Origin of the sequence: Zeimonas arvi (genome assembly GCF_008039575.1) — a bacterium.
Taxonomy (GTDB): domain Bacteria; phylum Pseudomonadota; class Gammaproteobacteria; order Burkholderiales; family Burkholderiaceae_E; genus Zeimonas; species Zeimonas arvi.
This window is the reverse complement of sequence record NZ_VDUY01000003.1, coordinates 222,490-279,492: the sequence shown is the minus strand read 5'-3', so window position 1 is coordinate 279,492 and position 57,003 is coordinate 222,490. Positions and strand designations below refer to the sequence as shown.

At 70.6% G+C, this 57,003-nt stretch carries 50 protein-coding genes (2 of these 50 cut by a window edge); 36 read left to right on the top strand and 14 right to left on the bottom strand.

Annotated features, from left to right (window positions below):
- From rsxB to FHP08_RS08675, 6 genes are all read right to left on the bottom strand, one after another.
- On the bottom strand, positions 1-419 hold the 5' portion of the coding sequence (rsxB, locus tag FHP08_RS08700) for an electron transport complex subunit RsxB (protein WP_147704056.1). Its footprint begins 292 nt before the window's first position; only the first 419 of its 711 coding nucleotides appear in the window; the start codon lies at positions 417-419; its stop codon lies off the left edge, out of view.
- 10 nt (positions 420-429) lie between these two features.
- Positions 430-1,707, bottom strand: coding sequence for a polyhydroxyalkanoate depolymerase (locus FHP08_RS08695; protein WP_147704055.1), 1,278 nt, complete (start codon positions 1,705-1,707; stop codon positions 430-432).
- A 197-nt stretch (positions 1,708-1,904) separates the two neighbouring features.
- Positions 1,905-2,228 carry a ferredoxin FdxA gene (gene fdxA / locus FHP08_RS08690; RefSeq protein WP_147704054.1) on the bottom strand — a complete coding sequence of 108 codons (324 nt, stop codon included), beginning with the start codon at positions 2,226-2,228 and terminating at the stop codon, positions 1,905-1,907.
- Positions 2,229-2,329: 101 nt separating this feature from the next.
- A complete protein-coding gene (locus FHP08_RS08685; RefSeq protein WP_147704053.1) occupies positions 2,330-3,529 on the bottom strand; it encodes an amidohydrolase family protein in 1,200 nt (399 codons plus the stop codon).
- A gap of 2 nt (positions 3,530-3,531) precedes the next feature.
- Positions 3,532-4,269: a TetR family transcriptional regulator gene (locus FHP08_RS08680; RefSeq protein WP_407704001.1), complete on the bottom strand. Its 738-nt coding sequence runs from the start codon at positions 4,267-4,269 to the stop codon at positions 3,532-3,534.
- 2 nt (positions 4,270-4,271) lie between these two features.
- On the bottom strand, positions 4,272-5,045 hold the full coding sequence (locus tag FHP08_RS08675) for a ferredoxin--NADP reductase (RefSeq protein ID WP_147704052.1): 774 nt from the start codon (positions 5,043-5,045) through the stop codon (positions 4,272-4,274).
- A 187-nt stretch (positions 5,046-5,232) separates the two neighbouring features.
- Here FHP08_RS08675 and FHP08_RS08670 point away from each other — a divergent pair, with 187 nt between their 5' ends.
- The 16 genes from FHP08_RS08670 to FHP08_RS08595 all read left to right on the top strand — a co-directional run bounded on the left by FHP08_RS08670 (position 5,233) and on the right by FHP08_RS08595 (position 23,150).
- Positions 5,233-6,882 carry a 6-hydroxynicotinate reductase gene (locus tag FHP08_RS08670; protein WP_147704051.1) on the top strand — a complete coding sequence of 550 codons (1,650 nt, stop codon included), beginning with the start codon at positions 5,233-5,235 and terminating at the stop codon, positions 6,880-6,882.
- 44 nt (positions 6,883-6,926) lie between these two features.
- Positions 6,927-7,886 (top strand): UPF0280 family protein, encoded by a 960-nt coding sequence (locus FHP08_RS08665; RefSeq protein ID WP_147704050.1) that lies wholly within the window; start codon positions 6,927-6,929, stop codon positions 7,884-7,886.
- Positions 7,887-7,928: 42 nt separating this feature from the next.
- Complete coding sequence (locus FHP08_RS08660; RefSeq protein ID WP_147704355.1) at positions 7,929-8,570, top strand: amino acid synthesis family protein; 642 nt, start codon at positions 7,929-7,931, stop codon at positions 8,568-8,570.
- Between the two features lie 50 nt (positions 8,571-8,620).
- Positions 8,621-9,205 (top strand): amino acid synthesis family protein, encoded by a 585-nt coding sequence (locus tag FHP08_RS08655; protein WP_147704049.1) that lies wholly within the window; start codon positions 8,621-8,623, stop codon positions 9,203-9,205.
- Between the two features lie 51 nt (positions 9,206-9,256).
- Complete coding sequence (locus FHP08_RS08650) at positions 9,257-10,459, top strand: ABC transporter substrate-binding protein (RefSeq protein WP_147704048.1); 1,203 nt, start codon at positions 9,257-9,259, stop codon at positions 10,457-10,459.
- Entirely contained in the window at positions 10,459-12,348 is a 1,890-nt protein-coding gene (locus FHP08_RS08645; protein WP_147704047.1) for an ABC transporter permease, read from the top strand. The genes FHP08_RS08650 and FHP08_RS08645 overlap by 1 nt, the downstream gene beginning before the upstream one ends.
- A 4-nt stretch (positions 12,349-12,352) precedes the next feature.
- Positions 12,353-13,162, top strand: a complete 810-nt coding sequence (locus FHP08_RS08640; RefSeq protein WP_147704046.1) for an ABC transporter ATP-binding protein — start codon at positions 12,353-12,355, stop codon at positions 13,160-13,162.
- On the top strand, positions 13,159-13,920 hold the full coding sequence (locus FHP08_RS08635; RefSeq protein ID WP_147704045.1) for an ABC transporter ATP-binding protein: 762 nt from the start codon (positions 13,159-13,161) through the stop codon (positions 13,918-13,920). The genes FHP08_RS08640 and FHP08_RS08635 overlap by 4 nt, the downstream gene beginning before the upstream one ends.
- Before the next feature lie 2 nt (positions 13,921-13,922).
- Entirely contained in the window at positions 13,923-14,414 is a 492-nt protein-coding gene (locus FHP08_RS08630) for a (2Fe-2S)-binding protein (protein WP_147704044.1), read from the top strand.
- The gene (locus tag FHP08_RS08625) at positions 14,411-17,995 is read left to right on the top strand and encodes a molybdopterin cofactor-binding domain-containing protein (protein WP_147704043.1); all 3,585 of its coding nucleotides are present in this window, start codon (positions 14,411-14,413) and stop codon (positions 17,993-17,995) included. The genes FHP08_RS08630 and FHP08_RS08625 overlap by 4 nt, the downstream gene beginning before the upstream one ends.
- A 12-nt stretch (positions 17,996-18,007) precedes the next feature.
- The gene (locus FHP08_RS08620) at positions 18,008-18,622 is read left to right on the top strand and encodes a nucleotidyltransferase family protein (RefSeq protein WP_147704042.1); all 615 of its coding nucleotides are present in this window, start codon (positions 18,008-18,010) and stop codon (positions 18,620-18,622) included.
- A gap of 88 nt (positions 18,623-18,710) precedes the next feature.
- Entirely contained in the window at positions 18,711-19,886 is a 1,176-nt protein-coding gene (gene pncB, locus FHP08_RS08615) for a nicotinate phosphoribosyltransferase (protein WP_147704041.1), read from the top strand.
- A gap of 52 nt (positions 19,887-19,938) precedes the next feature.
- Positions 19,939-20,601, top strand: coding sequence for a LutC/YkgG family protein (locus tag FHP08_RS08610; protein WP_147704040.1), 663 nt, complete (start codon positions 19,939-19,941; stop codon positions 20,599-20,601).
- Positions 20,601-21,566: a 2-hydroxyacid dehydrogenase gene (locus FHP08_RS08605; RefSeq protein ID WP_147704039.1), complete on the top strand. Its 966-nt coding sequence runs from the start codon at positions 20,601-20,603 to the stop codon at positions 21,564-21,566. The genes FHP08_RS08610 and FHP08_RS08605 overlap by 1 nt, the downstream gene beginning before the upstream one ends.
- 20 nt (positions 21,567-21,586) lie before the next feature.
- Complete coding sequence (locus tag FHP08_RS08600) at positions 21,587-21,862, top strand: polyhydroxyalkanoic acid system family protein (RefSeq protein WP_147704038.1); 276 nt, start codon at positions 21,587-21,589, stop codon at positions 21,860-21,862.
- Between the two features lie 28 nt (positions 21,863-21,890).
- Positions 21,891-23,150 (top strand): putative Na+/H+ antiporter, encoded by a 1,260-nt coding sequence (locus tag FHP08_RS08595; RefSeq protein ID WP_147704037.1) that lies wholly within the window; start codon positions 21,891-21,893, stop codon positions 23,148-23,150.
- 10 nt (positions 23,151-23,160) lie between these two features.
- On the opposite strand, the gene FHP08_RS08590 is transcribed toward FHP08_RS08595, so the two are convergent.
- Positions 23,161-23,418: an acyl-CoA-binding protein gene (locus FHP08_RS08590; RefSeq protein WP_147704036.1), complete on the bottom strand. Its 258-nt coding sequence runs from the start codon at positions 23,416-23,418 to the stop codon at positions 23,161-23,163.
- Between the two features lie 99 nt (positions 23,419-23,517).
- Between FHP08_RS08590 and FHP08_RS08585 the strand changes: the two genes are divergently transcribed.
- The 6 genes from FHP08_RS08585 to FHP08_RS08560 are packed head-to-tail and all read left to right on the top strand — an operon-like array spanning position 23,518 to position 35,717.
- On the top strand, positions 23,518-23,979 hold the full coding sequence (locus tag FHP08_RS08585) for a hypothetical protein (RefSeq protein WP_147704035.1): 462 nt from the start codon (positions 23,518-23,520) through the stop codon (positions 23,977-23,979).
- Between the two features lie 55 nt (positions 23,980-24,034).
- Positions 24,035-27,442, top strand: a complete 3,408-nt coding sequence (locus FHP08_RS08580; RefSeq protein ID WP_147704034.1) for an exodeoxyribonuclease V subunit gamma — start codon at positions 24,035-24,037, stop codon at positions 27,440-27,442.
- Positions 27,439-31,137, top strand: a complete 3,699-nt coding sequence (locus FHP08_RS08575) for a UvrD-helicase domain-containing protein (RefSeq protein ID WP_187272229.1) — start codon at positions 27,439-27,441, stop codon at positions 31,135-31,137. The genes FHP08_RS08580 and FHP08_RS08575 overlap by 4 nt, the downstream gene beginning before the upstream one ends.
- Entirely contained in the window at positions 31,134-32,921 is a 1,788-nt protein-coding gene (gene recD, locus FHP08_RS08570; protein ID WP_147704032.1) for an exodeoxyribonuclease V subunit alpha, read from the top strand. The genes FHP08_RS08575 and recD overlap by 4 nt, the downstream gene beginning before the upstream one ends.
- Complete coding sequence (locus FHP08_RS08565; protein ID WP_147704031.1) at positions 32,918-34,705, top strand: SulP family inorganic anion transporter; 1,788 nt, start codon at positions 32,918-32,920, stop codon at positions 34,703-34,705. The genes recD and FHP08_RS08565 overlap by 4 nt, the downstream gene beginning before the upstream one ends.
- Positions 34,706-34,742: 37 nt before the next feature.
- The gene (locus FHP08_RS08560; protein ID WP_147704030.1) at positions 34,743-35,717 is read left to right on the top strand and encodes an NAD(P)H-dependent flavin oxidoreductase; all 975 of its coding nucleotides are present in this window, start codon (positions 34,743-34,745) and stop codon (positions 35,715-35,717) included.
- A gap of 23 nt (positions 35,718-35,740) precedes the next feature.
- Here FHP08_RS08560 and FHP08_RS08555 read toward each other — a convergent pair whose 3' ends face one another.
- The 3 genes from FHP08_RS08555 to FHP08_RS08545 form a co-directional block, all read right to left on the bottom strand.
- Positions 35,741-37,099: an NAD(P)H-dependent oxidoreductase gene (locus FHP08_RS08555; protein WP_147704029.1), complete on the bottom strand. Its 1,359-nt coding sequence runs from the start codon at positions 37,097-37,099 to the stop codon at positions 35,741-35,743.
- 407 nt (positions 37,100-37,506) lie between these two features.
- The gene (locus FHP08_RS08550) at positions 37,507-38,151 is read right to left on the bottom strand and encodes a TetR/AcrR family transcriptional regulator (RefSeq protein WP_147704028.1); all 645 of its coding nucleotides are present in this window, start codon (positions 38,149-38,151) and stop codon (positions 37,507-37,509) included.
- Entirely contained in the window at positions 38,148-39,161 is a 1,014-nt protein-coding gene (locus tag FHP08_RS08545; RefSeq protein WP_187272228.1) for a lipase family alpha/beta hydrolase, read from the bottom strand. Before FHP08_RS08545 ends, FHP08_RS08550 begins: the two co-directional genes overlap by 4 nt.
- Positions 39,162-39,353: 192 nt before the next feature.
- Between FHP08_RS08545 and rpsF the strand changes: the two genes are divergently transcribed.
- The 5 genes from rpsF (at position 39,354) to FHP08_RS08520 (ending at position 43,770) form a co-directional block, all read left to right on the top strand.
- Positions 39,354-39,719, top strand: coding sequence for a 30S ribosomal protein S6 (gene rpsF, locus FHP08_RS08540; RefSeq protein WP_147704026.1), 366 nt, complete (start codon positions 39,354-39,356; stop codon positions 39,717-39,719).
- Between the two features lie 75 nt (positions 39,720-39,794).
- Positions 39,795-40,139, top strand: coding sequence for a primosomal replication protein N (priB, locus tag FHP08_RS08535; protein WP_187272227.1), 345 nt, complete (start codon positions 39,795-39,797; stop codon positions 40,137-40,139).
- 13 nt (positions 40,140-40,152) lie between these two features.
- Complete coding sequence (rpsR, locus tag FHP08_RS08530) at positions 40,153-40,428, top strand: 30S ribosomal protein S18 (RefSeq protein ID WP_147704024.1); 276 nt, start codon at positions 40,153-40,155, stop codon at positions 40,426-40,428.
- Positions 40,429-40,447: 19 nt separating this feature from the next.
- Positions 40,448-40,900 (top strand): 50S ribosomal protein L9, encoded by a 453-nt coding sequence (rplI, locus tag FHP08_RS08525; protein WP_147704023.1) that lies wholly within the window; start codon positions 40,448-40,450, stop codon positions 40,898-40,900.
- A 203-nt stretch (positions 40,901-41,103) separates the two neighbouring features.
- Positions 41,104-43,770, top strand: coding sequence for a replicative DNA helicase (locus FHP08_RS08520; protein ID WP_147704022.1), 2,667 nt, complete (start codon positions 41,104-41,106; stop codon positions 43,768-43,770).
- A gap of 39 nt (positions 43,771-43,809) precedes the next feature.
- Here FHP08_RS08520 and FHP08_RS08515 read toward each other — a convergent pair whose 3' ends face one another.
- Positions 43,810-44,292 (bottom strand): Lrp/AsnC family transcriptional regulator, encoded by a 483-nt coding sequence (locus tag FHP08_RS08515; protein WP_147704354.1) that lies wholly within the window; start codon positions 44,290-44,292, stop codon positions 43,810-43,812.
- A gap of 140 nt (positions 44,293-44,432) precedes the next feature.
- Here FHP08_RS08515 and metC point away from each other — a divergent pair, with 140 nt between their 5' ends.
- From metC to FHP08_RS08475, 8 genes are all read left to right on the top strand, one after another.
- Positions 44,433-45,695, top strand: a complete 1,263-nt coding sequence (gene metC / locus FHP08_RS08510) for a cystathionine beta-lyase (RefSeq protein ID WP_147704021.1) — start codon at positions 44,433-44,435, stop codon at positions 45,693-45,695.
- Positions 45,696-45,721: 26 nt separating this feature from the next.
- Entirely contained in the window at positions 45,722-47,035 is a 1,314-nt protein-coding gene (locus FHP08_RS08505) for an NAD(P)/FAD-dependent oxidoreductase (protein WP_147704020.1), read from the top strand.
- 125 nt (positions 47,036-47,160) lie between these two features.
- Entirely contained in the window at positions 47,161-48,765 is a 1,605-nt protein-coding gene (locus FHP08_RS08500; RefSeq protein WP_147704019.1) for an ABC transporter substrate-binding protein, read from the top strand.
- 1 nt (position 48,766) lies between these two features.
- Positions 48,767-49,744 (top strand): ABC transporter permease, encoded by a 978-nt coding sequence (locus FHP08_RS08495; RefSeq protein ID WP_147704018.1) that lies wholly within the window; start codon positions 48,767-48,769, stop codon positions 49,742-49,744.
- A 4-nt stretch (positions 49,745-49,748) separates the two neighbouring features.
- Positions 49,749-50,579 carry an ABC transporter permease gene (locus FHP08_RS08490; protein ID WP_147704017.1) on the top strand — a complete coding sequence of 277 codons (831 nt, stop codon included), beginning with the start codon at positions 49,749-49,751 and terminating at the stop codon, positions 50,577-50,579.
- A complete protein-coding gene (locus FHP08_RS08485; protein ID WP_147704016.1) occupies positions 50,576-52,288 on the top strand; it encodes an ABC transporter ATP-binding protein in 1,713 nt (570 codons plus the stop codon). The genes FHP08_RS08490 and FHP08_RS08485 overlap by 4 nt, the downstream gene beginning before the upstream one ends.
- A complete protein-coding gene (locus tag FHP08_RS08480; RefSeq protein ID WP_147704015.1) occupies positions 52,278-52,823 on the top strand; it encodes an L-2-amino-thiazoline-4-carboxylic acid hydrolase in 546 nt (181 codons plus the stop codon). The genes FHP08_RS08485 and FHP08_RS08480 overlap by 11 nt, the downstream gene beginning before the upstream one ends.
- Positions 52,824-52,825: 2 nt before the next feature.
- Complete coding sequence (locus FHP08_RS08475) at positions 52,826-53,956, top strand: DUF2817 domain-containing protein (protein ID WP_147704014.1); 1,131 nt, start codon at positions 52,826-52,828, stop codon at positions 53,954-53,956.
- Here the strand turns inward: FHP08_RS08475 and FHP08_RS08470 are convergent.
- The 3 genes from FHP08_RS08470 to FHP08_RS08460 form a co-directional block, all read right to left on the bottom strand.
- A complete protein-coding gene (locus tag FHP08_RS08470; protein WP_147704013.1) occupies positions 53,953-55,635 on the bottom strand; it encodes a PhoH family protein in 1,683 nt (560 codons plus the stop codon). The two genes, FHP08_RS08475 and FHP08_RS08470, sit on opposite strands and share 4 nt — an antisense overlap.
- 116 nt (positions 55,636-55,751) lie before the next feature.
- Positions 55,752-56,213 carry a peroxiredoxin gene (locus FHP08_RS08465; protein ID WP_147704012.1) on the bottom strand — a complete coding sequence of 154 codons (462 nt, stop codon included), beginning with the start codon at positions 56,211-56,213 and terminating at the stop codon, positions 55,752-55,754.
- A 122-nt stretch (positions 56,214-56,335) separates the two neighbouring features.
- Positions 56,336-56,707 carry an Mth938-like domain-containing protein gene (locus FHP08_RS08460; protein ID WP_147704011.1) on the bottom strand — a complete coding sequence of 124 codons (372 nt, stop codon included), beginning with the start codon at positions 56,705-56,707 and terminating at the stop codon, positions 56,336-56,338.
- Positions 56,708-56,793: 86 nt separating this feature from the next.
- On the opposite strand from FHP08_RS08460, the gene alaC reads away from it, so the two are divergent.
- Positions 56,794-57,003, top strand: the 5' portion of a protein-coding gene (gene alaC / locus FHP08_RS08455; RefSeq protein WP_225879080.1) for an alanine transaminase. It continues 996 nt past the right edge of the window; 210 of the gene's 1,206 nt are visible here — the first part of the coding sequence; it begins with the start codon at positions 56,794-56,796; the stop codon falls past the right edge of the window.

Sequence of the window (57,003 nt, the reverse complement as noted above, 5' to 3'; positions counted from 1 at the left end):
CCGGTGCACAGGGAGGCGGCCACCGTGTGCATCCGGCGGCGCGCGCCGAGGATCGCGTCGACCGGGCAGGCCTGGATGCACTTGGTGCAGCCGATGCACAGGGCCGGATCGATCCAGGCGACCCGGCGAGGCGATTCGGCGCCGCATTCGGGGTTCAGCGGCAGCTCGGGCCGGCCGAGAAGGCTGGCCAGCCGCGCGATCCCGGCTGCGCCGCCGGGCGGGCACCGGTCGATCTGTGCCTGCCCGCCGGCGATCGACTCGGCGTAGGGCCGGCAGCCGTCGAAGCCGCACTTGGTGCACTGCGTCTGCGGCAGCAAGGCATCGATCGCGTCGGCGAGACCGGCCGCCGGCGCGGCAGAGGGATCCCGGGGCGCCGCGCCCGCGGACGGCGCGCCGATGGGGGCGGGGCCGTCCGTCATGCGGCCCCGGTCAGCTCACCAGGCGCAGCTGGCCTTCGTCGCGTCGGTGCTGCTGGATGAAGGCGCGCACCTCGGGGCAGACCATCTCGCGCCAGCGGCGGCCGCTGAAGATCCCGTAGTGGCCGGCGCCCGGCACCACGAAGTGCTGCTTGTTCTTCCTGGGAATGCCCGAGCACAGGCCTTGCGCCGCCTCGGTCTGGCCCAGGCCGGAGATATCGTCGAGCTCGCCCTCGATCGTGAACAGCGCCACGTCGGTGATGTCCGCCGGGTTCACTCGCCAGGTCTTGCCTTCGAACTCGACGTCCCAGGTGCCACGGGGCAGGGCGTGTTCCTGGAAGACCAGGCGGATCGTGTCGAGGTAGTACTCGGCCGGCATGTCGAGCACCGCGTTGTACTCGTCGTAGAAGCGGCGGTGCGACTCGGCGTCGTCCATGTCGCCGCGCACCAGGTCGAGGTAGAAGTCCCAGTGCGAGGTCATGTGCCGATCGGGATTCATCGCCACGAAGCCGGCGTGCTGCAGGAAGCCGGGATACACCCGCCGCCCCGAGCCCGGATAACGGCCGGGCACACGGTGGATCAGCGTGCGCTCGAACCAGTCGTGGCTGCGCGTCATCGCGAGGTCGTTGACCTTGGTCGGGCTGCTGCGCGTGTCGATCGGGCCGCCCATCATCGTCATCGTGCGGGGCTGGTGCGGATCCTTCATCGTGGCCATCAGCGACACCGCTGCCATGACCGGCACCGTGGGCTGGCAGACCGACATCACGTGCACCTCGGGCCCGAGATGCCGGATGAAGCGGATCGCGTAGCCGATGTAGTCGTCGAGGTGGAAGGGCCCGTGCCAGGTCGACACCATGCGGGCGTCGACCCAGTCGGTGATGTAGACGTTGTGGTCGGGCAGCAGCGCGCGCACCGTGTCGCGCAGCAGCGTGGCGTGGTGGCCGGACAGTGGCGCGAACACCAGCACGGCGGGGTCGGTCGAGCGGTGAGCCAGCGACTTGGGCAGCAGGCGCTCGAACTTCAGCAGCCGGCAGAACGGGAAGTTCATCTCGACCCGCTCGACCACCGGCACCTCGGTGCCGTCGATCCGGGTGGCGCTGAGCCCGAACTCGGGCTTCTCGTAGTCCTTGCCGAGGCGGTACAGCAACTCGAAGCCCGCGGAGATCCGGCTGGCGAAGGGAACCATCGCGAGCGGACTGTACGGGTCCCCGTAGAGGTGGCTCATCGAATCGGCCCAGCTGCAGATCGGCTTGAGGACCGCCCGCTGGGCTTCTCGAATCTGGTAGAGCATGGTCGGAGTTCCCGGTTGCAATCGTTTGCGATTGATCGAGTGATTATCCGGGGACCTGCTGCGCTGCGCAAAATCCGGGGCCCGGATACGCGATCAGTATGACACGCAGGTCGCAACGACTTGCGCGGACTGCTTCTCCCTCATCGAGCTCCGGGCGCCTGGTTGCTGCAAGGCGGCGAAGCCGGCCCGCGCGCGTTTCAGCGCTTCAGTTCCGGCAGTTTGCCCTTGACGTCCTTCCATTCCTCGGCGTCGGGCAGCGGGTCCTTGGTGCGGGTGATGCTGGGCCAGACCTTGGCCAGCTCCGCGTTCAGTTCGGTGAACTGCTGCCGGTCGGCGGGCACGTCTTCCTCGGCCACGATCGCCTCGACCGGGCACTCGGGGATGCAGACGGCGCAGTCGATGCATTCGTCGGGGTCGATCACGAGCATGTTCGGCCCTTCTCGGAAGCAATCGACCGGGCAGACATCGACGCAATCGGTGTACTTGCACCGGATGCAGGAATCGAGGACGACGTGGGTCATGGCGCGGGCAATGGTTGGAGGCGTGGAATGGCGCGGATTTTACTCCCTGTCCCCGCGCCGGTCCGGCAAGGCCGGAACCGGCGGCGGGCCGGGGCGCAGGATCAGTGCGCGGGCGCCACCACGACCGGCACCTCAGTCGCGGGCGGCGTGTTCCGGCTGCGGCCGCAGCGCACGATGCCGTCGATCATCACCATGCCCACCCCCGGGATGTCCCCCAGCTGCACGCTCTCGAGCAGGGTCCTCCCGGCGGTGTGCTGGGCGCGGTCCATGAACACGAAGTCCGCCGCCCGGCCGGGTTCGATCAGCCCGCAGTTCAGGTCGCGGATGCGCGCGGTGTTCCCGGTGGCGAAGCAGAACACGAGCTCGGCCGGGATGCCGGCCATGCTGGAGAGCAGCGCCACCATCCGCAGGATGCCCAGCGGCTGCACGCCCGAGCCGGCCGGGCCGTCGGTGCCCAGGATCACCCGGTGCGGGCACTTGAGCTGCAGCGCCATCTGCGCGGCGGCGATGGCGACCTTCTCGTTGCCGTTGTGCACGATCTCGATGGCCCGCGAGGACTTCTCGCAGAGTTCGCAGACGTGCGCCTCGGGCAGCGAGGTGTGGCCGCCGTTGATGTGGCCGATGACGTCGGCGTCGGCCTCGAGCACCACGTCCTTGTCGATCAGGCCCGAGCCCGGGATCGAGGGGCCGCCGGTGTGGATCGTGCTCTGGATGCCGTGCTTGCGCGCCCAGGCCACCATCTGCTTCGCCTCGTCGCCCGCCTTGACCGAGCCCAGGCCCACTTCGCCGAGCAGCTTGACCCCGGCCTCGGCCATGTCCTTGAAATCCTGCTCGGTCATGCCCTTCTCGATGACCGGCGCCCCGGCCAGCACCTTGACCCCGCCGGGGCGGAAGTTGTCGAAGGCCCGCTGGGCGGTGATCGCCAGCGCCTTCAGTCCCACGATGTCCTTGGGACGGCCGGGCAGATGGACTTCGCCGGCCGAGATCATCGTGGTCACGCCGCCGTTCATGGTCGAATCGATCCAGCCGATCTGGCCCTGGCGGGGCGTCCAGTCGCCGAACACCGGGTGCACGTGGCTGTCGATCAGGCCGGGGCAGACGCAGGTGCCGCGTGCGTCGATCAGCGTGTCCGGCTGCCCGGTGTCGCAGTCGGCCTCGCGCCCCGCCGCGACGATGATCCCGTCGTTCACGACGATGGTGTCGGCATCTAGGATCGGGCGGTCGATGTCGCCGGACAGCATCAGGCCGATGTTCCTGATGACGACCTTGCCGGACGCGCCGGTGCTTGTGGCTTCTGCCATGGTCAATCTCCGCTTCGGTTGTGCGATCGGGTGCTGGAGGCCAGGGGAGGGAGCGGCGGCCCGGCGGCGACCACGCGCAGCACAGAGTCGATCACGAATCGCTCCCAGTGCTCGAGCGCCTCCGGAGCCTCGAGGTTCTCGCCGAGGAAGGTGGACAGCGTGTGCCGGTTGGACAGGTAGAAGTAGCCCAGCGAGGCGATCAGAAGGTAGACGTCGCGGGCGCGCAGTTCGCTGCGGAACACGCCCTGCCGGGCGCCGCTGTGCAGGACCCGCTCGAGCAGCGACAGCGCTGGCGATGAATACTCGCCCGGCCGCCGGGACTTGGAGATGTGCTTGCCCCGATGCAGGTTCTCCGAGTTCAGCAGCGTGATGAACTCGGGGTGCCGGTTGTAGTAGGACCAGATGAACCGCACGATCGCCACCAGCGAGTCGGTCGGCGCGTCGAGATCGAGGGCGAGCTCGGACTCCGCCTCGTTGAAGCGCCGGTAGATCTCCTCGATGACCGCGATGAACAGCCCTTCCTTGCTGCCGAAGTAGTAGTAGATCATCCGGTCGTACGATCGTGCAGCCTTCGAGATCTGCTCGATCCGGCCGCCGGCGAAGCCGTTGCGCGCGAACACCTTGATCGCGGCGCGCAGGAGGTTCTCGCGGGTGGCCTGGGCTGCCAGCTCGCGGCTGCGCGGGCGTTGCGCGCCGCCCGGGGCGGCGCGCTTCTTCGGCATGGCGGCCGGCCTGGCCATGCTTACTGCTCGGCGAAGGCCCGTTCGATCACGAAATCGCCCGGTGTGGTCGTATTGCCCTCCTTGAAGCCGTGTGCCTCGAGCATCTGCTTGAGATCGCGCAGCATGCCGGGGCTGCCGCAGATCATCACCCGGTCAGCGGCCGGGTCCAGCGGCGGCACGCCGAGGTCCTGGAACAGCTTGCCGGACTCGATCAGCTCGGTGATCCGGCCCATGCGCCGGTACTGTTCCCGGGTGACCGTGGGGTAGTAACGCAGCTTGCTCGAGACCATTTCGCCGATGAACTCGTGGTGCGGCAGCTGCTCGACCAGCATGTCGTGATAGGCCAGCTCGTCGACCTGGCGCACGCCGTGCACCAGGATCACGGTGTCGAACTTCTCGTAGGTGTCCGGGTCGCGGATGATGCTCATGAAGGGCGCCAGCCCGGTGCCGGTCGAAAGCAGGTAGAGCCGCTTGCCGGGCAGCAGGTAGTCGATGACCAGGGTGCCGGTGGGCTTGTGGCCGACGATGACCGAGTCGCCCGGCTGGATGTGCTGCAGCCGCGAGGTCAGCGGGCCGTCGGGCACCTTGATGCTGAGGAACTCGAGGTGGTCCTCGTAGTTCGGGCTCACGATGCTGTAGGCGCGCAGCAGAGGCTTGCCGTCCACCCGCAGGCCGATCATCGTGAAGTGCCCGTTGCGGAAGCGCAGCGACTGGCTGCGGGTGGTGGTGAAGGTGAACAGGCGGTCGGTCCAGTGGTGGACGCTGAGCACGCGTTCCTCGTCGAAGGCGGCCATCGGGGCGGCTCCATCGTGCCGCGGGCCGTCGCTCTCGGGGCCCGGGCGGGGGTTCGAAAAAGCCGTTGCGCGCGCGCGGGCTTTCGTGTTTAACTTTCCGCCGATGTAGCGTTTGCAACATCAACGTTAAGTGAATCCTACATAAAATCCGGCGTCTGGCGCAACAGGGCGGGAGGATCCGCAAGCGATGACCGAGCACACGAAGACCGACGGCTTGCCCGAGGTCGAGCCGATTCCGCAGGTCCTCGAAAAGTCGAGGCCGCGCAACGAGCGCATGGCCGTCGGCAAGATCGAGTGCAATGCCTGCCCGGTGCTGTGCCAGATCGCCGAGGGGCGGGTCGGCGCCTGCGATCGCTACGCGAATTCGGGCGGCACGCTGGTGCGCGTCGACCCGGTCGTCATGCTCAGGCGCACCGCGCAGCAGGCGGACGCGAAGCTGGTCCGCTTCGCCGGCCGGCCCGCGCTCCCCGCCGGGGCCGGGTCCGAAGGCCCCGAGGGCGTCGCGCCGGATGCGGGCGGCATCGCGCCGGATGCCCCCGATTGGGACGGCGACCTGCTGCGCGCCAACGAGGTCTTCGTGACCGGCATCGGCTCGTCGACCACCTATCCCGACTACAAGCCGGCGCCCTTCATCGTGGCCTCCCAGGCCGACGGCGTCGACATGGTCACCGTCGTCACCGAGGGCATCTTCAGCTACTGCAGCCTGAAGGTGAAGATCGACACCGACCGCTACCTGGGGCCCGAGCAGGCGAACGTGCGCTGCCGCGGCGAGGTGGTCGGCCACGTCACCACAGCCGAGTACGGTTCGCAGATGCTCTCGCTGGGGGGCGTGCACCACCTGACCGGCGGCAGCAAGAAGGAAGGCCGGGTCACCGTCGAGATGATGCAGTCGCTCGGCAACCGCCAGCCGGTCGAGCTCACGATCGACGGGGGCGCGCAGCTGCTGGTGCAGGCGGGCCGGCCGCCGGTGGTCAACGGCGTCGAGGAGCAGCGCATGCGGGTCGGCTGCGGCTCGGCCACGATCGGCATCTTCGCCAAGCAGTTCTTCGGGCGGGTCGACGAGGTCGTGGTGGTCGACGACCACATCACCGGCGTGCTCACCGAGCACCAGGCCGGGCGCTGCCTGGACATGCGGCCTTCGGGCCTGAAGATCCGCGGCCGGAAGTCCACGCCGGGCCGCTATTTCCAGGTGGCCAATCCCGGCACCGGCTGGGGCGGCACCGACATCGCCGATCCGATGAGCATCGTCGAAGGCTGGGACCCGAAACTCGCCTGGCCGGGCCAGCGCCTGCTGATGGTCTCCACCACCGGCGAGCATTCGGCCTGGTACGAGCTCGACGCGTCGCTCGCGCCGCGCGAGGCCGAGATGCCCGAGGCCGTGCGGCGCATCGTCGAGCGCATCGGCGAGAACTGCGAGCCCTCGCTGACCTCGGTCCTCTTCCTCGGCGGCGCGGGCGGCAGCCTGCGCGCCGGCGTCACCGAGAACCCGGTGCTGCTGACCCGCACGATCAAGCAGAGCCTGGTCAACGTGACCTGCGGTGGCGCGCCGGCCTACGTCTGGCCGGGCGGCGGCATCACGGTGATGGTCGACGTGATGCGGATGCCCGAGAACGCCTTCGGCACCGTGCCCACGCCCGCGCTCGTCGCGCCCATCGAGTTCACGATGCGCGCCGACGACTTCTCGGCGCTGGGCGGCCATGTCGAGCAGGTGCGCTCGCTCGAGCAGGCGCTGCGCACCGGCGCCTGGCACGACGAAGGGGCGCCGACCGCCCGCCGCTGGCTCGCGGCCGATGCGTCCAATCCCTGGCCGATCGGCCACGCGCCGATGCTGGGCTGAGGGAAAGGCGATGCCTGGAGACGGCCGATGACCGGAAGCTGCCGATGACCGCGCAACGCGCGCCGCTGCCCGGCAATCGCTGGCATTTCGCGCACGGTCCGATCGACTTGGTGATCGGCGCCGAGGGGGTGTCGTCGGTGGTGGCCGCCGCCCACGAGGCCGCCTGGGCGCGATTCGCAACGGTGCTCGGCGAGCTCGTCGGCGAGCTAGGGTTGCTGCGCGCGCCGATCGGCCGGCCCCGGCAGGACGGCCATCGGGAGGCCTCCGCCGCGGTGCGGCCGCGCGTGGATTGCCCGCTGGCCGGGCCGGTCGCGCAGCGGATGTGGCGCGCCTGCCTGCCGCTCAGCAGCGAATACATCACGCCGATGGCGGCGGTGGCTGGCTCCGTGGCGGACGAGATCGTCGCGGCCTACCGGCGCCCCGGCATCGAGCGCGCCTGGGTCAACAACGGCGGCGACATCGCGCTGTACCTGGCCCAGGGGGCCTCGGTCCGGGTCGGCCTGTTCGCCGACCTGGCGCGCTTCGCCCCGGTCGCGGGCGGGCGGCCCGGCGATCGCGCCGGCCTGGCGCTCGACGGCAAGTTCGAGATCGATTCGGCCATGCCGGTGCGCGGGATCGCGACCAGCGGCTGGCGCGGGCGCAGCTTCTCGCTGGGCATCGCCGACAGCGTGACCGTGCTGGCGCGCACTGCGGCGCAGGCCGACGCGGCTGCCACGATCGTCGCCAACGCGGTCGATGTCGACGATCCCGGCATCGTCCGCCGCCCGGCTTGCGAGCTGCGCGACGACACGGATCTGGGCAAGCTGCCCGTCGTGGTGGACGTGCCGGCGCTCGCGCCGCAGCGGGTGGCCCGCGCCCTCGAGCAGGGCGCCTTGCGGGCACGCGAGTTGCACGATCGAGGCCTGCTGGAGGCTGCCATCCTGGTCTGCCAGGGCCGGGCCGTGGGCGTCGCGACGCCGGCCGCCGCGGCGTCGGCAGGCAGAATCCCGCTTGAGTGCGCCTGAGCGGGCAGCGAGAATCGGAACGGGGCAATGAGTGAGTCGGGAATGATCGAGATTCGTCGGGTATTCACGCAGGTGGAAGAGATCTTCCACGAGTTCGGGCCGCCGCCGGAGCGCCCGCAGCGGCGCGGTGCGATCGTTGCGGTGCTGCGCAACCCGTTCGCGGGGCGCTACGAGCCCGACATCCTGCCGATGATGGACGCCTTGCAGCCGGTGGGCGTGCAGATGGCGCATCGCCTGCTCGAGGCGATGGACGAGCCGGTGGAGCGCATCGAGAGCTACGGCAAGGGCGCGGTCGTCGGCGCCGACGGCGAACTCGAGCATGGCGCCTTGTGGCACGTCCCCGGCGGCTACGCGATGCGCGAGCTGCTCGGCTGGAAGGGCAACGCCGCCGCCTACGCGCAGGGCAGGGGAGGCGATGCGGGCGGGCAGCCCGGCAACGCGCTGGCAATCGTGCCCTCCACGAAGAAGGTCGGCCCGCCCGGCGCCACGCTCGACGTGCCGCTCACGCACATCAACGCGTCCTACGTGCGCAGTCACTTCGACGCCATCGAGGTGCGGGTGCCCGGCGCGCCGCTGCCCGACGAGCTGGCGCTGGTGCTGGTCATGAGCGCCGGCGCGCGGGTGCACGCGCGGGTGGGGGGGCTCAGGGCCTCCGAGATCGCCAAGTGGGACGGGCAACGCTAGCGTTGCGGGACGGACAACGCCAGCCAGAGAACGCGACCAGGAGAGAGCCAATGTCGGCAAGGATCAGGAAGCTCGTCGTGCAGGTCGACGAGACGCGCATCGAGATGGGCAGGGCGGTCGAGCCGCCGGTACGCAGGGCCGTGGCGATCGCGGTGATCGAGAACCCCTGCGCCGGCCGCTACGTCGAGAACCTCGACGAGCTGATCGCGATCGGCGAAGAGCTCGGCGGCTTGCTGGGCGAGAAGTGCGTCAAGGCCCTGGGCATCGAGCCAGGGCAGGCGCACAGCTACGGCAAGGCGGCGATCGTCGGCGAGGCGGGCGAGCTCGAGCATGCCGCGGCCATCCTGCATCCGAAGCTCGGCGCGCCGCTGCGCAAGGCAGTCGAGAAGGGCGCGGCGCTGGTGCCCTCGGCCAAGAAGCGCGGCGGCATGGGCACCGCGATCGACGTGCCGCTCGGACACAAGGACGCCGCCTACGTCAGGAGCCACTTCGACGCGATCGAGGCGCGCGTGGGCGATGCCCCGCGCGCGAGCGAGATCGTGGTGGCCGTCGCGGTCACCGACGGCGGCCGGCCGCTGGCCAGGGTCGGCGGGCTGCAGGTGAGCGAGATCCAGGGCGCCGACGGTCTGCGCTGAAGCGCGCCCGCCGGAACCGGACTTTCGAATACAACCAGGGAGAGCAGGACCATGCACACGAAACGGATGCTCGCGGCGGCGATCGCCGCGCTGGCCACCACCCTTGCCTCGCCGGCCGGCGCGCAGGGGGTCATCAAGATCGGCGAGGTCAACAGCTACAAGGCGCAGCCCGCCTTCCTCGAGCCCTACCGCAAGGGCATGGAGCTGGCGGTCGAGCAGATCAACGCGGCCGGCGGCATCGGCGGCAAGAAGGTCGAGCTGGTGATCCGCGACGACAACGCGAACCCGGGCGACGCGGTGCGCGCCGCCGAGGAGCTGGTTTCGCGCGAGCGGGTGGACCTGCTCACCGGCACCTTCCTGTCGCACATCGGCCTCGCGCTCACCGACTTCGCCAAGCAGAAGAAGGTCTTCTTCCTGGCGGCCGAGCCGCTGACCGACAAGATCACCTGGCAGAACGGCAACCGCTACACCTTCCGCCTGCGTCCGTCGACCTACATGCAGGTCGCGATGCTGGTGCCCGACGCGGCGGCGATGAAGAAGAAGCGCTGGGCGCTGGTCTACCCGAACTACGAGTACGGCCAGTCGGCCGCCGCGACCTTCAAGGAGCTGATGAAGGCCGCCCAGCCCGACATCGAGTTCGTGACCGAGCAGGCGCCGCCGCTGGGCAAGGTCGACGCCGGCAGCGTGGTCCAGGCGCTGGCCGACTCGAAGCCCGACGCGATCTTCAACGTGCTGTTCGGCGCCGACCTGTCGAAGTTCGTGCGCGAAGGCAACACCCGCGGCCTGTTCAAGGACCGCGAGGTGGTCAGCCTGCTCACCGGCGAGCCCGAGTATCTCGACCCGCTGAAGGACGAATCGCCCAACGGCTGGCTGGTCACCGGCTACCCGTGGTACGGCATCGACACGCCCGAGCACAAGGCCTTCCTGGCCGCCTACCAGAAGAAGTTCGACGACTATCCGCGCCTGGGCACCATCGTCGGCTACAGCTCGATCATGTCGCTGGCCGCCGGCCTGAAGAAGGCGGGTTCTCCCGACACCGAGAAGATGATCGCCGCCTTCCGCGGGCTCGAGGTCGACACGCCCTTCGGCAAGATCACTTACCGTCCGCAGGACCACCAGTCCACGATGGGCGGCTACGTCGGCCGCACGAAGAACGAGGGCGGCAAGGGGGTGATGGTCGACTACCGCTACGTCGACGGCGCGACGGTGCTGCCGTCGGATGAGGTCGTCAAGAAGCTTCGCCCGGCCGACTGATGAGCTTCTCGGGCTTCATCGTCCAGCTGCTGAACGGGCTGGCCGGCGCGTCCTCGCTGTTCCTGGTCGCCGCCGGCCTGTCGCTGATCTTCGGCGTCACCCGCATCGTCAACTTCGCGCACGGCTCCTTCTACATGGTCGGCGTCTACATCGCGTGGTCGCTGGTCGAGCGGATGGGCGCAGGCCTCGGATTCTGGCCGGCGCTGCTGCTCTCGGCGCTGGCGGTGGGGCTGCTCGGCGCGATCGTCGAGATCCTGCTGCTGCGCCGGATCTACCGCGCGCCCGAACTGTTCCAGCTGCTTGCCACCTTCGCGCTGGTGCTGGTGGTCAAGGACGCGGTGCTGTGGCTGTGGGGCCCGGAAGAGCTTCTCGGGCCGCGCGCGCCCGGGCTGGCCGGATCGGTCACCATCCTGGGCCGTCAGTTCCCCGAGTACGACCTGTTCCTGATCGTGGTCGGGCCGGTGGTGCTCGGCCTGCTGTGGCTGCTGCTCACGAAGACCCGCTGGGGCACGCTGGTGCGCGCCGCCACGCAGGATCGGGAAATGGTCGGCGCGCTGGGCGTGAACCAGGCCTGGCTGTTCACCGCGGTGTTCGCGCTCGGCGCGTTGCTGGCCGGCCTCGGTGGTGCGCTGCAGTTGCCGCGCGAGCCGGCCAACCTGGAAATGGACCTGCACACGATCGGCGCCGCCTTCGTGGTGGTGGTGGTCGGCGGCATGGGCTCGATCCCGGGCGCCTACGTGGCCGCGCTGATCATCGCCGAGCTGAAGGCGATCTGCATCTGGCTCGGGGTGGTCGACCTCTTCGGCCTGAAGATTTCCTTCTCCAAGCTCACGCTGGTCGTGGAGTTCCTGGTCATGGCGGTGGTGCTCGTCTGGCGGCCCTGGGGCCTGCTCGGGAAACCGCAGGGCGCGAGCCGGCACGCCGGATCCATCGAGGCGCCGCTGCGCGCCGCGGGCCGGCCCGTCGCCTACGCGGGCCTCGCGGCGCTGGCCGGGCTGGTCGTGTTTCCGTTGCTCACCAAGGCCTCGCCCTACCTGACCGTGCTGGCGATCGACCTGCTGGTGGCCGTGCTGTTCGCGACCAGCCTGCACTTCATCATGGGCCCGGCCGGGCTGCACTCCTTCGGTCATGCCGCCTACTTCGGCCTGGGCGCCTACGGGGCCGCGCTGCTGGTGCGCTGGCTGGGCGTTCCGATGGAGATCACCCTGCTGCTCGCGCCGCTGGTGGCGGCGCTGGGCGCGCTGGTGTTCGGCTGGTTCAGCGTGCGGCTGTCGGGCGTCTACCTGGCCATGCTCACCTTGGCCTTCGCGCAGATCGCCTGGGCGATCGTCTATCAGTGGGACGACTTCACCGGCGGCAGCAACGGCCTGACCGGGGTGTGGCCGGCCCCCTGGCTGTCCGACAAGATCAACTACTACTACCTGACGCTGGCGCTGGTGGTGCTGGGCGTGCTGCTGCTTCGCCGGATGCTGTTCTCGCCCTTCGGCTACGCGATGCGCGCAGGCCGCGATTCGCCGACTCGCGCCGACGCGATCGGCATCGACGTCAAGCGGGTGCAGTGGATCGCCTTCGTGGTCGCCGGGCTGTTCGCGGGGCTCGCCGGCGCGCTGTTCGCCTTCTCCAAGGGCAGCATCTCGCCGGAGGGCCTGCACGTGGCCAAGTCGATCGACGGACTGGTCATGGTGCTGCTGGGCGGGCTGCAGACGCTCTCCGGGCCCATCGTCGGCGCGGTCACCTTCACCTGGCTGCACGACACGGTGGCGCGCAGCACCGACTACTGGCGGGCGATGCTGGGCGCGATCATCCTCCTGCTGGTGCTGCTGTTCCCGCAGGGCATCGCCGGCTTCGCGAAGCAACTGCTGGCGCGCCGCCAGGGCGCGGAGGCCTGAGCCGATGACGACGAAGCTCCTGACAGTCACCGGGCTGGGGAAGTCCTTCGGCGGCGTGCGCGCGGTCGACGGGATCGACTTCGAGCTCGCCCGCGGCGAGCTGCTGGCGCTGATCGGTCCCAACGGCGCGGGCAAGTCGACGACCTTCAACATGGTCAACGGACAGTTGCGCGCCGACTCGGGCTCGATCCGGCTCGAAGGCACCGAGCTGATCGGCATGAGGCCGCGCGAGATCTGGCGGCTGGGCGTCGGCCGCACTTTCCAGATCGCCGAGACCTTCTCCTCGCTGACCGCTGTCGAGAACGTGCAGATGGCGCTGCTGTCGGCCGATGCGCGGCTCTGGTCGATGTGGACGCGCGCGGCCAGGCACCGGCGCGCCGAGGCCGTCGAACTGCTCGACCAGGTCGGCATGGCCGCGCAGGCCGACCGGCCGTGCAGCGTGCTCGCCTACGGTGACGTCAAGCGCGTGGAGCTTGCGATCGCAATGGCCAATTCGCCGAAGCTGCTGCTGATGGACGAGCCGACCGCCGGCATGGCGCCCAAGGAGCGCAACGAGCTGATGGCACTGACCAAGCGGCTGGTGGTGGAGCGGAACATGGCGGTGCTCTTCACCGAGCACAGCATGGACGTGGTCTTCGCCTATGCGGACCGGATGATCGTGCTGGCTCGCGGCCGGCTGATCGCCGAGGGGCGGCCGGCGGAAATCCGGGACGATCCCAAGGTCCAGGAGGTCTACTTCGGCTCGGGCAAGACCTTCGAGAAGAAGCGCGCAGGCGCGCAACGCGCCGCCGACCTGGGGGAGGCGCTGCAATGAGCGCGCAGCTCTCGCCGCAGGCCGCCGTCGCAGCCGCGCCGCTGCTCGAGGTCGAGGCACTGTCCGCCTGGTATGGCGCGGCGCAGATCCTGTTCGACGTGTCGCTCGAGGTGAGGCGCGGCGAGGTCGTGGCGCTGATGGGCCGCAACGGCGCGGGCAAGTCCACCACGCTGAAGGCCGTCATGGGCATGGTGCCGCGACGGCGAGGGCGCCTGCGCTTCATGGGGCGCGACATCTCGGCCAGCGAGCCGCACCAGGTCGCCTCGTCGGGGCTTGGTTTCGTGCCGGAGGACCGCCGGATCTTCACCGACCTGACCGTCACCGAGAATCTCGAGGTCGGGCGCCAGCCGCCGCGCAGCTGGCCCGACGGGGCGCGGGCCCCGTCGTGGACGCCCGAAAGACTCTTCCGCCTGTTTCCGAACCTGGGCGAGATGCCCGACCGCCCGGGCGGCCGCATGAGCGGCGGCGAGCAGCAGATGCTCACGGTTGCGCGCACGCTGATGGGCAACCCTTACCTGGTGCTGCTCGACGAGCCCTCGGAAGGCGTGGCCCCGGTCATCGTCGAGCAGATGGCGCAGATGATCCTGGAGCTCAAGGCGCAGGGCGTCAGCATCCTGCTCTCGGAGCAGAACATGCACTTCGCCGAGCTGGTGTCCGATCGCGCCTACGTGCTGGAGAAGGGACAGATCCGCTACCGGGCCACGATGCAGGAGCTCGCCGACAACGAGGAGGTCCGCCGGGCCTACCTGTCGGTCTAGCGATGCAGCCCGAGGGCGACCCGATCGAGTTCACCGTCAACGGCCGGCCGCACCGTCTGCGGGTGCCGGCCGATGCGCCGCTGCTCGGCGTGCTGCGCAACGACCTCGGCCTGAACGGACCGAAGTACGGCTGCGGGCTCGGGCAGTGCGGCGCCTGCACGGTGCTCCTCGACGGGAAGGTGGCACGCGCCTGCGTGATCCCGGTCGGTGCGGTCGCGGGGCGCCGCGTGGTCACCCTCGAAGGGCTGGGCAGCCGCGACGCGATGCACCCGGTCCAGAAGGCCTTCGTCGATGCCCAGGCCGCCCAGTGCGGCTACTGCCTGAACGGGATGATCATGAGCACCGTGGCGCTCCTTTCCCGCCAGCCCCGGCCCACCGAGGCGCAGGTGCGCGACGCGCTGTCGCACAACCTGTGCCGCTGCGGCACGCACCTCGAGATCCTCGAGGCGGTGCGGCTCGCGGCCGAGCGGATGGCCGCGGAGGCCCGGCAATGACCCGACGGGCCGCGAGCGCGCTGACCCGCGCGGACTTCCGCAACGCGAGCGGCGTACTGCTGGTGCTGCGTGATCCGCCGCCGCCGCCTCCGCCCGCGCCCGGGCAGCCGCCGGCCGTCCCCGGCAACCCCGCCGAAGGCCCCGAGATCCTGCTCGCCGTCTGGGACGACGGCAGCGTCACCGCGCTGAACGGCCACGTCGACCTGGGCACCGGCATCCGCACCGCGCTGGCCCAGATCGCGGCCGATGAACTCGACGTGGCCTTCGAAAGCGTCGAGATGGTGCTGGGCGACACCACGCGCGCGCCCAACCAGGGGGCGACGATCGCCAGCGCCTCGATCCAGATCCACGCAGCGCCCTTGCGCAACGCAGCCGCCCAGGCCCGGGCCTGGCTGCTCGAGCAGGCCGCCGCCCGGCTGGGCGTGCCGGCCGGCGCGCTGCAGGTCGAGGCCGGGATGGTCCGTTCGACCGACGATCCGGCCCGGTGTGTCGCCTACGCGGGGCTGGTCGCCGGGCATCACGTCGAGCTGATGCTCTCGGCCGACGTGGCGCTCAAGACGCCGGACCAGTACCGGGTGGTCGGCCGCTCGGTGCCGCGCGTCGACATCCCCGCCAAGGCGACCGGCGAGACGGTCTTCGTGCACGACATGCGCGTGCCCGGCATGCTGCACGGGCGGGTCGTGCGGCCGCCCTGGTCGGGTGCCGACCACGGGCCCTTCATCGGCCATTCGCTCGAATCGGTCGACGAGGCGTCGATCGCGCGCATCCCCGGCGTCGTCGCGGTGGTCGTGATCCGCGACTTCGTGGGCGTGGTCGCCGAGCGCGAGGATCAGGCCGAGCGCGCGATGCGCGAGCTGAAGGTCTCCTGGAAGCCGTGGCCGGCGCTGCCGCAGCTCTCCGACCTCGAGCAGGCGATCCGCGACAACCCGTCGAAGCGCCGCGTGGCGATCGAACAGGGCGACGTCGATGCAGCCCTGGCGGGCGCCGCCACGACGCTCGCGCGCACCTACGTCTGGCCCTACCAGATGCACGCGTCGATCGGCCCGTCCTGTGCGCTGGCCGACTGGCGCGGCGATCGGCTCGCGGTCTGGGCCGGCACGCAGTACCCGCACGCGCTGCGCGCCGACCTCGCGAAGCTCACCGGCCTGCCCGAGACTGCGATCGACCTGATCCGGATGGAGGCCTCGGGCTGTTACGGCCGCAACTGCGCCGACGACGTGGCCGCCGATGCGGCGCTGCTGTCGAAGGCCGTGGGCCGGCCGGTGCGCGTGCAGCTGACCCGCGAGCAGGAGCACCTGTGGGAGCCCAAGGGTGCGGCGCAACTGATGGACGTGTCGGGCGGCCTCGACGCGGACGGCAGGGTGATCGCCTACGACTTCAGGACCGCCTATCCGTCCAACGGCGCGGTCACGCTGGCGCTGCTGCTGACCGGTGCGGTGCCGCCCGAGCCGGTCGCCTACGAGATGGGCGATCGCACCTCGGTGCCCCCCTACCGCTATCCGCACCTGCGCGTGTCGATCGACGACATGGCGCCGATCCTGCGCGCGTCGTGGCTGCGCGGGGTGTCGGCCCTGCCGAATTCGTTCGCGCACGAATCCTGGATCGACGAGGCGGCCAGCGCCGCCGGCGTCGATCCGGTGGAGTACCGGCTGCGCCATCTCGAGGACCCGCGCGCCGCCGAACTGATCCGCGCGACGGCCGAGCGTGCCGGCTGGATCGCTCACACGCAGCCGATGCAGCGGGCGGCCGAGGGCGACCTCCTGAAGGGCCAGGGCTTCGCCTGGGCGCGCTACGTCCACAGCCGCTTTCCCGGCTACGGCGCGGCCTGGGCGGCCTGGGTGGCCGACGTCGAGGTCAATCGGATCACCGGCGAGGTCCACGTCAGCCGGGTGGTGGTGGGCCACGACGCGGGGCTGATGATCAACCCGGCCGGCGTGAAGCACCAGATCCACGGCAACGTGGTGCAGACGACCAGCCGCGCGCTGAAGGAGCAGGTGCGCACCGACCCGGCCACGAACACGGTGGCGGCCCGCGAGTGGGGCAGCTACCCGATCCTGAGCTTTCGCGAGGTGCCGGTCATCGAGGTGATGATGATGCCGCGGCCGGACCAGCCGCCGCAGGGCGCAGGCGAATCCTCGTCGGTGCCGGGGACGGCGGCGATCGCCAACGCGATCTTCGACGCCACCGGCGTGCGTTTTCGCAAGCCTCCTTTCACGCCGGAGGTGGTGCGCGCGGCGCTCAACCCGCCGCCGCCGGAGCCGGCCGAGCCGCCGAAGCCGCGCCGGCGCTGGTGGGCGAGGGCAGGTGCGCTGGCCGCCGGGCTGGTCGCGCTGGGCGGTGCGGCCTTCGGATGGAAGCCCGCGATCGCGCCGGTCACGCGACCCGATCCGTCGATCTGGACCGCCCCGACCATCGAGCGCGGCCGGCAACTTGCGGCGGCCGGCGACTGCGTGGTCTGCCACACCGCGCCCGGCGGCGCGCCGAACGCTGGCGGCCGGGCGATCGACACGCCCTTCGGCGTCGTCTACGCCACCAATCTCACGCCCGATCCCGAGACCGGGATCGGCAACTGGTCGTTTTCCGCGTTCCAGCGCGCGATGCGCGAAGGGATCTCGCGCGACGGCCATCGGCTGTTCCCGGCTTTTCCGTACACCGCCTTCACCCGGGTCACCGACGACGACCTGACCGCGCTCTACGCGTACCTGATGTCTCAGCCGGCGGTGCGCGCCGAGGTGCCCGAGTCGAAGCTGGCCTTTCCGTTCGGCGTGCGGCCGCTGATGGCGGTGTGGAACGCGCTGTACCTCGAGCCCGGGCCGGTTTCGCCCGATCCCTCGCGCAGCGCGCAGTGGAACCGCGGCGAGTACCTGGTCAACGGCCTCGGCCACTGCGGCGCCTGCCACACGCCGCGCAATGCGGCCGGCGCCGAGCGGCGCGGCGAGGCCTGGCTGGCGGGCGCGATGGTCGACGGCTGGGAGGCGCCGGCGCTCACCGCGGCGAGCCGCGCGCCGGTGCCATGGACCGAGGGCGATCTCTACGACTATCTGCGAACCGGCCTGAGCATGCGGCATGGGGCGGCCAACGGGCCGATGGGGCCGGTGGTCCGCGAGCTCTCGCAGTTGCCCGACGCCGACGTCCGCGCGATCGCGCACTACCTCGCATCGTTCTCCACGCAGGCCGATGCGGGGCAGGCCGAGGCGGCCGCCCGCGCCGCGATCGAGCGGGCGCGCGCGCAGTCGGCGACGCTCGTCGGGTCCGCGCAGCGGATGTTCGAGCGCGCCTGCGGCGCGTGTCACCACGACGGTGACGCGCCGGTGGAGACCGGCCGGAACATCCCGCTCGCGCTCGCCGCGAGCCTGCACGGCGACCGCCCCGACAATCTGGTGCGCACGATCCTCGAGGGCATACGCGAGCCGGCCACCCCGGCGATCGGCCACATGCCGGCCTTCGCCGGGAGCCTCGACGATGTCCAGGTCGCCGAACTCGCGGCCTGGATGCGCAGGCGATTCGCCCCCGACAAGCCGGCCTGGCCGGCGCTGGCCGAGGCCGCCGCGAGGATTCGCGCCGCGCCCTCGTCCCACTGAGCCGGAGTCGCCATGTCCGATGTCTGTGCCCTGGTCCTTGCTGCCGGCGAAGGGCGCCGCTTCGATCCGACGGGCGATGCGTGGAAGCTGGCCGCACCGCTTGCCGACGGCCGGCCGGTGCTGCGCGCGGCCTGCGAGGCCCTGGTCGGCATCGCCGACGAGATCGTCGTGGTCTGCGGCAGCCGGTGCGAGCTCGCCGAGGCGATCCTGGCGGGGCTCCCGGTGCGGCTCGTCGCCTGCCCCGACGCCGGGCTCGGCATGGGGGCGAGCCTGCGGCACGGCGTGAGCGAGACACGGCCCAGGCTCGGCTGGCTGGTCGCGCTCGGCGACATGCCCTTCGTGTCTCCCGGCACCCACGCGGCGGTGCGGGCGCGGCTGCTGGCCGGCGCCGCGATCGCGCGACCGGTCTTCGAGGGCAGGCCGGGGCACCCGGTGGCGTTTTCCGCGGACCAGAGGCCGGCGCTGCTGGCGATCGGCGACGAGAGCGGCGCCGCCCGGCTGCTGCGCGACCGGGCCGATCTGCTCGAGACGGTGCCTTGCGAGGATCCGGGTTGCGTGGCCGACGTGGACCGGCCGTCGGACATTCCCGCCGCGCTGCCCTCGGCAAGCCCGCCTCGCGCGGGGTGAGCCTTCGCTGACGAGGCGGTTATCATCGCAAGGGGGAAGCGCCCGCCGGGCGCCCCATGCGCCGCCAAGCGGCATCGCGCCCAATCCGATGATCATCAGCTCGCTGCTCGACACCGACCTGTACAAGTTCACGATGATGCAGGTCGTGCTGCATCACTTTCCCGGCGCGCAGGCGGAGTACCGCTTCAAGTGCCGCACGCCCGGCGTCGACCTGCGTCCTCACGTGGCCGAGATCGAGGAAGAGCTCCAGAACCTCTGCTCGCTGCGCTTTCGCGAAGCCGAGTTGCGGTACCTGCGCGGCCTGCGCTTCATCAAGAGCGACTTCGTCGATTTCCTCGGCCTGTTCCAGATGAATCGCAAGTACATCTCGGTCGCGCCCTCGCCGCTGGACAATGGCGAGATCGAGATCACGATCCGCGGACCCTGGCTGCACACGATCCTGTTCGAGATTCCGGTGCTCGCGATCGTCAACGAGGTCTGGTTCCGCAACCTCGCGCCCGAGCCCGACTACGCAGAAGGCCGGCGGCGGCTCGACGACAAGATCGCGATGATCACCGGGCGGTCCGAGCTGGCCGGCATGAAGATCGCCGACTACGGCACCCGGCGGCGTTTTTCGCGCGTCTGGCACGAGGAGGTCCTGCTCACCGCTGCGAAGGGCCTGGGCGATCACCTGGCCGGCACGTCGAACGTGCTGTTCGCGATGAAGCACGGCCTCACGCCCCTGGGGACCATGGCGCACGAGTACATGCAGGCCTGCCAGGCGCTGGGCCCGCGGCTGCGCGATTCCCAGGCCTTCGCCTTCGAGATGTGGGCGCGCGAGTACCGCGGCGACCTCGGGATCGCGCTGTCCGACACCTACGGATTCGACGCCTTCCTGCGCGACTTCGACATGTACTTCTGCAAGCTGTTCGACGGCGCGCGCCACGATTCCGGCGATCCCTTCGACTGGGGCGAGCGGCTGATCGCGCACTACGAGGCCAACCGCGTCGAGCCGAAGGGCAAGACGCTGGTGTTCTCGGATTCGCTGACCTTCCCGTTGATGGTCGAGCTGTACCAGCGCTTCCGCGACCGGGCCCGGCTCTCGTTCGGCATCGGGACCAACCTCACCAACGACCTCGGTTATCAGCCGCTGCAGATCGTGATCAAGATGGTCCGCTGCAATGGCCAGCCGGTGGCCAAGCTGTCCGATGCGCCGGAAAAGACGATGTGCGACGACCCGGCCTACCTGAACTATCTCAGGCAGGTCTTCGAGGTCGGTCGCTGAACGGGGGCGGGCGCTGACTATAATTCGCCCCGTTCCGCTGCAGGGGGAGACGATGGACACTTCGAAGGCGCGCTCGGCCATTCTCGGGCGCATCCGCAAGGCGCAGGCGCGCCCGGCATCCGTCGCGGATTTCGAGCGCGACACGGCCGAGGCCTACGTGGCGCACCATCCGCTCGCGCCGCGCCCGGGCGTCGGCCCCGACGTGACGGCGCACTTCGAGGCGCAGGCCCTGAGGATGATGTGCACCGTCGCGCGGATCCGCGCCCTGGACGATGCGCCCGCGGCGATCGCCGCGTGGCTGGCCGCCCACGGTCTGGGCGGGGCCGCGGTCTGCTGGCCCGCCCTCGGCGCGCTGCCGTGGGGGCGCAGCGGCCTGGCGGTCGAGCCGCGCGCGCCCTCTGGCGACGACAAGATCGGAATCACCGGCGCCTTCGCGGCGGTGGCCGAGACCGGCACGCTGATGCTGCTGTCGGGTCCGGACACGCCCGCGGCCACCCACCTGCTGCCGGAGACGCACATCGCGATCGTGGCCGCCTCGCGGATCGTGCCTCACTACGAGGACGGCTTCGCGCTGGTGCGCGCCGAACTCGGCCAGCCGCCGCGCGCGATGAACCTGGTCTCGGGGCCGTCGCGCACCGCCGACATCGAGCAGACGATCGTGCTGGGAGCCCACGGGCCGTACCGGGTCCACGTCCTGATCGTCGAGGGGGCGTGATGGTCGCCCGACCGAAGCTGCTGGTCACGCGCCGGATCTTTCCCGAGGTCCTCGAGCGCCTCGAGGCGCATTTCGAGGTCGCGTCGAACCAGGACGACGAGGAGTGGAGCGCCGAGGCGCTGCGCGCCCGCGTGTCCGACTGCGAGGCGCTGTTCGTGGTCGCCTCGGACCGTGTCGACGCCGCGCTGCTCGGCGCTGCGCCGAAGCTGAGGATCGTCTCGACCGGCTCGGTCGGCTACAACCACATCGACCTGGCGGCCTGCTCGGCGCGCGGCGTCGTCGTCGGCAACACGCCCGACGTGCTCACCGAGGCGACGGCCGACATGGCCTGGACGCTGCTGATGGCGGCTGCCCGCCGGGTGTCGGAATCGGAGCGCTGGCTGCGCGACGGGCAGTGGAAGCGCTGGGCCTTCGACCAGTTCCTGGGCGCTGATCTCTTCCGCAGCACGCTGGGGATCATCGGCATGGGGCGGATCGGCTCGGCCGTGGCGCGGCGCGCCCGCGGCTTCGAGATGACCGTGCTCTACAGCAATCGCAGCCGCGCCGCGAACGAGGCGGAGCTGGGCGCGCAGTTCGTGCCGCGCGACGAGCTGCTCGCGCGTGCCGACCACGTGGTGCTGGTGCTGCCGTATTCCCAGGCCACGCACCACACGATCGGCGAGCGCGAGCTGGCGCTGATGAAGCCCACCGCCACGCTGGTCAACATCGCGCGCGGCGGCATCGTCGACGACGCCGCGCTCGCCCGCGCCCTGGAGGAAGGCCGCATCGCGGCGGCCGGCCTCGACGTCTACGAGAACGAGCCCGCGCTGAATCCCGCGCTGCTCGACGCGCCCGGCATCGTGCTCACGCCCCACATCGGGAGCGCCACGCGCAGCTCCCGGGTCGGCATGGCGATGCTGGCGGCCGACAACCTGATCGCCTTCGCCGAAGGCAGGCCCTTGCCGGCACCGGTGCGTGTCGGCTGAACCTCACGGAGGAGCGCCCGATGTCGAAGATCCATCTTCAGCGGCCCCATGCGCTCGGTGCGGCCGGAGCGCGCGAGGCGGTCCAGCGCGTCGCCGACGAGATGCGCGAGAAGTACGGGCTGGCCTGCGACTGGAACGGCGACGTGCTGAGCTTCTCGCGCGCAGGCGTATCCGGCACCCTCGCGGTCGGCGAGTCGGACATCGTGCTCGACGCGGAGCTCGGCATGCTGCTGTCGGCCTTCCGCCCCCGCATTGAAGAGCAGTTGCAGAAGAATTTCGATCACTACTTCAGCTGAGCGCTGGAGACACCTTCCGGAGATCATCTTGACCGAAGCGACGCCGGCCCAGATCGTTGGCGCAGTCCTTTTCGCGATCGCGCTCGTCCACACCTTCTCGGCGAAAATCTTCGAGAGGCTCGCGCACCGACACCCTGCTCATTCCGGCGTGCTTCACATGCTCGGCGAGGTCGAGATCGTCTTCGGCTTCTGGGCGATGGTCCTGGTGGCCTTCATCGCGGTGTTCGGCGGCAGCGGGCGCGCGCTCGAGTACCTGGAGTCGCGCAATTTCACCGAGCCCATGTTCGTGTTCGTGATCATGGTTGTCGCGGCGAGCCGGCCCATCCTGCGTTTCGCCCAGGGCGGGGTGACCGTCGCGTCGGGACTCATGCCGATGCCCCGGCCGATGGCGACCTATTTCGTGACGCTCGCGCTGGTGCCGCTGCTGGGCTCCTTCATCACCGAGCCGGCTGCGATGACCTTGGCGGCGCTCACGCTGCGCGACCGCTTCTACTCGGCGGGACTGTCCACGCGGCTCAAGTACGTCACGCTGGGCGTGCTGTTCGTCAACGTGTCGATCGGCGGGACGCTCACGCCCTATGCCGCGCCGCCGGTGCTGATGGTCGCGGCGAAGTGGGACTGGGACCTCTGGTTCATGCTGACGCACTTCGGCTGGCGCTCCGCGCTGGCGGTCACGATCAATGCGTTGGGGGCCACGCTGCTGTTCGCCGGCGAGCTGCGCAAGCTCGAGCTGGGCGGAGGCGAGAAGGCGGAACCGGTGCCGCTGCCGCTGGTGATCGTCCACCTGCTGGTCCTGGTGGGCGTGGTCCTGGGGGCCCATCATCCAGTGGTCTTCGTCGGCCTCTTCCTCTCCTTCATGGGCATCGCCACCGCCTATCCGCGCTGGCAGGATCGCCTGATTCTCCGGGAGGGACTGCTGGTGGCCTTCTTCCTGGCCGGGCTGGTGGTGCTGGGCGGCTACCAGCAGTGGTGGCTGCAGCCGCTGCTGTCGGCGATGAGCCCCACCGCGGTCTATTACGGAGCCACTGCGCTCACGGCGATCACCGACAACGCGGCGCTGACCTACCTGGGCTCGCTGGTGGGCGGGCTGACCGACGAGTTCAAGTACGCACTGGTGGCCGGCGCGGTGACCGGCGGTGGCCTGACCGTGATCGCGAACGCGCCCAACCCGGCCGGTTACTCGATCCTGAAGAGCAAGTTCGAGCACGAGGAGGTGAGCGCGCTGGGCCTGCTCGCCTCGGCGGCGGTGCCCACCCTGGTGGCGATCGCCGCGTTCAGGCTGATCTGAGTAACCGGGTTCAGGCCTTGAGGTCGTCCACCAGCGCGATGTAGCGCTGCATCGCCTCGTCGGCGGTGGCGCCTTTCAGCGCGTTCCAGGCATCCCACTTGGCGCGGCCGACCATGTCGGTGAAGCCTGGCCGCTCGCCGTCGACGTCGCCGCTGGTGGCCTGCTTGTAGAGCGCGTAGAGCTGCAGCAGCGTCATGTTGTCGGGGCGCTCGGTGAGCGCCTTGGAATCCGCCACTGCCTGTTCGAACTGCTTTTCGAGATCCGTCATCGCCGCGCTCCACGGAAGCGGTTCATCCATGGTCCTATGATATCAACCGTGCCGGCAGCCCGGCCGGGGCTGTCGCGGATCGAACGAGGATGATCGAAGATGAGGGAAGTCTGGTTGCTGCTTCACCTGGTTGCCGTCGTGATCTGGATCGGCGGGATGTTCTTCGCGCACTTCTGCATGCGGCCAGCGGCCGTGGCCACGCTCGAGCCGCCGCAGCGGCTGCCGATGATGTCGGCGGCGCTGGGGCGCTTCTTCGTGGCGGTCGCCTGGTCGCTGGCGCTGCTGTGGGGCAGCGGCATTGCAATGTTCGCCCAGTTGTCGGTGGCCGGTGGCAAGCCGCCGATGTCCTGGAACCTGATGGCGGCGATCGCGCTGGTGATGACCGCGGTGTTCGTCGTGATCTGGCTGCGCAGGCATCCGGCGATGCAGTCGGCGCTCGCGGCCGGCGAGATCAAGGCCGCGGCCACTGCGCTCGACGGCATCCGCAAGCTGGTCACGCTGAACCTGGTGCTGGGTTTTCTCACGATCGCGGTGGCCACGGTCGGCCGCCTGGCGAACTGAACGCCGCGCCGCCGACGCCGGTCCTCCGCCGCCACGAGCACGCCGCGACGCGCCGATGCCGCTCTCGATCCGATTCGACAACCGGCTCGACCGCCTCGCCGACGCGCTGATCGAGCGGCTCGCGCGCCCCGCGAAGGGCGATCCGCTGGCGCTGCACCCGGTCATCGTTCCCAGCGTGGGCGTGGGCCGCTGGCTTCAGCAGCGGGTGGCGTTGTCCACAGGCGTCTGCGCGAGGCTGGAGCCGGAGCTGCCTGGCCGCCTGCTCTGGCACTGGCTGCGCGACCTGCTCCCCGAACTGCCCGCCCGCTCGCCCTTCGATCCCGAGGTCGTGCGCTGGCGCCTGCTGGCGATGTTCGACGCGATTCCCGGGGACATGCCCGAGCTCGCGCCCCTGCGCGAGCGGGTGGCGGGCGCGCCGAGCCGGCAGCGGCTCGCGGTGGCGACCGAACTCGCCGGACTCTTCGATCGCTACCTTGCATGGCGGCGCGACTGGCTGGAGCGCTGGCAGCGCGGCCTGCCGGCCGTGGGCGCCACGGGTCTGCTCGGGCCGCACGAAGCCTGGCAGCGCTGGCTCTGGCTGCGCCTGCTCGCGTCGATGCCGGGTCTGGCCGACGTGCATCCCTACGAGCGCCTCGAGCAGCTGATCCTCTCGGAGCCCGACTCGGTGCGCAAGACGCTGGGCGGGCGCTGCGTGAGCCTGTTCGGCATGCCCGGCATGTCGCCGTCGCAGCTCTCGCTGTTCGGCCTGCTGGGCGAGGTGGCCGACGTCGCCTTCTTCGCGCCCGATCCCTGCCGCGAGTGGTGGGAGGACCTGGTCGACGGCCGGCAGCGCGCCCGGGTCCTCGCGGAGCGGCCCGACCAGGCCTGGCTCTACGATGGCGAGCCTGCCGTGCTCGGCGACTGGGGGCGGGCGCAGCGCGATTTCGTGGCGCAGGTGGCGGCGCTGCAGGAGCGGTTCGCCGTCCAGGCGAGCGAACCCTTCAGGGAGCTCGACGACCCGGACGGTGCCGATCCCGCGCGGCCGCCGGACTGCCTGCGCGCGCTCCGGCAATCGGTCTTCCTGCGCAGCGACGCGCCCTGGGAGCGGGTCGCCGAACCCGACGACTCCATCGTCGTGCACGCCGCGCACAGCGCGACCCGCCAGGCCGAGGTGCTGCACGACCTGCTGCTGGACTGCTTCGAGCGTCTGCCGGGCCTGCATCCGTCCGAGGTCGCCGTGTTCTGCGCCGACATCGAGAGCGCGGCGCCGGCGATCGAGGCGGTCTTCTCCACGGCCGCCGTCCAGCGGCGCATCCCGTTCGCGATCTCCGGCAGGCCGCCCGGGGCCGAGCCGCTGCTGCGCGCCGTGCGCGACCTGCTCGATCTCGCCGCGCAGGGGCCGACGCTGCCCGAGGTGGAGGCCTGGCTGCTGAACCCTGCGGTTTCGGAGGTCACCGGCCTGTCCGCCGACGACGTGGCCGCCCTGGTCCGAGTGCTCGACGCGGCGGGCGCGCGCTGGGGGCTCGACGCCGTGGACGGCGCGATCAAGCACGACTGGCAGCATGCCCTGGACCGGCTCCTGATCGGCGCGGCGGTGTCTGACGACGTCCCGCTGGTCGGCACGCTGGCGCCGGTGCAAGGGCTGCGCGGCAGCCGCGCGGCGCTCGCCGAGCCGGTGCTCGCCCTGCTCGGCGTGCTGGGTTCGCTGCGGCGGCTCGCCGCGCGCGAGCGGCCCGTCGCCGAGTGGTGCGAGCGCTTTGGCGCCGAGGTCGACCAGATCTTCTTCGCCACGCGCAGGCACGAGGCGGCGCTCGCCCGGGTGCGCGAGGCGCTGGCGGCGCTCGCCGAAGCCGCGCAGGAGGCCGCCCTCCAAGCCGGCCTGGTGCCGATCGACGCGCAGGCCTTTGCGCTCGCGCTCGACGAGTCGCTGAGGGCGTCGGCGCCGGCCGCCACCGCGTCGGGCGCGGTCAGCGTGTGTCCGCTGGGCGCCTTGCGCGGCGTGCCGTTCCGGGTCGTCTGCCTGTTCGGCATCGACGAGGGGGTGTTCCCGCGCAGCGGCGCGCGCAGCGAGACCGACCTGATGCCGCGGGCGCCGCGCTTCGGCGACAGGGTCCCGCGGACCGACGAGCGCGGGATCTTCCTGGACGCGGTGCTGGCCGCGCAGGACCGGCTCGCGATCCTGTTCCGCGGCCGCGACGTGCGCGACGACGCGCCGCTCGAGCCGTCGACGGTGGTGCTCGAGCTGATGGCCTGGCTGCGTGCGCGGCTCGCGTCCCGCCTGCCGGCCGGGGCGCCCTTGCGTCGGGCGATGCCCGCCCGTGCCGAGGCGTCGGCGATCGTCGAGCATCCGCTGCATCCCTTCTCGCCCCGTGCCTTCGTCCCCGGACAGACGGGCAGCTTTGCGCGCGAGTGGGTCGATGCCGCGTCGGCCCTCGCCGCGCCGCTGGCGCGGCGCAGCGCCGCCGCGGGCCCGGTGGGCGGCCCACAGGCGCCACGGCCGGCCGCGCCCGGGGGGGAATCGCCTGCCGAGCCGGTCTCGCTCGACGAACTGCGCGCCGCGCTGTCCGATCCGATCGCCTTCTGGCTGCGCCGGAAGGTGGGCGCATCGATGCCGCGGGTGGACGCACGATCCGACACGCGCGAGCCGCTGTGGCCGCGCGACACCGACGACCGCGACCTGCTCGGCCGGACCGCGCAGGCCCTGCTCGAAGGCGCGGACGCCGGGCGGATCGAGGCGCAGCTCCGCGCGACGCCGCGCGTCGCGGGCGGCTCGGTCGGCGAGCGCCAGGCCCGGGCGATCCTCGAGCATGCCGCGCGGCTGGCCGATCGTGCGGGCGGGCCGGGCGCCGCGCGGGCGGCGGACCTGTCGTTCGAGCTCGACGGCGGGCCGGCGATCGTGGCCCGCCTGCCGCTGCCAGGCCCCGACGGCCGGCACCGGATCGTGTCGGGTTTCGCGCTGAACCTGCACGGGATCGTCGAGGCCTGGCTGTCGCATGCGCTGCTTGCGGCCTGGCTCGCCGCGGGGCGCGGGTCTGCGCATGCCGCGCGTCCCGATCGTCCGGATCTTCCCGCGCGGGACCTGTGCCGCCTGGACGAGACCGTGCTGGCCGCGCCGGACGCCACTGCGTTGGTGCGCATCGCCGATCCGGTGGCCGCGCTTCGCCACGCCGTCGCGGCCACCGAGGCGATCCTCGCCGGTCCGCCGGCGGCTTTTCCGCGGGCCTGGCTGAGCGCCTGGCGCGAGTCGAAGCAGAAAGGGCCGCTGGCAGCGTGTCTCGATGCGGATCCCGATCGCGCCGGCAGGCTGCTGGGCAAGCTGCGCGACGCGATCGAGGGCGGTCCCTGGTCCAGCGGGGAACGCGACAAGCCCTGGCAGGCGGTGTTCTGGCGCGATGCGGGTCCCGACCTGCGGACCGTCGCGGAAGACGGCGACACGCTGTGGGTGCCGATCCTGGCCGATGTCGAGATCGAGGTGCTGCATTGAAGGCGCCCGGACCGCTGGAGGCGCATCCGGTCTTCGACCCCGGGATCCTGCGCGGCTTCCATCTGCTCGAATCCGATGCCGGAACGGGCAAGACCTGGACGATCGCCGGTCTGGTGGTTCGCGCGCTGGTCGAGCTGGAACTCGAGATCGACCGCATCCTGGTCGTGACCTTCACGAACGCCGCGACCGCCGAGCTCGCGGCCCGGATCCGCGAGCGCATCGGCGCGATGGCCGCCTTGCTCGAGGCCGACCTGGCGGGCGAGGACACCCGTGACGGCGAGCTCTTCTGCCGCGAGTACCTGCCGCGGATCGCCGATCGCGAGGCCGCGTTACGGCGCCTGCGGATCGCGCATGCCCGGGTCGACGAGGCGGCGGTGCGCACGATCCACGGCTTCTGCCAGCGGGTGATCGCCGAGCACGGCTTGTCGATCGGCCTGCCCGGCGGCGTCGAGGTCGGCGAGGGCGACGACGGCTGGATCGAAGCGCTGGTCGACGATTGGTGGCGCCGTCACGTGATCGCCGCGGATGCGGCGCAACTGGCCTTGCTCGCCGAGGCCGGCGTCGATCCCGATCGCCTCGTGGCGCGCGTTCGCGCGATTCACTCGAATCCGGGCGCGGTGCGCGCGGCGCCCGGCGGGGACTGGCGTGCGCTGGCCGCGGACGTCGCCGGGCTGCGGGCGCGGCTCGCCGAGGCTCTGGCCGGGCAGGGCCAGGCGCTGCTGGACTGGATCTCGGTCAGGGGAAACGTCAACGGGAAGCTGATCCGGCTCGACTGGGCCGCCGGCTGGCTGGCGAAGCTCGCAGACTGGGCGGCGCAGCCGGCCGGACTGCCGATGACGCGCGGCGATCGCGAGAAACTCGCGGCCACCGTCGCGAAGCTCGCGCGCGAGCGCTTCGAGGCCGCAGTCGGCAGCAAGCCGATGCCGCCTGGCGAGATCCCCGCGCTGTGCAGCGAGCTCGCGTCCCTGCTCGCGCGCTGCGACGGCGTCGTCGCCCAAGTGGCGGAGTCCGTCTGGCGCGACGGCGAACCGCGCAGGCTGGCGCGGCTCGGCGGCGGCGGGCGGCTCGCGTTCGACGACCTGCTGGCCATCGTTCACGAGGCGCTGGAGGCGCCCGGTTCGGGAGCGCGGCTCGCGCGCATGCTGCGCGAGCGTTACCCGCTGGCGCTGATCGACGAGTGCCAGGACACCGACGCGCAGCAGTGGGGCATCTTTCGCCGGATCCATCTGGCGCACGGCAGCGACGACGGCGGCCAGGCCGGCGCTGACGAAGGCCGCGGCGGCGGCCTGGTGCTGGTCGGGGACCCGAAGCAGGCCATCTACGCGTTTCGCGGCGCCGACGTGTACTCCTACCTCGATGCGCGCAACGAGGGGCCGGCCGCCCATGCGCTGCGCGAGAACCAGCGCTCGGTGCCGGGACTGGTGAGCGCGGTCAACGCACTCTTCGGGAAAGGCGATCCCTTCGGCGTGCCGGGCATCGGGTTCGAGCCGGCAGGCGTGGGACTGAAGGCCCGACGCGCGCTGACGGAGGAGGCCGGCGACGCCGCGCCGCGCGCGCCGCTCACCGTGTTGCGCTTCGCCGGGGATGCGGGCGGCGGCGCGCTGGACGCCGACCGCGCCAGCGAGCTTGCGGTGTCGATCACCGTGGCCGAGATCCTGCGGCTGCTCGGCGCGGGGCTGCGGCTCGACGATGCGCCGGTCGAACCGTCCGACATCGCCGTGCTGGTGGATTCGCACCGCCAGGGCAGCCTGGTCAAACGGGCGCTGGGCGCGGTCGGCGTGGGCGCGGTCGAGATCTCCCGCGAGCGGGTCGTGGCCTCGCCGCAGGCCGAGGAACTGTCGCGCTGGCTGGCCGCCGTGGCCGAGCCCGCCGACGCCGGCCTGTTGCGCGCGGCGCTCCTCGCCACGCCGGCCGGCCTGGACGCTGCCGCCCTCGAATCGCTGGCGGGCGACCCGGCCGCCTGGAATGCCTGGGTCGAACACTTTGCCGCCTGCCGCGACACCTGGGCGCAACATGGCCCGCAGGCCGCCTTGCGCAGGCTGCTGTTCGGCAGCGGGGCCGCCGCCCGACTCGCGGCGCTCGGCGACGGCGAGAGGCGGCTCACCAACCTGCTGCACCTGTTCGAGCTGATCGCCGCGTCCGACGAGGCATCGCAGGGCCCGCGCCAGGCCTGGCGGTGGCTGGCGCGGGCGCGCGCCGGCGACGAACGGTCGGGCCAGGCCTTCGAGCTGCGGCTCGACAGCGACGAGAACCTGGTCAGGATCCTCACCGTCCACAAGAGCAAGGGACTGGAGTTTCCCTTCGTGTTCCTGCCCTTCGCGTGGCAAGGCCGCGCGGCGAAGGCCGAAGCGCCCTTCGTGCACCACCACGGGCCGGATTCGCTCTCGGGCGCGGCGAGTCACTGGCAGCCGGTGCTGGAACTGTCGGACCGGCCGGCAGACGGCGCGATGAGGCAGCGACTCTTCGAGATCGACGCGGAGTCGGTGCGGCGGCTCTACGTGGCGCTGACCCGCGCCGAGCAGCGCTGCCATGTCCTGTGGGGGCCGGTCGCCGCCGCCGCGTCGACCCCGCTCGCTCGCCGGCTCGCCGTACTCGCCGACTTGCCGGAGGATCCGAAGCCGGCGTCCGATCCCGAGGCGCTCGCCCGGGCGGTCGATGCCTGGCGCGATGCGGCCGAGCCGGGAAGCGTAGCGGTCGTCGATGTCACCGAGGCCGCGTCGGGGACGGTCGGCGGGCGGCCGGTGGCGCCGCTCGCGGTCGACGCGGCCCGGTCGGCGGTGCCGCAGCCCCTGGCGCGTTCCTTCGCGGCGCGCATCCCGGCACCGTGGATACGCACCAGCTTCAGCGCGCTCGCGCAGCGGATCGCCGAAGGCGAGGCGGCCGATGCGGGCCGGGCCGCGCAGGACGACGAGCGTCCCGACCATGACCAATTCGATTCCCTCGCCGAGGTTCCCGGCGACGAGCCGGTGCCCGACATCCGCTTCGACTTCCCGGCCGGCGCGCGCGCCGGCAGCTGCCTGCACGGCATCCTCGAGCACTGCGCCATCGATGCGCCGCTCGATCGCCGGCTGGTCGCCGCGCAGCTGTCCCGGGCCGGCTTCGCCGTCTCGCTGTCGAACGGCCTTGCGGGCTGGCTGGACGCGGTGCTCGACACCGGCCTGCGAGCGCCGGACGGCCGCCTGGTGTCCCTGCGCGCCGTGGCGCCCGGGGCGCTGGTGCGAGAGATGGACTTCCTGCTGCCCGGCGATGGCGTCGACGACCGGGCCTTGCTCGAGGCGGTCGCGGCCGAGTACCCGCTCGACGCCTGGGCCGCGAGCTCGCGCTGGAGCGGATTCCTGCGCGGCTTCATCGACCTGGTCTTCGAGCAGGACGGACGCTGGTACGTGCTCGACTGGAAGAGCAACCGCCTCGGCGGGCGCTTTTCGGACTACGAAGCGCCCGCCGTCGAGGCGGCGATGCGCGAGCACGCCTACCCTCTGCAGGCCTGCCTCTATCTGCTGGTGTTGCACCGATTCCTGAGGCTTCGGTTGCCGGACTACGACTGGGACCGCGACATCGGGGGCGCTTTCTGGGTCTTCCTGCGCGGTGTGCGGCCCGGCCAGGCGGGCGAGCCCACGCCCGGCGTGCATGCGAGCAAACCCTCCCGGGCCCTGATCGAGCGCCTCGACCGGCTTTTGGCGGGAGGCGCACGGTGAGCGGCGCGCGCGAGCCCCGCGGTGCGGTGGCCGGATCGGGCGACGTCGGGCACGAGCCGAATCGGGCGTCCGGCGGGCAGGTGGCCCAGGCCTTCGCGAGGGCGGTCGTGCGCCTGCACCGCGCGCCCGCGGGCCCCGACGGCGACGGCGAGCAGCGTGACGACGTCGAAGCCCCGCTCGAGCGCTGGGCCCGCCGCGTCTGGCTCGCCGCGGCAGACGGGCACGCCTTCGTGCTGGTCCCCGATCTGCTCGAGCGCGCCCGCCTGGCCGGCAGTCCGGCGGTGGCAAGCGCCGGATCCGGACAGAGCGGCGAGCCGCCGGCCGCGCCGCTGGTCGTCGACGGCGACGCGCTCTACCTGCAGCGACTCTGGCGCGCGGAGTCGGTGCTCGCCGAGCGGCTGGCGGCGCTCGATGCGCCGGCGCCGCTTGCCGACGCGTCCCGCGTGGAGGCCGCGCTCGACGCGGTCGCGCCGCACGACGAGGTCGACCCGCTGCAGCGCGAGGCGGTGCGCATGGCGCTTTCTCGCAGGCTGGCAATCGTGACCGGCGGGCCGGGCACCGGGAAGACGACGACGATGGCTCGGCTCCTCGTCGCCTTCCTGAGGCTGGCCCCCGAATCCCGCGTCGCGATCGCCGCGCCGACCGGCAAGGCGGCGGCACGTCTCGCCCAGGCGCTGGCGGCGCAGCTCGTCCGGCTCGACCCCGACAATGCGCTGGCAGGCCGCCTGCCGGTCTCCGGCATGACCGTGCACCGCTTGCTGGGCTTGCGCGCCGACAGGGCGGGTCCGGCCCCCGGCGCGATCCGCCACGACCTGCTGATCGTCGACGAGGCCTCGATGCTGGATCTCGAGCTCGCCCGCGCGCTGGTCGAGTCGATTCCCGAGGGCGGACGGCTGGTGCTCGCGGGCGATCGCGACCAGCTCGCCTCGGTCGAGGCCGGGGCGGTGTTCGCCGAGGCTTGCGCGAGCCCGCTGCAGGCGGTGGTCCGGTTGCAGCGCAACTATCGCCAGTCGGCTGCGCCCGGACTCGCGGCCTTCGCGGGCTGGCTGCGCGATCGCTGGCAGCAGCCCGGCGCGCCGATGCCCGCCGGCCCCGATGGCCCGGAGGGATCGAATGAGGTGACCGCCCCCGGGCCCGCTTCGGCGGGCGCGATCGCCGACCGCTCGCTGGCGGCCTGGTCGCCGGCGCTTGCCGCGCTGGCCGGCGGCGAGCCGGCCGAGCGGATCGTCGCCGCCTTCGACAGGCATCGCGTGCTCTGCGCGTTGCGCGAAGGGCCGCTGGGGGCGGCCGCGATCAACGCGGCGGTTGCCGCGCGGGTCCGGCGCCGGGTCGGTGCGGCGCCCGGTGCCATCTGGTATACGGGAAGGATCGTGATCGTGACCCGCAACCGCCCGGAGCTCGGCCTGTACAACGGCGATGTCGGCATCTGCCTGCCCGACCCGACGGGTGCGCCGGCGGTGGCCTTCGATGCCGGCGGCGCCTTGCGCTGGCAGCCGGTGCGGCAGATGCCCGCACACGAAGACGCCTTCGCGATCACGGTCCACAAGTCTCAGGGCTCCGAGTTCGACACGGTGGCGCTGGTGCCGGCGCCCGTCGGACACGGCCTGAACACGCGCGAGCTGCTCTACACCGGGGCGACGCGGGCACGCAGCGCGCTCGTGGTCTGGGCCGGCGCCGACGCGATCGAGGACGGCGCGACCCGGCGCACCGAGCGGCACGGCCGCCTCGCCGACCGGATCGCGCGCGGGCGCTTGGGCGGTGGCGGCACGGAGGCTCGCGGATGAGCCGCCGCATGCTCCTCGCGCGGCTGTTCCCGCCGATCCGGTGGTGGCATCGGGTCGACCGGGACAGTCTGCCGCGCGACCTGTTGGCGGGCCTGGTCGGTGCGCTGGTCGTGCTGCCCCAGGGCATCGCCTTCGCCACGCTGGCAGGCTTGCCGGCGCAGTATGGGCTGTACGCGGCCATGGTGCCCACCGCCGTGGCCGCCCTGTTCGGGTCCTCGCTGCACACCGTGTCAGGCCCGACGAACGCGGTCTCCATCATGACCTTCGCGGCGCTGGCGCCGCTCGCCGCGCCGGGGAGCCCCGAATACGTGGGGCTGGCCTTCACGCTGGCCTTCCTGATGGGCGTGTTCATGCTGCTGCTCGGGGTGCTCCGGCTCGGCACGCTGGTCAACTTCATCTCGCAGCCGGTGATCGTCGGCTTCATGGCGGGCGCCGGCCTGCTGATCGTGGCCAGCCAGATGACGGCCTTGTTCGGGCTCCCGGGGGCGCCGGGCGGCGGCTTCCTCGGCGCGCTCGGCCATCTCGTGATCAGCCTGCCCGATGCGAATCCCTGGGCGCTGGGCGTGGCCGCCGTCACGCTGGCGGCCGGGCTGGCGAGCCGGCGCTGGCGGCCGCGCTGGCCGTACATCGTGGTCGCGATGGTGGCAGGCACGGCGGGCGCGCTCGCGATCGAGGGACTGGCCGCGGTCGCGGGGAGGTCCGCCGGGCTGCGCTACCTCGATGCGATTCCGCGGGGACTGCCGCCGCTTTCCTGGCCGATCCACGACCTGGCCAGCCTCAGCGAGCTGTCCGGGCTCGCGGTGGCGCTTTCGATCGTGGCGCTGACCCAGTCGGTGTCGATCGCCCGGGCGGTGGCCCTGCGCTCGGGCCAGCGGATCGACGGCAACCAGGAGTTCATCGGGCAGGGCCTGTCGAACATCGCCGCCGGCTTCTTCTCGGGCTTCCCGACCAGCGCGTCGGTCAACCGCTCGGGGCCCAACTTCGAGGCCGGCGCTGCGACCCCGCTGGCCGCGGTGTTCTCCGCCGTGATCCTCGTGGCGATCGTGGCGCTGTTCGCGCCGGCGGTGCGCTGGCTGCCGGCGCCCGCGATTGCCGCGGTGTTGCTGCTCGCGTCGCTCTCGCTGATCGACCTGTCGCGCATCAGGCAGACCCTCGCGGCCAGCCGTTCCGAGGGCGGGGTGTTGCTGATCACCACGGCCGCCACGCTGGTGCTGCGTCTCGATGTCGCGGTGCTGATCGGCGTGGCGGTGTCGCTGGTCTTCTACCTCAATCGCACCTCGCGGCCGATCATGCGCGGCCAGGTGCCCGACGTCCGTGATCCGGCGCGCGCCTTCGTGCCGATCGATGCGGAGCGGCCGGAGTGCCCGCAGCTCAAGATGCTCACGATCGAGGGCTCGATCTACTTCGGGGCGGTCGACCACGTGGCGACGCACCTCGACATCCTGCGCGAGATCTCGCCCGACCAGAAGCACCTGCTGCTGCTCGCCCGCAACATGAACTTCGTCGACGTGGCCGGCGCCTCCCTGCTCGGGCAGGAGGCGATCCGCCGCCGCGCGGCGGGCGGCAGGCTCTACATCCACGGCCTGCGCCACAATGCGCAGGAACTGATGGGGCGCGGCGGCGCGCTGGCGCAGGTCGGCGAGGACAACCTGTTCCGCACCAAGGACCAGGCGATCGCCACGATCTACGAGCAGCTCGACCGCGAGATCTGCGCGCGTTGCACTGCACGGATCTTCTACGAGTGCCAGGCCGACGCGCAGGCGGCTCGCGACCGCAAGGGTTAAGATCTCCGGCCCGATTCACCCTCAAGCCGAGTCACCGATGTCGCTTCCTCCGATCCTGCGCGACCGCCTGCGCCTGCCCGTCGTCGCTTCGCCGATGTTCATCGTCTCGAATCCCGAACTGGTCATCGCGCAGTGCAAGGCCGGGGTCGTCGGGTCCTTCCCGGCGCTGAACGCCCGGCCCAAGGAGGCTTTCGCCCAGTGGCTCGAGCGCATCGAGCGCGAACTGGGCGCGCACGATCGCGCGCACCCGGAGGCGCCCTCGGCGCCGTATGCGGTCAACATGATCGTCCACCGCTCGAACGACCGTCTGGATCACGACATCGAGGTGTTGGTGAAGCACCGGGTGCCGATCGTGATCACCTCGCTGGGCGCGCGCCCCGAGGTCAACGAGGCGGTGCACTCGTACGGCGGCATCGTGCTGCACGACGTCATCAACGACAGCTTCGCGCGCAAGGCGATCGAGAAGGGGGCGGATGGATTGATCGCGGTGGCCGCGGGCGCCGGCGGCCACGCCGGCGTGCAGTCGCCCTTCGCGCTGGTCCAGGAGATCCGCCAGTGGTTCGACGGGCCGCTGCTGCTGTCGGGCTGCATCGCGCGCGGCGATGCGATCGTCGCCGCGCTGGCCATGGGGGCCGATCTTGCCTACATCGGCTCGCCCTTCATCGCGACGAAGGAGGCCAACGCCCCCGATGCGTACAAGCAGATGATCGTCGACAGCGGCGCGCAGGACATCCTGTACACCGATTATTTCTCGGGCGTGCACGGCAATTACCTGAAGCCGTCGATCGTCGCGGCCGGGCTGGACCCCGACGCGCTGGCCCGCGAGGGCGCGAACCGGATGAACTTCGGCAGCGACCGCGAAAGGCCCAAGACCTGGAGCCAGATCTGGGGCGCGGGGCAGGGCATCGGGGCGGTGCAGGAGATCCTGCCGGCCGGCGAGCTGGTCGAGCGCCTGCGCCGCGAGTACCGCAAGCGGCTCGACGAGGTCGCCGCGCTGGCGAAGGCGGCCTGAGCGGGGCCGCCCGCCGGGCTTCCTCACTTCGCGCGGCGCTTGCCTTTCGCGAACACCCGCTCCATCTCGCGCCGGAACTTCACCGCCGGCGCGTTCGCATCGAAGGCCACGTCGGTCCAGCGAACCGGCTGGCCGGCCTTCACCGCACGCTCGAGCGTCACGCCGTGGGCCAGGCCCAGTGGCAGGCCGCCGACGGCCAGCGAATCGGCCGCGGGCATCAGCTTGCCGTAGACCGTGAATCCGCCCTCGCCGTCGAGGGTCTCGCCCGCCTTCAGGTCGCGCTTGGCGGTCGCCACCACGTCGCCATGCCACATCTCCGGCGCGCCGGTGGGCTCGTTGCGCAGGCCCACCGAGGCCACCGAGATCCCGAGCTCCAGCCCGATCAGGTGGTAGGGCTTGTACATCGCGGTGTAGTTGCCCGACTTGTCGGTGACCAGCCCGTATTCGCGGAAGCAGCGGCGAACGTAGTCCGAGTCGCCGGCAAAGGTCACGTAGACGCCCCAGCGCAGGTCGCGGAACACCGGCCGGCCGTCGCGCTCGACGCTCGAAATCACCTCGACCTGGCCGCGATGGTGCAGGCGGCCCCCGTCGCTTGCCGGCCGAAGCACCTGGGCCAGGTCGTCGACGCCGCAAGGCGGGAACTCGAGGCCCTGCGGTGCGGGCGCGAGGCCGGTGGCGTTGGCCACTGCGGCCATCTCGATCGCCGACTTCGTGCCGTCGAGGAAGGAGTTGAACATCTGCGGGTTCATGCCCCCGGCCTTCGCGTCTTCGGGGCTGATGCCGTAGTGCGGCCAGACGGTGGCCGGCGTCGACGCGTGGTACTCGGGCAGGTACTTCGTGCCCTTGCCGGCGGCCACCACCTCGAAGCCGGCGGTGCGCGCCCAGTCGACCATCTCGCAGATCAGCGCGGGTTGATCGCCGTAGGCGAGCGAATAGACGATGCCGGCCTCGCGCGCCTTCCTGGCGAGCAGCGGGCCGGCCAGCGCATCGGCCTCGACGTTGACCATCACGATGTGCTTGCCGTGCTCGCAGCAGGCCAGCACGTGCGCGATGCCGGCCGCCGGATGGCCGGTCGCGTCGATGACGACGTCGACGTGCGGGCTCGCGATCATCGCGAACGTATCGTCGTGGACGTGCGTGGTGCCCTTCTTCGCGGCGTCGGCCAGGCTGCGCGCGCCGAGCGCGGCAGCGGGCCAGCCCACGCGTCTGAGCGAAGCCTTGGCGCGAGGCGGCGACAGGTCGGCGACGCCGACCAGGTGCATGCCCGGCGTGCGCCGGATCTGCGACAGGTACATCGAGCCGAACTTGCCGGCGCCGATCAGGCCGACGCGGATCGGGGCGCCTCGGGCGGCGCGTTGCTGGAGCATGCGGTGCAGGTTCAAGTTCTTCTTCCTCTGTGCGTTGTGGCGGGCGCCGGCCGGCAAAGCAGGCCTGGCGTTTCGCGCCCTGTGCTGCGGCCCCGCTGCGCGGGGCTAGCCTCGCCTGCCTCGTCGCCGGCGGGTCGGGCGCAACTCGCGATTCCTTCGGAATCGCTCGGACAGCGCCCTCCCTGATCGCCGGCTCCTGCGGCAGCGCTCGGCTTGCGCGAAGGGCACGAAACGCCAGGCCTGCTTTGCCGGCCGGCGCTCGAAACGTCGTGGCCATTGCGGGTGTCGAATTCTTGCAGAACCCAAGGCACGTGGCGACGGTCGGGCGCACCGCGTGTCGCTTGAACAGGGCTTGCGCGATGCCAGCCGGCCCGCACCGCCCGGTCGGACACGAAGCGAGCCAGGCACCGAGGAAAGACCGGTCACGCCGCCCGCGCGGCGGACAGGCGCTCGCGGCCCGCCGACGAGAGCCACGGCCGCAACAGCGCGAGCAACTGCGTCACGCCGCGCTCGACGCAGCCCCGGGCGAAATCGGGGTCGCCGAATCGGCGCGCGCCGCCGATGTACTCGTAGGGCAGCCAGCCGGTCGCCACGACGACCATGTTGGTGGCCAGCGCCTCCGCCTCGGCGGGGGTGGCCGACAGCTCGCCGGCCTCGGCGAGCGCCCGGCAGAGCAGGGTCGCCGCATCGGCCTTGCGCCGTACGATCGCCTGCAATCCGAGCTCGAGCGAGCGGTGCCGCGACAGCAGGTCGTTGATGTCCCGGTAGACGAAGCGATTCCGCCAGATCGACTCGAAGAGCAGCCTCAGGAAGGGGGCCACGTCCTCGAGCCGGATCTCCCTGCGGGCGGCTTCGTCGAGCAGCGCGCCGATCTCGGCGTCGAAGCGCTCGAACAGCGCGGTGACGATCGCTTCCTTGTTCGCGAAGTGGTAGTAGAGATTGCCGGGACTGATCCGGAGGTCGTCGGCGATCGCGGCGACCGTCACGCCCGGCTCGCCGAGCTCGTTGAAGAGCTGAAGCGAGCGCTCGAGGATCCGCTCCCGGGTGCGGCGAGGCGTCCTGGTCATGGCTGCCGTACGGGCGCGATCGGAACGCCCGCCTCGTCTCGTTCGATCGCCTCGCCCCGCGCCTCGGCTTGTTGGAGGGCCTCGGCCAGGTGCGGGCGCACCTGCTTCGCATGGACGAGCGCCATGTGGCCCACCCCGTGCAGCACGCGATGGCGAGCGCCGTCCAGCGTCTGCGCGGCTTGCGGCATCACGATGTTGTCGTGCAAGGTCAGGATCACGGTGAAGAGCGCGCGGACCGAGGGCGTTTCCACAGCGTCGAGCCCGGCAAGGAAGCGGCTGCCCGGCTGCATCTGCGCCACGTTGCGGCCCATGCCGAAACGCGCGCTCCAGGTGCCCTGGTGAGGACTGCCGAGCGTGACGACCGCCGCGACCCGGCGGTCGCCATGCCGGGCGATCCAGGCCCGGATCACCAGGCCGCCCATGCTGTGCCCGATCAGCGCGACCCGCCGCGCGCCGGTGCGGGCGCGCAGCCGCTCGACCGCCTTCTCCAGACCGGGCAGGTAGCTTTCGACCGGGGCGAAGGGCGGTTCCAGGTTGACCGATTCCACCGGATGGCCCCGGGCCGCCAGCCAGCGGGAGAGCGGCCGCCAGACGGCCCGGTTGCAGAAGTAGCCGTGCACCAGAACGACCGGCACCCGGCCGGGATCCCGGCCCGTCGGCAGGGGGGTGTCGCCGAACCATGGCATCAGCAGCGCGAAGCTGCGCAGCGAGGCGGCGGTCTCGCCCAGCCAGGCGCGAACGGCCGGCCCCGGCGGAAGCGGGGCGCCGCCCGTCTGCCGGGCAAAACGGGCGCGATGCCAGGCGCCGCTCAGCGATTGCAGGCCGATCACCGCGGCGTGCAGCAGGGCGGGCAGGCCTGCCGCCACGAGCCCGGCGGCCAGCGGCGGCCAGCCGGCGGCGCTCGACAGCCACCATCCGGCTGCCAGGGCCGCCAGCAGTTCGCCGGCCAGGATCGCTCGGACCAGCCAGGCGATCATCGCGGGCCGGCGCCGGGTTCGGCGCTTGAGCAAACTCTGGTCATCCGCTATTATCTCGGGTTCCTCGCCGCACGGTGAATCGACGCTTGTCGCCGGCGGCCTTCGTCCACGAGGCACAGCGCGTCGCATCGCCTTCCGGCGGCCGGCATCCGAACCGGGCTTTCCGGATCTCTCTTCCTTCTCGGGAGGGGCGATGCAGCGTTCGTGCGAACACAAGGAGAAACGATGCGTCATTACGAGATCGTCCTGATCGTGCATCCCGATCAGAGCGAGCAGGTTCCGGCCATGATCGAGCGCTACAAGACGCTGATCGAGAGCCAGGAAGGCAAGATCCACCGGCTCGAGGATTGGGGTCGCCGCCAGCTGACCTACCCGATCCAGAAGATGGCCAAGGCCCATTATGTGCTTCTGAACATCGAGTGCGGGCAGCCCACGCTCGACGAGCTCGAGCACGCCTTCCGCTTCAACGACGCCGTGCTGCGCCATCTGGTCGTGTCGATGAAGAAGGCCGAGACCGGCGCTTCGCCGATGCTCAAGCAGATCCAGAAGGAAGAGGCCCGCAAGGCCGTTTCCGAGCCGCAGCAAGGCTGATCGTAGCGGCAGGGCTCATCGCGCAATCGACGCAATCGGGTGGATAGCCGGGCAGGGCCGGTCGTCGAGCCGCGGTTGGCGGAATCGGGATTCGATCCGGTCAACCAGGTGAGGCTGACAGGCGAGCTGGTCGGGAAGGAAACGCTGCGCTACACGCCGGCGGGCATCCCGATCCTCGACGCCAGGCTTGCGCATCGTTGCGAGGTGACCCAGGCAGGACATCGCAGGCAGGTGGAGTTCGACATCGCCCTGAGTTTCTCGGGGCCGCTCGCGCAGCGCGCGGACGGCCTGAGGCTGGGGCAGGCAATCGACGCGATCGGCTTTCTCGCCCCGCGTCGCAGGCAGTCGAAGTCGCTGACGCTGCACGTGACCCGCTACGCCGCGATCGATCCGGCATCGCACGAACCGAATTCGAATTGAAAGGGGTATGGACATGGCTTTTGCCCGTCGTGGTTCCAAGGACAAGAAGACGCGCCGTCCGGCGCAGGCTGCGCTGTTCAAGCGCAAGAAGTTCTGCCGTTTCACGGCCGAGAAGATCGAGCAGATCGACTACAAGGACGTCGACCTGCTGAAGGACTTCATCACCGACAACGGAAAGATCATCCCGTCCCGTCTCACGGGCACGAAGGCGCGCTACCAGCGCCAGCTGCAGGTCGCGATCAAGCGCGCGCGCTTCCTCGCCCTGCTGCCGTTCACCGACAACCACTGAGCCGCGGGAGAACGAGAACATGCAGATCATCCTGCTCGAAAAAGTCGTCAACCTCGGCCAGCTGGGCGACGTCGTCCGCGTGAAGGACGGCTATGCGCGCAACTTCCTGATCCCGACCGGAAAGGCGCGCCGCGCCACCCAGGTCGCGATCCAGGAATTCGAGACGCGTCGCGCCGAACTCGAGAAGATCCAGGCCGACAAGCTCGCTGCCGCCCAGGCGCTGGGCCAGCAGCTCGAGGGCATGGCCGTCGAGATCACCGAGAAGGCCGGTGTCGACGGTCGCCTGTTCGGTTCGGTGGGCAACTTCGACATCGCCGAGGCCCTGAAGAAGAAGGGCTTCGCGGTCGAGAAGGCCATGGTGCGCATGCCCAACGGCCCGCTCAAGGCGATCGGCGAGTACGAAGTCGAAGTGGCTCTGCACACCGACGTGCTGGCCAACATCAAGGTGACGGTGATCGGCGAAACCGCCTGATCCAGGCCCCGGCGGCGCAAGCCGCCGGGGCGAGCCGCTCCGGGTCGCGACCCTCGCGCCCGGGGCGGCGCTTCCCCGCGGGGCGCTTCGGCGCCCCGTTGTGCTTCCGGGGCGCTTCGGTGCCCCGCTCGCATTTGAAATACCATCGGCTTCTTGCCGGCGAACCCAGCGTGCCGGTGAACCCAGCGAGTTCCCCCCGACCGATGTCCTCAGTCTCCGAAAGCCGTCCGCCGCTCGACCCGCAGATCGCCGCGCTGCGCGTGCCGCCGCATTCGATCGAGGCCGAGCAGGCGGTGCTCGGCGGGCTGCTGCTCGACAACAACGCCTTCGACCGCGTGGCCGACGTGCTGCGCGAGGACGACTTCTATCGCCACGACCATCGGCTGATCTGGCACCAGGTGGCCCGGCTGATCGAGCGCGGCCAGCCGGCCGACGTGGTCACCGTGCTCGAGGCGCTGCAGACGGCCGGCAAGGCCGACGAGGCGGGCGGGCTGGTCTACCTGAACGCGCTGGCCCAGGAGACGCCCTCGGCGGCCAACATTCGCCGTTACGCCGAGATCGTCCGCGACCGCGGCATCCTGCGCCGGCTGATCACCACCGCCGACGAGATCTCGTCGGCGGCGCTGAGTCCGCAGGGCAAGGACACCCGCCAGCTGCTCGACCAGGCCGAATCGAAGATCTTCCAGATTTCCGAGGAGGGTGCCCGCGGCCAGGCCGGCTTCCACCAGCTGCCCGACCTGCTCGGCAAGGTCGTCGAGCGCATCGACGAGCTCTACAACCAGAACAACCCGAACGACGTGACCGGTGTGCCGACCGGCTTCGTCGACCTCGACCGGATGACCTCGGGGCTGCAGCAGGGCGACCTGATCATCGTGGCCGGTCGCCCGTCGATGGGCAAGACCGCATTCAGTCTGAACATCGGCGAGCACGTGGCCGTCGAACAGGGACTGCCGGTGGCGGTCTTCTCGATGGAGATGGGCGCCACGCAACTGGCCATGCGCCTGGTGTGCTCGGTCGGACGGCTCGACCAGCAGCGGCTGCGCACCGGACGGCTGCTCGACGATGACTGGCCGCGGCTGACCAACGCGATGCAGAAGATGCAGGACACGCAGCTCTTCATCGACGAGACGCCGGCGCTCAGCGCGCTCGAGCTGCGCGCTCGCGCGCGGAGGCTTTCGCGCCAGTGCGGCCAGCTCGGCCTGGTCATCATCGACTACCTGCAGCTGATGGCGGGGTCTTCCTCCGGCGAGAACCGCGCCACCGAGATCTCCGAGATCTCGCGCGGCCTGAAAGGGCTGGCCAAGGAGCTGAACTGCCCGGTGATCGCACTGTCGCAGCTCAACCGCTCGCTCGAGCAGCGGCCGAACAAGCGGCCGGTGATGTCCGATCTCCGTGAATGCGTGCCCGGCGACACCCTGGTCATGCTGGCCAATGGCCGCCGCGCGCCGATCGCGAGCCTCGTGGGCACCGAGCCCGAGGTCCTGGCGATGGATGCCTCGCAGCGGGTCGTCGCGGCCCGCAGCGACCGTGTCTGGCCGGTCGGGTGCAAGCCGGTCTTCAGGCTCTTGCTGGCCAGCGGCCGTTCGCTGCGCGCCACGGCGGGGCATCGTGTCTTCACCGGCACGGGTTGGCGGACCGTCGGAGAGATGCAGATCGGGGACAGGGTCGCGATCGCGCGGCGCGTTCCGGAGCCATCCATGGCGCCGGCGTGGCGTGAAGAGCAGCTGGTGTTGCTCGGTCACCTGATCGGCGACGGCAGCTACCTTTCCGGCCAGCCGATGCGCTACACGACCGCGTCCGAGGAGAACTCCGAGGCCGTCAGGCGGGCGGCGGAGTCATTCGGCTGCACGGTGAGCCGCCACGCGGGTCGCGGCAACTGGCACCAGCTCGTCATTTCCGGCAACGGTGACCGCTGGCATCCGAAGGGCGTGAATGCCTGGCTGCGCCAGCTCGGTATCTTCGGCCAGCGCTCGCACGAGAAGCGCATCCCGGCCGAGGCGTTCGCGCTTGCGAACGCCCAGCTTGCGCTGCTGCTGCGCCACCTGTGGGCCACCGACGGCTCCATCCATCTGCGCCCCGCCGATCAGCGGGGTGCGGCCCGCGTGTATTTCGCGACCGCGAGCGAGGGGCTTGCGCGCGACGTGGCTGCGCTGTTGTTGCGCTTCGGGATCGTGGCCCGGATTCGGGCGATGAAGCCCGCCACCGGCAGGACGGTGTGGAATGTCGACGTGTCGGGCAGCGAGCAGCAGCGAGCATTTCTTTCGAGCGTCGGCGCCTTCGGGCCTCGCGCCGAGCCTGCGCGGCAGCTGGCTGCGCGCCTCGATGCGCTGCTGCCGCGGGCGAACGCGAACGTCGACACGTTGCCGCGAGAACTCTTCACGCAGGTGCGCGCGGTCATGGGCGATCGCGGGGTCACGCAACGTGAAATGGCTTCGCTGCGCGGCACCTCGTATGGCGGCAGTTCGCACTTCCGCTTCGCGCCGTCGCGTGCCACCTTGGGCCACTACGCCGAGCTGCTCGACGACGACGCGCTGCGTACCTGGGCCGAGTCGGACCTGTTCTGGGACCGCGTCGTGGCGATCGAGGCAGATGGCGAGGAAGAAGTTTTCGACCTGACGGTGCCCGGTCCCGCCTCGTGGCTCGCCGACGGGATCGTGAGCCACAACTCGGGCGCGATAGAACAGGACGCCGACGTGATCCTGTTCATCTATCGCGACGAGGTCTACAACCCCGACTCGCCCGACAAGGGCACGGCCGAGATCATCATCGGCAAGCAGCGCAACGGCCCGATCGGCACGGTGCGGCTGACCTTCGTGGGTCAGTACACCAAGTTCGAGAACTTCGCCGGCGGCGGGTTCGAGCAGAGCTGACCCGGCAGCAGGGTCCCCGGGCTCGGTCCGGTTCGTCGGTCAGCGCCGGCCGGGCTTGTCGGCGGGCAGGTAGTCGAGCGGAAGCGCGGTGGTCCACTTGATCTGCTCCATCGCGAAGCTGGACGACACGCCCGAGAGCTCGATGCCGCTCACCAGGCGTTTGTACACTGCGTCGTAGCCGTTTACGTCGGGCACCACCACACGCAGCAGGTAGTCGATCTCGCCGCTCATCCGGTAGAACTCGACGATCTCCGGGATCTCGTCGACGACCTTGCGCAGCTTGTGCATCCAGCGGTCGTTGTGCTGGGTCGTGCGGATCGCCACGAACACGGTCACGCCGACCCCGAGCTTCTGCGGCGACAGCAGCGCCACCTTGCGCAGGATGTAGCCCTCCTGTTCCAGGCGCTGCAGCCGGCGCCAGCAGGGGGTGGGCGAAAGATGCACCGCTTCGCTGAGCTGCTGCAGGGACAGGGTCGCGTCCTCTTGGAGGAGTGAAAGTATCACCTTGTCGATCTTGTCCATCGAAACGTTCATTCCATCTTGACTGACCGGAGTAGAAAAATTTTGCCATGAACAGGCGTCCAGGGGCGAATTTTGGAGCCATTTTTCGGGTCCGCATTCCTATACTGGGAGTCCTCCCGACAAGATTGCCCAGCCAGTCCATGCCGCCCAAACCGCCCGCGCCCCAGGCCCTTCGACCGTCGACCGTCCTGACCCACGCGGCGCGCCGGCCCGCCCAGCACCACGGCATGGTCAACACGCCGATCTACCGGGGTTCCACGATCCTGTCGTCGACCCTCCAGGAGTGGGAAAACCGCAAGACCCCGGACAACCCCTACGCCTCCTACTGCCGCTTCGGCACGCCGACCACGGCTGCCCTGGAAGAAATGGTGGCCGAGGTCGAGGGCGGGTACGGCTCGATCGTGCTGCCTTCCGGGCTGGCGGCCTGCACCCACGCCATCCTCGCCCTGGTGCGCACCGGCGATCACGTGCTGATCTGCGACAGCGTCTATGGCCCGGTCCGCGCGTTCGCCGAAGCGGTGCTCGCGAGATTCGGAATCGAGGCCGAGTTCTACGATCCGGGCGTCGGCGCCGACATCGCGCGCCTGCTGTGCCCGAGAACCCGCGTCGTCTATGTCGAGGCGCCGGGTTCGGGCACCTTCGAGATGCAGGACATTCCCGCGATCGCGCAACAGGCCCGACAGGCCGGCGCGTTCGTGGTCATGGACAATACCTGGGCCACGCCGCTGTACTTCAAGCCCTTCGTGCACGGGGTCGACGTCTCGATCCAGGCCGGCACCAAGTACCTGGTCGGCCATTCGGATGCGATCCTGGGCGTGGCGACGGCCAATGAGCGTGCCTGGCCCCTTCTTCGCAAGGGCGTCCAGGATTTCGGGCAGACCATCGGGCCCGATGACGTCTTTCTCGCGATGCGCGGCATGCGAACGCTTGCGCTGCGGCTGCGCCAGCACTGGGAGACCGGTCTGCGCCTGGCCCACCTGCTCTCCGGGCATCCGCTGGTGGAGCGGGTGATGCACCCGGCGCTGCCCGACGATCCCGGTCATGCGCTGTGGCGGCGCGACTTCACCGGCGCCAGCGGCCTGTTCGCGATCGCGCTGCGGCCGATGCCCAGGGAGGCGCTCGCGGCCTTCTTCGACACCCTGCAGCTTTTCGGCATCGGCCTGTCCTGGGGCGGCTACGAGAGCCTTGTGCTGCCCATGGACACGCCGCGCCGCAACACGCGCGCCTGGCCGATGCAGGGGCCGCTGGTGCGCATCCACGCAGGGCTGGAAGACGCCGACGATCTTGCCGCCGACCTGATGCGCGGCCTCGAGGCCGCCGACCAGACCCTTCGTACCGGAACCGGGCCGGGCAGCGGCCTCGTCGTTCCCCGTACAATCGATTGCATCGAGGAACAGGCCTGAACCGACCTGTTCGCAAGGAGCAAACGATGGTATCCGAGTCTCGGTCGGCCTCAGTCGCCGATCTCGCGTCGCTGTGGTCGACGGTCACGCCGGCCGGTGCGCCGTGTCCGGCGCTGGACGGCAGCGCGAGTGCCGACGTGGTCGTGATCGGCGCCGGCTTCACCGGCCTGTCCACCGCGCTGAACCTGCGCAAGTCGGGCGTCGATGTCGCGGTTCTGGAGGCGGTCGAGCCGGGCTGGGGCGGATCGGGGCGCAACAACGGCCAGGTCATTCCCACGCTCACTCGCCCCGACCCGGACGACATCGAGGCCCGTCACGGCGAAGCGGGGGAACGCTTCGTCGCGTTGTTGCGCGACAGTGCGAACACGCTGTTCGACACGGTTCGCGAGCATGCGATCGCGGCCGAGGCGGAGCAGACCGGCTGGGTGCAGCCCGTGCATACCCCGGGCCGCATCGCGATCTCCGAGCGACGGGTGCGACAGTGGGGCAAGCGCGGCGCGCAGGTCGAGTTGCTGGGCACTGCGCAGGTGCGCGAGATGCTCGGCTCCGATGCCTGGCACGGTGGTTTCTGGAACCGCAGCGGCGGCCATGTCAACCCGCTGGCGCTGGCCCGCGGACTGGCGCAGGCGGTGGTCGAGGCCGGCGGCCGGATCTTCGGGCACACGCCGGTGCTCGATTTTGCCCGCCAGGGCGATCAATGGGTGGTGCGCACGCCCGCCGGCCAGATGCGGGCCCGGGCGCTGGTGCTGGCCACCAACGCCTATACCGGCGAGTTCTCGCCCACGCTGGCGCCTCGGATCGCTCGCCAGGTGGTGCCGGTGCTGTCCTGGCAGATGGCCACGCTGCCCTTGCCCGAGGCGGTCCGCGCCACCGTGATCCCGGGCCGCCAGGCGATGTCCGACACCCATGGAGACCTGCATTTCGGGCGCTGGGACGCGCGCAACCGGCTGGTGACCGGCGGCGCGATCATCGCGCCCTTCAACCGGGTCAGGCGGCTCGAGGCGATGATCGGCGATCGCCTGCGGCGCCTGTGGCCGCAGATCGGGGAGGTGCGCTTCGATCACGTCTGGAACGGCTATGTGGGGATGACGGCGGACTTCATGCCGCGCTTTCACCGGCTGGGTCCCGACGGCTGGGCCTGGGTGGGCTGCAACGGGCGGGCAGTGGCCCTGTCGATGGCGCTGGGCGGCGAGTTCGCCAAGGCGGTCAGAGGCGTTCCGGTCAACGAGCTTGCCCTGCCGCTCAGCGAGCCGGCGCCGCTGCCCCTGCATTCGCTGGCGCGTCGGGTCGCCCCGCTGATGCTGCTGCACTACCGGCAACTCGACCGGCGCGAAATCTGAAACCGCGACGCGATAACGATATGCGCAGAACGGATTCGATCGACTCGGGCGCGCCCCGGGCGTAATAAGAGAGGTTTGCCGACGGCTATCGGCATCGTCGCAACAACATGAAAGGGAGATGAAAGATGAGCTTTACCCGTCGTGACGCACTGAAGACCGCACCGGCCGTCGCGCTGACCGCCTCGATTCCCGGCCTCGCCCAGGCGCAGGGCAAGGGCGAGCCGCGCCGCGGCGGCACCGTCACCGTCCACATGCAGGGCGAGCAGCGCATCCTGAATCCGGCCCTGCGCGCCTCCACCGGCGTCTACGTGGTCGGCGGCAAGATCATGGAGCCGCTGGTCGACCTCGATGCGAAGGGCGAGCCGACACCGGTGCTCGCCACGTCGTGGGAGACGTCGCCCGACGGCAAGACGATCACCTTCAAGCTGCGCCAGGGCGTGAACTGGCACGACGGCAAGCCCTTCACCTCGGCCGACGTCCAGTACACGGCCATGGAGATGTGGAAGAAGCACCTGAACTACGGCACAGCGCTGCAGCTCTATCTCGAGGGCGTCGACACGCCCGATGCGCACACCGCCGTGTTCCGGTATTCCCGGCCGATGCCGATGGACCTGATGCTGCGCGCGATGTCCGACCTCGGATACATCGCGCCGAAGCACGTCTACGAGGGCACCAACGTGCTCGAGAACCCGGCCAACACCGCGCCGATCGGCACCGGCCCGTTCAAGTTCTCGAAGTACGAGCGCGGCCAGTACGTGATTGCGGTGCGCAACGAGAACTACTGGCGCAAGGGCTTCCCCTACCTCGACCAGATCGTCTGGCGCTTCATCCCCGACCCGGCCGCGGCGGTGGCGGCCATCGAGTCGGGACAGATCCAGATCAGCGCGGAAGGCGCGCTGCCGCTGGCCGACCTCGACCGCCTGAAGAAGGACCCGAAGTTCGAGGTGTCGAGCCGCGGCAACGAGGGCAACGCGGTGATGAACACGATCGAGTTCAATTTCCGCCGCAAGGAGCTCGCCGATCGCCGCGTGCGCGAGGCGATCGTGCGCGCGCTCGACGTGGAATTCTTCTGCGAGAACTTCCTCTACGGCTTCGCCAAGCCGGCCGCAGGCCCGATTCCCAGCAGCGCGCCGAAGTTCTTCCCCAAGGACGCGCCGAAGTACCCCTTCGACAAGCGCAAGGCCGAGGCGCTCCTCGACGAGGCCGGCTACAAGAAGGGCGCCGACGGCAAGCGCTTCAGCATCCGTCTGGTGCCGGCGCCCTGGGGCGAGGACATCTCGCTGTGGTCGACCTTCATCCAGCAGTCGCTGCAGCAGGTCGGCATCGGCGTGGAGATCGTCCGCTACGACGCCGCCGGTTTCCTGAGCAATGTGTACAAGGACTGGAACTTCGACCTGGCCACCGGCTGGCACCAGTATCGCGGCGACCCGGCCGTGTCCACCACCGTCTGGTACCGCTCGGGCAGCCCCAAGGGCGCGCCCTGGACCAACCAGTGGGGCTGGCAGTCCGAACAGGTCGACAAGCTGATCGACGCGGCCGCCTTCGAGACCGACCCGGTCAAGCGGCGCCAGCTGTACGCCGACTGGGTCAAGCGCGTCAACGAGGAGATCCCGCTATGGATGGCCATCGAGCGCCTGCTGATTTCGGTGACCAACAACTCGCTGCAGAACCACCACAATCAGCCGCGCTGGATCTCGAGCAGCTGGCACGACCTGTGGCTCTCGGCCTGACGTGAGGGTCCTCTCGCTCGCGCTGCGTCGGCTGGCGGCCAGCCTGCCGACGCTCCTGATCATCCTGGCGGGGCTCTTCCTGCTGCTGCAGCTCGCGCCCGGCGATACGGTCGACGCGCTGGTCGCGCAGATGGGCGGCGGCGACGCCGCGATGATCGAGGAACTGCGCCGCCACTACGGGCTCGACCTGCCGGTGGCGGTGCAGCTCGGCAACTACCTGTGGCGGCTGGTCAGCTTCGACCTCGGCCATTCGGCGATCTACGGCAAGCCGGTGGTCGACGTGATCCTCGAGCGGCTGCCGGCCACGCTGCTTCTGATGGTTTCGGCGCTTTCCTTCGCGTTCGCGGCCGGCATGGCGCTGGGCGTGATCGCGGCGCGCCGGGTCAACAAGTGGCCCGACACCGCCATCTCCACATTGGGCCTGGTTTTCTACGCCACGCCCTCGTTCTGGTTCGGCCTGATGGGCATCGTGGTGTTCGCGGTGCGGCTGTCCTGGCTGCCGCCCGGCGGCTTCGAGTCCATCGGTGCCGGCTACACGGGCCTTGCCCGGGTGCTCGACATCGCCCGCCACCTCTTGCTGCCCACGGTCACGCTGGCGCTGATCTTCCTGGCGATCTACCTGCGCATCATGCGCGCGTCGATGCTGGAGGTGCTCACGCTCGATTTCGTGCGCACCGCGCGCGCCAAGGGGCTCAACGAAACCGCGGTCGTCGTGCGCCACGTGCTGCGCAATGCGCTGCTGCCGATGGTCACGCTGATCGGCCTGCAGGCCGGCGCGATGCTGGGCGGCTCGGTGGTCGTCGAGAGCGTGTTCGCGCTGCCCGGGCTCGGGCGGCTGGCCTACGACTCGGTGGTCCAGCGCGACCTCAACACGCTGCTGGGCATCGTCTTCATCTCGGCGCTCCTGGTCATCGTGATCAACTTCATCGTCGACCTCGCCTATGCCCGGCTCGACCCGCGCATCGGCACCGGGCACTGAAGCCATGGCCTTCCTTCGTCTTTACGTTCGAAACCCCGGCGCCGTGATCGGGCTGGTGCTTCTGGTGCTGGTCCTCGTGATGGCCGCCAGCGCCGACATGCTGTACCCCCGCGATCCGCTGAGCCTGGCGGGGCGGCCGCTGCAGTGGCCGTTCGCGACCGATCGCTTCCTGCTGGGAACCGACGCATCGGGACGCGACATCGCCGCGCAGATCTTCCACGGCGCGCGCATCTCGCTGCTGATCGGCTTCGTGGCCACGATGGTCGCGATCGCGCTCGGCATCGTGGTCGGCGCGGTGGCCGGCTACTACGGCGGCTGGGTCGACAACCTGCTGATGCGGATCACCGAGGCTTTCCAGACCGTTCCGAACTTCCTGCTGCTGCTGGTGCTGGTGGCGGTGTTCGGCTCCGGCCTGACCACCGTGATGCTGGCGATCGGCCTGGTCTCCTGGCCAGCGCCCGCGCGCCTCACCCGAGCCGAGTTCCTGTCGCTGCGCAATCGCGAGTTCGTCCAGGCCTGCCGCACCATCGGCCTGCGCGACGGCGCGATCATCTTCCGCGAGATCCTGCCCAACGCGATGCCGCCGCTGATCGTCTATGCCAGCGTGGTCATGGCGCTGGCCATCCTGATGGAGAGCGCGCTGGCCTTCCTGAACCTGTCGGACCCGAACGTGGCCTCCTGGGGCAACCTGATCGGCCATGGCCGCGGCGTGCTGCGCACGCAGTGGTACGTGTCGGCGATTCCCGGCGTGGCCATCCTGCTGACCGTGCTGGCGGTGTCACTGGTCGGGCAGGGCCTGAACGACGCGCTGAACCCACGTCTGAGGTCGCGATGAGCGCCGGCTACGCATCCAGGGTGGCGGCGATCGCCGGCGGCGCGCCGCTGCTGCGCGTGCGCGGCCTCGACGTCGCCTTGCCGCCGGGGGCGGACCGCGCGCACGCGATCCGCGGCCTCGACCTGGAGTTGTCGGCCAACGAGATCCTCTGCGTGGTCGGCGAGTCCGGATCGGGCAAGTCGATGACGGCCAGCGCGCTGATGCGCTTGCTGCCCACGGGCGTGAAGGTCGTCGCCGGCGACATCGAGTTCGACGGCCGCGACCTGCTCGCGCTCGACGAGGCGCAGATGCGCGAGGTGCGCGGCGCCCAGATCGCGATGGTGTTCCAGGAGCCGATGACCGCGCTCAACCCGCTGCGCACCGTGGGCGACCAGATCGGCGAGATGTTCCGCATCCACACCGACCTCGACGCCTCGGCCATCGAGCAGAAGGTGCTGGCCCTGCTGGCCGAGGTCCGCATTCCCGACCCGGCGGCGTCGGCGCGTGCCTATCCGCACGAACTCTCCGGAGGCCAGCGCCAGCGCGCGATGATCGCGATGGCGCTCGCGCTCGAGCCGCGCATGCTGATCGCCGACGAGCCGACCACGGCGCTCGACGTGACCACCCAGGCCCAGATCCTGGCGCTGATCCGCGACCTGCAGCGCCGCAAGGGCACGGCCGTGCTCTTCATCACCCACGATTTCGGCGTGGTCGCCGAGATCGCCGACCGGGTCGCGGTCATGCAGCATGGCGTGCTGGTGGAGCAGGGCCCGGTTCGCGAGGTGCTGGAGTCGCCGCGACATCCCTATACCCGGCAGCTGATCGCGGCGGTGCCTCCGCTCGCGCCTCCCCCCGCGCGGGAGGTCGGCGACGCGCCAGCGCTGGTGGTCGAGCAGCTGACCAAGGTCTATCGGACGGGCGGCTTCCTGGGGCGCGGCGCGCGCGAGACGCGCGCGCTCGACGACGTGTCGCTGATGCTGCCGAGGGGCTCGACGCTGGGCGTCGTCGGCGAGTCCGGATCCGGCAAGTCCACGCTGGCGCGCTGCATCGTCCGGCTGCTCGATCCCGATGCCGGACGGATCCGGATCGGCGAGGTGGACCTGGCCTCGATGTCGCGGCGCGAGCTGCGCTCGGCCACGCAGCGGGTGCAGATGGTGTTCCAGGATCCCTTCGCCTCGCTGAATCCGCGACGGCGGGCCGGCGACCTGGTCGCGCAGGGACCGGTGGCGCACGGCGTGCCGCGCGCCCGAGCCCTTGCCAAGGCTCGCGAGCTGTTCGAGCTGGTCGGACTGGATCCGAACGCGGTCGACCGCTATCCGCACGAGTTCTCGGGCGGCCAGCGCCAGCGGATCGGCCTGGCCCGCGCGCTGGCGCTGGAGCCCGAGATCCTGGTGGCCGACGAACCGGTGTCGGCGCTCGACGTGTCGGTGCAGGCGCAGGTGCTGAAGCTGCTGGCCGACCTGAAATCGCGCCTGGGGCTGTCGATGATCTTCGTCACTCACGACCTGCGGGTCGCCGCGCAGATCTGCGACCGCGTCGCGGTCATGCAGTACGGCCGGGTGGTCGAGACCGGCCCCGCGGCCGAGGTCTTCACCGAGCCGCGCCACGAATACACGCGCGCGCTGATCGACGCGATCCCCGGGCGGCACTGGTCCGAGCGCGTCGCTGCCGAAGCGGCGCTCGCCCTGCAAACCCTTCCCTCGCCGAAGGAGGCGATCGATGAGCGATGACAAGCAGACCCGGCCAGCGATGCCGGCTCATCCCGAGAACCTGTCGATGCTCGCCAAGCGGCGCATCGAGGCCGAGATCCTCGGTCACGTCTACCAGGTGCTGAAGGCCAGCCACGGCAAGGAGGTCGCGATGAAGACGGTCGGCGACGCCGTGCGCCAGTCGGCGATCGAGCAGGCCCGGCGCTTCGCTGCCGAAACGGAGCAGGGCACCTCGCTGCAGCACTTCGTGGACATGAGCAAGCTCTGGCAGAAAGAGGACGCGCTGAAGATCGAGGTGCGCCGCAAGACCGACACCGAGTACGACTTCGACGTGGTCCGCTGTCGTTACGCCGAGATGTATCGCGAGATGGGCCTCGGCGAGATCGGGCACCTGCTGTCCTGCCAGCGCGATGGCAGCTTTTGCGAAGGCTACGACCCGAAGCTGAAGATGAAGCGCACGCAGACCATCATGCAGGGCGCAAGCCACTGCGACTTCCGCTATACCTACGAGGACGAGGGCGGAAGCGACGCCGGCGCCGCGAAGCGAGGGGGCTGAGCATGGGCTTCGTTGCGCAACCGGTTTCCGAGGCGCTGGCGGGCGCCTGCTTCGCGCCGGACTACGCCAGCGCCCGGGCCCGTTTCCTTGCCGCGGCGGCCCGCGCCGGGGCGCGCCTGGATGTCTTCGTCAACGATGCGGCCGTCGCACCGGATGGCGGCTCGTTGACGACCGACGTGGCGGTGCTGGGTCCCGACCGGGCGGATCGTGCCTTGCTGCTGGTCAGCGGCACGCACGGGCCGGAGGGCTTCGTCGGTTCGGCTGCGCAGGTCGCGCTGCTCGACGCGATCGCGACCGGCGCGCCCGTGCCGCCGGTGCGCGTGGTGCTCGTTCACGCGATCAATCCCTACGGCTTCGCGCACATCACGCGGACCACCGAGAACAACGTCGACCTGAACCGGAACTTCATCGACTGGTCGGCGGGCGCGCCAGGCAACCCGGCTTACGTCGAGCTGCACGCGGCACTGTGCCCGTCGGTGTGGACGCCCGAGGCGCTCGCCGCGGCCGATGCGGCGCGAATCGACTGGATCGGGCGCAATGGCCAGGACGCCTTCGTCGACATGACCAGCCGCGGGCAGTACACGCACGCCGATGGCCTGAACTACGGAGGAATCGGGCCCGAGTGGTCGAACCGCACGCTCGAGGCGATCGTCCGCCGGCACCTGTCATCGGCCGGGCGAATCGCGTTGATCGACTGGCACACCGCGCTCGGCGAGCGCGGCCAGCCTTTCTTCCTGTGCTTCAACGAGCCCGGAGGCCCGGGCTGGGAGCGCGCCGGCGACTGGTGGGGTCGCGAGCAGGTCGAGACCCGCGGCGGCTTCGGCGGCGCGGCGCGCCCGAAATACACCGGCCTGCTGTTCCACGGCGTGCAGCGCTACGCTGCCCAGGCTGATGTCACCGGCGCGGTCATCGAGTTCGGCACCGTGGACATGGACGACGCGCGGCGGGCGCTGCAGGCCGACCGCTGGCTGCGCTTCGGCGACGCGGCGGCAGCCGATCCGCGACGCGCCGCCCTGCGCGAGCAGGTGCGCGAAGCCTTTTCGCCGCAGTCGCTCGACTGGCAGCGAAGCGTGCTGGGCCACGCGATCGGGATCCAGCACGCCACGCTGGCCGGGCTTGCCGCCTGGCGCTAGAGGGCGTCGGCGGCGAAGTCGGCCAGGCGCGAACGCTCGCCGCGCTGCAGGGTCACGTGGCCCGCGTGCGCCCAGCCCTTGAAGCGGTCGACCACGTAGGTCAGGCCCGACGAGCCCTCGGTCAGATAGGGCGTGTCGATCTGCGCGATGTTGCCCAGGCAGACCACCTTGGTGCCCGGGCCGGCGCGCGTGACCAGGGTCTTCATCTGCTTGGGCGTCAGGTTCTGCGCCTCGTCGACGATGAGGAACTTGTTGATGAAGGTGCGCCCGCGCATGAAGGACATGGCCTTGACCTTGACCCGGCTGCGAATCAGGTCGTTGGTCGTGCTGCGCCCCCACTCGCCGGCGCCTGCGTCGGTCTGGTTGAGCACTTCGAGATTGTCCTCGAGCGCGCCCATCCAGGGCTGCATCTTCTCTTCCTCGGTACCCGGCAGGTATCCGATGTCCTCGCCGACCGGCACCGTGGCGCGGGTCATGATGATGTCGGTGTAGCGCCGGGTCTCGAGCACCTGCACCAGGCCGGCGGCCAGCGCCAGCAGCGTCTTGCCGGTGCCCGCCTGGCCGAGCAACGTCACGAAGTCGATCTCGGGATCCATCAGCAGGTTCAGCGCGAAGTTCTGCTCGCGGTTGCGCGCGGTGACGCCCCAGACCGCGTTCTTCAGGTGACCGTAGTCGCGCAGCGTCTGCAGCACCGCGGTGCGCCCGGCGATCTCCCTGACCTTGGCGGTCAGCGGCAGTTCGCCGTCGGACCAGACGAACTGGTTGAGCAGCAGCGAGGACACCAGCGGGCCGGTGATCCGGTAGAAGGTCTGCCCGCCCTGCTGCCACGACTCGACGCCCTTGCCGTGCCGTTCCCAGAAGTCGGCCGGCAACTGGAGCGTGCCGGCGTAGAGCAGGTCGGTGTCCTCGATGACCTGGTCGTTGAAGTAGTCCTCTGCGGGCAGGCCCATGGTCCGGGCCTTGATCCGCATGTTGATGTCCTTGGACACCAGCACGACCTTGCGCTCGGGGTGCTGGTCCTGCATGGCGCGGACCACGCCGAGGATCTGGTTGTCGGCCTTGCCCATGGGCAGGCTGGCCGGCAGCATCGAGGCCACCGCCTGCGTCTGGAAGTAGAGCCTGCCGGTGGCTTCCTTGCTGCCGAGCGCCGCCAGCGGGATGCCGTCGTCGATGTCGCCGTCGACCGTGGCGATCATCTCGTCGAGCGCGCGGCTGACCTGCCGCACGTTGCGCGAGACCTCGGACATCCCCTTCTTGTGGTGGTCGAGCTCCTCGAGCACCATCATCGGGAGGAAGACGTCGTGCTCGGCGAAACGGAACAGGCTGCTCGGGTCGTGCATCAGCACGTTGGTGTCGAGCACGAAGAGCCGCGGCGACTCGGCCGATTGCCGCTTGCGGCGATTGCGGGCCGCCGGCGCCAGGGCAGGCATTGCGGCGGGCTGTGCGCTTGTCGGCGGCCTTGCGCTTGCCGCGGGCGGCACGGTCGGCGCCGCCGGCGCGGCCCGGGCCACGACCGGTTCCGCGTGCGCCGAGGGCGCGGCGGCCTCGGCCAGTACGGCTTCGGCGGGCTGCGCCATCGCTTCGGTCTTCTTGACGCGGGGGCGCGTCGCGCGCGCTCGCGTTGCAGTGCTCAGGTCGATCAGCGTGGCGGGTCGGGTGGGCGGCTTGGGAAGCGGCATGATGTCGAGGATGGCGAGGCCGTGCAGGGAGGAGGGGGCGGGCGGCCGAAGGGCGGGGGGCGGGCGGCCGAAGGGCGGGGGGCCGACGGAGGCCGGAGCGCTGGGGTCGCCCGCGGTCAGATCGAGCGGACGAAGTCGAGGACTTCGGCGGCGTGGCCGGGGACCTTGACGCCGCGCCACTCGCGGGCCAGCGTGCCGTCGCTGCCGATCACGAATGTGGACCGTTCCACGCCGCGGACCTGCCGGCCGTACATGTTCTTCATCTTCATGACGTCGAACAGTCCGCAGAGTGCTTCGTCGGGATCGGAGATCAGCTCGAAGGGCAGCGCATGCTTCGCGCGGAAGCCTTCGTGCGACTTCAGGCTGTCGCGCGAGACGCCGACGATCGTTGCGCCGGCCTTCTCGAACGCGTCGATCCGGTCGCGGAAGTCGATGCTCTCGTTCGTGCAACCCGGGGTGTTGTCCTTCGGGTAGAAATACAGGACGAGCTTGCGGCCCTTCGTCGAGGACAGCGAGAATTCGCCGCCCGTGGACGCCGCCCTGAAATCGGGCAGCTTCTGGCCAATGGTCACGCTCAATCGCACCTCCTTGGGTCGGCCCGGCCGAGTGCCGGGCGAGGGTCTCGGTTCACATTAACACAGGCGGATTGCAGGCAGGATTCATGCCCGCGGAGGCGCGCCGCGCGTTGCCGGACCGGGTTTCAATCGGGCAGGAGCGCCGCCAGGACCCTGCGGCCTTCGGCCATCAGGATGTTGTAGGTGCGGCAGGCGGCGTGCGTGTTCATGACGTCGACGCCGACGCCGGCGGCCGTCAGCGCCGCGGTCAGGCGGGGGTGGGGGAATCGCTGCTTCTGCCCGGTGCCGAGCAGCACGAGCTCGGGCGCCCGGGCGAGCAGCGACTCGAAATCCGCGGCAGAAAGCGTCTCGAAGCGCTGCGCCGACCAGGCGGTCACCTCGCCCTCGGGCATGACCACCACCGCGCCGTCGAAGCGCCGGCGGTTGATCTCGATCCAGTCCGGTCCGTAGGCCGTGACGGTGTTCAGCGGCGACGGCATGTCGGCATGCAGCTTCATCGGGTTCCGTCCATGCGGTTCGCGCTCCGTTCGCGCTCAGGTAACTCACTGAAAATGTTACATTAATGGGCTCAGCGGAGTCCAACATGAATTCTCGACGCGAGTTTTCGCGAATCAAGCGCCTGCCCCCCTACGTCTTCAACATCACGGCCGAGCTCAAGATGGCCGAGCGCCGGCGCGGCGAAGACATCATCGACATGAGCATGGGCAACCCCGACGGCCCGGCTCCGCAGCACATCATCGACAAGCTGGTCGAGGCCTCGCAGCGTCCGCACACGCACGGCTATTCGGTGTCC

Bases quoted from the DNA above. Each gene is read 5' to 3' on its own strand.
- FHP08_RS08695 (WP_147704055.1), bottom strand. From the start codon at position 1,707: ATGCTCTACCAGATTCGAGAAGCCCAGCGGGCGGTCCTCAAGCCGATC.
- fdxA (WP_147704054.1), bottom strand. From the start codon at position 2,228: ATGACCCACGTCGTCCTCGATTCCTGCATCCGGTGCAAGTACACCGAT.
- FHP08_RS08685 (WP_147704053.1), bottom strand. From the start codon at position 3,529: ATGGCAGAAGCCACAAGCACCGGCGCGTCCGGCAAGGTCGTCATCAGG.
- FHP08_RS08680 (WP_407704001.1), bottom strand. From the start codon at position 4,269: ATGGCCAGGCCGGCCGCCATGCCGAAGAAGCGCGCCGCCCCGGGCGGC.
- FHP08_RS08675 (WP_147704052.1), bottom strand. From the start codon at position 5,045: ATGGCCGCCTTCGACGAGGAACGCGTGCTCAGCGTCCACCACTGGACC.
- FHP08_RS08670 (WP_147704051.1), top strand. From the start codon at position 5,233: ATGACCGAGCACACGAAGACCGACGGCTTGCCCGAGGTCGAGCCGATT.
- FHP08_RS08665 (WP_147704050.1), top strand. From the start codon at position 6,927: ATGACCGCGCAACGCGCGCCGCTGCCCGGCAATCGCTGGCATTTCGCG.
- FHP08_RS08660 (WP_147704355.1), top strand. From the start codon at position 7,929: ATGATCGAGATTCGTCGGGTATTCACGCAGGTGGAAGAGATCTTCCAC.
- FHP08_RS08655 (WP_147704049.1), top strand. From the start codon at position 8,621: ATGTCGGCAAGGATCAGGAAGCTCGTCGTGCAGGTCGACGAGACGCGC.
- FHP08_RS08650 (WP_147704048.1), top strand. From the start codon at position 9,257: ATGCACACGAAACGGATGCTCGCGGCGGCGATCGCCGCGCTGGCCACC.
- FHP08_RS08645 (WP_147704047.1), top strand. From the start codon at position 10,459: ATGAGCTTCTCGGGCTTCATCGTCCAGCTGCTGAACGGGCTGGCCGGC.
- FHP08_RS08640 (WP_147704046.1), top strand. From the start codon at position 12,353: ATGACGACGAAGCTCCTGACAGTCACCGGGCTGGGGAAGTCCTTCGGC.
- FHP08_RS08635 (WP_147704045.1), top strand. From the start codon at position 13,159: ATGAGCGCGCAGCTCTCGCCGCAGGCCGCCGTCGCAGCCGCGCCGCTG.
- FHP08_RS08630 (WP_147704044.1), top strand. From the start codon at position 13,923: ATGCAGCCCGAGGGCGACCCGATCGAGTTCACCGTCAACGGCCGGCCG.
- FHP08_RS08625 (WP_147704043.1), top strand. From the start codon at position 14,411: ATGACCCGACGGGCCGCGAGCGCGCTGACCCGCGCGGACTTCCGCAAC.
- FHP08_RS08620 (WP_147704042.1), top strand. From the start codon at position 18,008: ATGTCCGATGTCTGTGCCCTGGTCCTTGCTGCCGGCGAAGGGCGCCGC.
- pncB (WP_147704041.1), top strand. From the start codon at position 18,711: ATGATCATCAGCTCGCTGCTCGACACCGACCTGTACAAGTTCACGATG.
- FHP08_RS08610 (WP_147704040.1), top strand. From the start codon at position 19,939: ATGGACACTTCGAAGGCGCGCTCGGCCATTCTCGGGCGCATCCGCAAG.
- FHP08_RS08605 (WP_147704039.1), top strand. From the start codon at position 20,601: ATGGTCGCCCGACCGAAGCTGCTGGTCACGCGCCGGATCTTTCCCGAG.
- FHP08_RS08600 (WP_147704038.1), top strand. From the start codon at position 21,587: ATGTCGAAGATCCATCTTCAGCGGCCCCATGCGCTCGGTGCGGCCGGA.
- FHP08_RS08590 (WP_147704036.1), bottom strand. From the start codon at position 23,418: ATGACGGATCTCGAAAAGCAGTTCGAACAGGCAGTGGCGGATTCCAAG.
- FHP08_RS08585 (WP_147704035.1), top strand. From the start codon at position 23,518: ATGAGGGAAGTCTGGTTGCTGCTTCACCTGGTTGCCGTCGTGATCTGG.
- FHP08_RS08580 (WP_147704034.1), top strand. From the start codon at position 24,035: ATGCCGCTCTCGATCCGATTCGACAACCGGCTCGACCGCCTCGCCGAC.
- FHP08_RS08565 (WP_147704031.1), top strand. From the start codon at position 32,918: ATGAGCCGCCGCATGCTCCTCGCGCGGCTGTTCCCGCCGATCCGGTGG.
- FHP08_RS08560 (WP_147704030.1), top strand. From the start codon at position 34,743: ATGTCGCTTCCTCCGATCCTGCGCGACCGCCTGCGCCTGCCCGTCGTC.
- FHP08_RS08550 (WP_147704028.1), bottom strand. From the start codon at position 38,151: ATGACCAGGACGCCTCGCCGCACCCGGGAGCGGATCCTCGAGCGCTCG.
- rpsF (WP_147704026.1), top strand. From the start codon at position 39,354: ATGCGTCATTACGAGATCGTCCTGATCGTGCATCCCGATCAGAGCGAG.
- rpsR (WP_147704024.1), top strand. From the start codon at position 40,153: ATGGCTTTTGCCCGTCGTGGTTCCAAGGACAAGAAGACGCGCCGTCCG.
- rplI (WP_147704023.1), top strand. From the start codon at position 40,448: ATGCAGATCATCCTGCTCGAAAAAGTCGTCAACCTCGGCCAGCTGGGC.
- FHP08_RS08520 (WP_147704022.1), top strand. From the start codon at position 41,104: ATGTCCTCAGTCTCCGAAAGCCGTCCGCCGCTCGACCCGCAGATCGCC.
- FHP08_RS08515 (WP_147704354.1), bottom strand. From the start codon at position 44,292: ATGGACAAGATCGACAAGGTGATACTTTCACTCCTCCAAGAGGACGCG.
- metC (WP_147704021.1), top strand. From the start codon at position 44,433: ATGCCGCCCAAACCGCCCGCGCCCCAGGCCCTTCGACCGTCGACCGTC.
- FHP08_RS08505 (WP_147704020.1), top strand. From the start codon at position 45,722: ATGGTATCCGAGTCTCGGTCGGCCTCAGTCGCCGATCTCGCGTCGCTG.
- FHP08_RS08500 (WP_147704019.1), top strand. From the start codon at position 47,161: ATGAGCTTTACCCGTCGTGACGCACTGAAGACCGCACCGGCCGTCGCG.
- FHP08_RS08490 (WP_147704017.1), top strand. From the start codon at position 49,749: ATGGCCTTCCTTCGTCTTTACGTTCGAAACCCCGGCGCCGTGATCGGG.
- FHP08_RS08485 (WP_147704016.1), top strand. From the start codon at position 50,576: ATGAGCGCCGGCTACGCATCCAGGGTGGCGGCGATCGCCGGCGGCGCG.
- FHP08_RS08480 (WP_147704015.1), top strand. From the start codon at position 52,278: ATGAGCGATGACAAGCAGACCCGGCCAGCGATGCCGGCTCATCCCGAG.
- FHP08_RS08475 (WP_147704014.1), top strand. From the start codon at position 52,826: ATGGGCTTCGTTGCGCAACCGGTTTCCGAGGCGCTGGCGGGCGCCTGC.
- FHP08_RS08470 (WP_147704013.1), bottom strand. From the start codon at position 55,635: ATGCCGCTTCCCAAGCCGCCCACCCGACCCGCCACGCTGATCGACCTG.
- FHP08_RS08460 (WP_147704011.1), bottom strand. From the start codon at position 56,707: ATGAAGCTGCATGCCGACATGCCGTCGCCGCTGAACACCGTCACGGCC.